The organism is Streptomyces sp. NPDC048197 (genome assembly GCF_043202395.1).
In the GTDB taxonomy this organism is placed as follows: Bacteria; Actinomycetota; Actinomycetes; order Streptomycetales; family Streptomycetaceae; genus Streptomyces; species Streptomyces siderophoricus.
On record NZ_JBIDAJ010000035.1, the window covers coordinates 1 to 56,537 of the forward strand.

47 protein-coding genes are annotated in these 56,537 nt (G+C 71.1%); 25 read left to right on the top strand and 22 right to left on the bottom strand.

All coding sequences use genetic code 11. From position 1 onward, the window contains the following. Window positions 1–224: 224 nt before the first annotated feature. Both ACGF4C_RS31955 and ACGF4C_RS31960 read right to left on the bottom strand, forming a co-directional pair. Window positions 225–1,526, bottom strand: coding sequence for an aspartate aminotransferase family protein (locus tag ACGF4C_RS31955; protein ID WP_393570988.1), 1,302 nt, complete (start codon window positions 1,524–1,526; stop codon window positions 225–227). Continuing rightward, window positions 1,523–2,365: a nitrilase-related carbon-nitrogen hydrolase gene (locus ACGF4C_RS31960; protein WP_393570989.1), complete on the bottom strand. Its 843-nt coding sequence runs from the start codon at window positions 2,363–2,365 to the stop codon at window positions 1,523–1,525. Before ACGF4C_RS31960 ends, ACGF4C_RS31955 begins: the two co-directional genes overlap by 4 nt. A gap of 180 nt (window positions 2,366–2,545) precedes the next feature. Between ACGF4C_RS31960 and ACGF4C_RS31965 the strand changes: the two genes are divergently transcribed. The 3 genes from ACGF4C_RS31965 (at window position 2,546) to ACGF4C_RS31975 (ending at window position 5,109) form a co-directional block, all read left to right on the top strand. Beyond that, window positions 2,546–2,977 (top strand): MarR family winged helix-turn-helix transcriptional regulator, encoded by a 432-nt coding sequence (locus ACGF4C_RS31965; RefSeq protein WP_030417026.1) that lies wholly within the window; start codon window positions 2,546–2,548, stop codon window positions 2,975–2,977. Continuing rightward, window positions 2,974–4,473 carry an MFS transporter gene (locus ACGF4C_RS31970; protein WP_393570992.1) on the top strand — a complete coding sequence of 500 codons (1,500 nt, stop codon included), beginning with the start codon at window positions 2,974–2,976 and terminating at the stop codon, window positions 4,471–4,473. The genes ACGF4C_RS31965 and ACGF4C_RS31970 overlap by 4 nt, the downstream gene beginning before the upstream one ends. 81 nt (window positions 4,474–4,554) lie before the next feature. After that, the gene (locus tag ACGF4C_RS31975) at window positions 4,555–5,109 is read left to right on the top strand and encodes an isochorismatase family protein (protein ID WP_393570994.1); all 555 of its coding nucleotides are present in this window, start codon (window positions 4,555–4,557) and stop codon (window positions 5,107–5,109) included. On the opposite strand, the gene ACGF4C_RS31980 is transcribed toward ACGF4C_RS31975, so the two are convergent. Further along, a complete protein-coding gene (locus tag ACGF4C_RS31980; RefSeq protein ID WP_393570996.1) occupies window positions 5,093–6,589 on the bottom strand; it encodes an amidase in 1,497 nt (498 codons plus the stop codon). The two genes, ACGF4C_RS31975 and ACGF4C_RS31980, sit on opposite strands and share 17 nt — an antisense overlap. A gap of 271 nt (window positions 6,590–6,860) precedes the next feature. On the opposite strand from ACGF4C_RS31980, the gene ACGF4C_RS31985 reads away from it, so the two are divergent. From ACGF4C_RS31985 to ACGF4C_RS31995, 3 genes are all read left to right on the top strand, one after another. Then, the gene (locus ACGF4C_RS31985) at window positions 6,861–7,604 is read left to right on the top strand and encodes a hypothetical protein (protein ID WP_393570998.1); all 744 of its coding nucleotides are present in this window, start codon (window positions 6,861–6,863) and stop codon (window positions 7,602–7,604) included. A gap of 74 nt (window positions 7,605–7,678) precedes the next feature. Then, complete coding sequence (locus tag ACGF4C_RS31990; protein ID WP_393571000.1) at window positions 7,679–8,779, top strand: calcium:proton antiporter; 1,101 nt, start codon at window positions 7,679–7,681, stop codon at window positions 8,777–8,779. 207 nt (window positions 8,780–8,986) lie between these two features. After that, window positions 8,987–9,796 carry a polysaccharide deacetylase family protein gene (locus ACGF4C_RS31995; protein ID WP_393571002.1) on the top strand — a complete coding sequence of 270 codons (810 nt, stop codon included), beginning with the start codon at window positions 8,987–8,989 and terminating at the stop codon, window positions 9,794–9,796. A 241-nt stretch (window positions 9,797–10,037) separates the two neighbouring features. Here ACGF4C_RS31995 and ACGF4C_RS32000 read toward each other — a convergent pair whose 3' ends face one another. Further along, window positions 10,038–10,775 (bottom strand): SDR family NAD(P)-dependent oxidoreductase, encoded by a 738-nt coding sequence (locus tag ACGF4C_RS32000; protein ID WP_393571004.1) that lies wholly within the window; start codon window positions 10,773–10,775, stop codon window positions 10,038–10,040. A gap of 152 nt (window positions 10,776–10,927) precedes the next feature. Here ACGF4C_RS32000 and ACGF4C_RS32005 point away from each other — a divergent pair, with 152 nt between their 5' ends. Continuing rightward, window positions 10,928–11,554 (top strand): class I SAM-dependent methyltransferase, encoded by a 627-nt coding sequence (locus tag ACGF4C_RS32005; RefSeq protein ID WP_393571006.1) that lies wholly within the window; start codon window positions 10,928–10,930, stop codon window positions 11,552–11,554. Window positions 11,555–11,634: 80 nt separating this feature from the next. Beyond that, window positions 11,635–12,606, top strand: a complete 972-nt coding sequence (gene ligD, locus ACGF4C_RS32010) for a non-homologous end-joining DNA ligase (protein WP_393571008.1) — start codon at window positions 11,635–11,637, stop codon at window positions 12,604–12,606. 206 nt (window positions 12,607–12,812) lie between these two features. Here ligD and ACGF4C_RS32015 read toward each other — a convergent pair whose 3' ends face one another. After that, complete coding sequence (locus ACGF4C_RS32015; protein ID WP_393571010.1) at window positions 12,813–13,712, bottom strand: hypothetical protein; 900 nt, start codon at window positions 13,710–13,712, stop codon at window positions 12,813–12,815. Window positions 13,713–13,947: 235 nt separating this feature from the next. Here ACGF4C_RS32015 and ACGF4C_RS32020 point away from each other — a divergent pair, with 235 nt between their 5' ends. Then, on the top strand, window positions 13,948–15,027 hold the full coding sequence (locus ACGF4C_RS32020) for a glutathione S-transferase family protein (protein ID WP_393571012.1): 1,080 nt from the start codon (window positions 13,948–13,950) through the stop codon (window positions 15,025–15,027). A 164-nt stretch (window positions 15,028–15,191) separates the two neighbouring features. Further along, window positions 15,192–15,491 carry a hypothetical protein gene (locus tag ACGF4C_RS32025; protein WP_393571014.1) on the top strand — a complete coding sequence of 100 codons (300 nt, stop codon included), beginning with the start codon at window positions 15,192–15,194 and terminating at the stop codon, window positions 15,489–15,491. Window positions 15,492–15,821: 330 nt separating this feature from the next. On the opposite strand, the gene ACGF4C_RS32030 is transcribed toward ACGF4C_RS32025, so the two are convergent. Further along, window positions 15,822–17,153 carry a PLP-dependent aminotransferase family protein gene (locus tag ACGF4C_RS32030; RefSeq protein WP_393571016.1) on the bottom strand — a complete coding sequence of 444 codons (1,332 nt, stop codon included), beginning with the start codon at window positions 17,151–17,153 and terminating at the stop codon, window positions 15,822–15,824. A 292-nt stretch (window positions 17,154–17,445) separates the two neighbouring features. On the opposite strand from ACGF4C_RS32030, the gene ACGF4C_RS32035 reads away from it, so the two are divergent. Continuing rightward, a complete protein-coding gene (locus tag ACGF4C_RS32035; RefSeq protein WP_393571103.1) occupies window positions 17,446–18,309 on the top strand; it encodes an alpha/beta fold hydrolase in 864 nt (287 codons plus the stop codon). Between the two features lie 635 nt (window positions 18,310–18,944). Here the strand turns inward: ACGF4C_RS32035 and ACGF4C_RS32040 are convergent. Next, window positions 18,945–19,826, bottom strand: a complete 882-nt coding sequence (locus ACGF4C_RS32040; protein WP_393571018.1) for a class I SAM-dependent methyltransferase — start codon at window positions 19,824–19,826, stop codon at window positions 18,945–18,947. A 912-nt stretch (window positions 19,827–20,738) separates the two neighbouring features. Here ACGF4C_RS32040 and ACGF4C_RS32045 point away from each other — a divergent pair. From ACGF4C_RS32045 to ACGF4C_RS32055, 3 genes are all read left to right on the top strand, one after another. Further along, window positions 20,739–22,343, top strand: coding sequence for an alpha/beta fold hydrolase (locus ACGF4C_RS32045; protein ID WP_393571020.1), 1,605 nt, complete (start codon window positions 20,739–20,741; stop codon window positions 22,341–22,343). Between the two features lie 483 nt (window positions 22,344–22,826). After that, the gene (locus ACGF4C_RS32050) at window positions 22,827–23,282 is read left to right on the top strand and encodes a pyridoxamine 5'-phosphate oxidase family protein (RefSeq protein WP_201805076.1); all 456 of its coding nucleotides are present in this window, start codon (window positions 22,827–22,829) and stop codon (window positions 23,280–23,282) included. A 54-nt stretch (window positions 23,283–23,336) separates the two neighbouring features. After that, window positions 23,337–23,813: a hypothetical protein gene (locus tag ACGF4C_RS32055; RefSeq protein WP_393571023.1), complete on the top strand. Its 477-nt coding sequence runs from the start codon at window positions 23,337–23,339 to the stop codon at window positions 23,811–23,813. Window positions 23,814–23,906: 93 nt separating this feature from the next. On the opposite strand, the gene ACGF4C_RS32060 is transcribed toward ACGF4C_RS32055, so the two are convergent. The 5 genes from ACGF4C_RS32060 to ACGF4C_RS32080 form a co-directional block, all read right to left on the bottom strand. Further along, complete coding sequence (locus ACGF4C_RS32060; RefSeq protein ID WP_393571025.1) at window positions 23,907–24,776, bottom strand: amino acid ABC transporter permease; 870 nt, start codon at window positions 24,774–24,776, stop codon at window positions 23,907–23,909. Further along, a complete protein-coding gene (locus tag ACGF4C_RS32065) occupies window positions 24,773–25,417 on the bottom strand; it encodes an amino acid ABC transporter permease (protein WP_351532973.1) in 645 nt (214 codons plus the stop codon). The genes ACGF4C_RS32060 and ACGF4C_RS32065 overlap by 4 nt, the downstream gene beginning before the upstream one ends. Before the next feature lie 19 nt (window positions 25,418–25,436). Next, window positions 25,437–26,405: a glutamate ABC transporter substrate-binding protein gene (locus ACGF4C_RS32070; protein ID WP_393571027.1), complete on the bottom strand. Its 969-nt coding sequence runs from the start codon at window positions 26,403–26,405 to the stop codon at window positions 25,437–25,439. 14 nt (window positions 26,406–26,419) lie between these two features. Further along, window positions 26,420–27,163, bottom strand: a complete 744-nt coding sequence (locus tag ACGF4C_RS32075) for an amino acid ABC transporter ATP-binding protein (protein ID WP_030810096.1) — start codon at window positions 27,161–27,163, stop codon at window positions 26,420–26,422. A gap of 315 nt (window positions 27,164–27,478) precedes the next feature. Continuing rightward, complete coding sequence (locus tag ACGF4C_RS32080; protein WP_393571029.1) at window positions 27,479–27,919, bottom strand: DUF6278 family protein; 441 nt, start codon at window positions 27,917–27,919, stop codon at window positions 27,479–27,481. Between the two features lie 145 nt (window positions 27,920–28,064). Here ACGF4C_RS32080 and ACGF4C_RS32085 point away from each other — a divergent pair, with 145 nt between their 5' ends. Then, a complete protein-coding gene (locus ACGF4C_RS32085) occupies window positions 28,065–29,864 on the top strand; it encodes a GDSL-type esterase/lipase family protein (protein ID WP_393571031.1) in 1,800 nt (599 codons plus the stop codon). Between the two features lie 55 nt (window positions 29,865–29,919). On the opposite strand, the gene ACGF4C_RS32090 is transcribed toward ACGF4C_RS32085, so the two are convergent. The 7 genes from ACGF4C_RS32090 to ACGF4C_RS32120 all read right to left on the bottom strand — a co-directional run bounded on the left by ACGF4C_RS32090 (window position 29,920) and on the right by ACGF4C_RS32120 (window position 36,219). Beyond that, on the bottom strand, window positions 29,920–30,714 hold the full coding sequence (locus tag ACGF4C_RS32090) for an exodeoxyribonuclease III (RefSeq protein ID WP_393571033.1): 795 nt from the start codon (window positions 30,712–30,714) through the stop codon (window positions 29,920–29,922). A gap of 173 nt (window positions 30,715–30,887) precedes the next feature. Next, window positions 30,888–31,529: an MBL fold metallo-hydrolase gene (locus ACGF4C_RS32095; protein WP_030810108.1), complete on the bottom strand. Its 642-nt coding sequence runs from the start codon at window positions 31,527–31,529 to the stop codon at window positions 30,888–30,890. 459 nt (window positions 31,530–31,988) lie between these two features. Next, window positions 31,989–33,272, bottom strand: a complete 1,284-nt coding sequence (gene pcaC / locus ACGF4C_RS32100) for a 4-carboxymuconolactone decarboxylase (RefSeq protein WP_030415111.1) — start codon at window positions 33,270–33,272, stop codon at window positions 31,989–31,991. A gap of 43 nt (window positions 33,273–33,315) precedes the next feature. Next, complete coding sequence (locus ACGF4C_RS32105) at window positions 33,316–33,633, bottom strand: SCO5918 family protein (protein ID WP_393571036.1); 318 nt, start codon at window positions 33,631–33,633, stop codon at window positions 33,316–33,318. Window positions 33,634–33,698: 65 nt separating this feature from the next. Next, a complete protein-coding gene (locus ACGF4C_RS32110; RefSeq protein ID WP_393571038.1) occupies window positions 33,699–34,094 on the bottom strand; it encodes a CBS domain-containing protein in 396 nt (131 codons plus the stop codon). 57 nt (window positions 34,095–34,151) lie between these two features. After that, window positions 34,152–35,651: a DEAD/DEAH box helicase gene (locus ACGF4C_RS32115; protein ID WP_393571040.1), complete on the bottom strand. Its 1,500-nt coding sequence runs from the start codon at window positions 35,649–35,651 to the stop codon at window positions 34,152–34,154. Window positions 35,652–36,015: 364 nt separating this feature from the next. Continuing rightward, window positions 36,016–36,219, bottom strand: coding sequence for a cold-shock protein (locus tag ACGF4C_RS32120; RefSeq protein WP_362145186.1), 204 nt, complete (start codon window positions 36,217–36,219; stop codon window positions 36,016–36,018). A 1,058-nt stretch (window positions 36,220–37,277) separates the two neighbouring features. On the opposite strand from ACGF4C_RS32120, the gene ACGF4C_RS32125 reads away from it, so the two are divergent. The 6 genes from ACGF4C_RS32125 (at window position 37,278) to ACGF4C_RS32150 (ending at window position 49,757) form a co-directional block, all read left to right on the top strand. Continuing rightward, entirely contained in the window at window positions 37,278–37,625 is a 348-nt protein-coding gene (locus ACGF4C_RS32125; protein ID WP_393571043.1) for a MerR family transcriptional regulator, read from the top strand. Window positions 37,626–38,400: 775 nt separating this feature from the next. After that, entirely contained in the window at window positions 38,401–40,986 is a 2,586-nt protein-coding gene (locus ACGF4C_RS32130; protein ID WP_393571045.1) for a DUF6603 domain-containing protein, read from the top strand. Window positions 40,987–41,109: 123 nt separating this feature from the next. Beyond that, window positions 41,110–43,338 carry a hypothetical protein gene (locus ACGF4C_RS32135; RefSeq protein WP_393571047.1) on the top strand — a complete coding sequence of 743 codons (2,229 nt, stop codon included), beginning with the start codon at window positions 41,110–41,112 and terminating at the stop codon, window positions 43,336–43,338. A gap of 63 nt (window positions 43,339–43,401) precedes the next feature. Next, a complete protein-coding gene (locus tag ACGF4C_RS32140) occupies window positions 43,402–46,884 on the top strand; it encodes a hypothetical protein (RefSeq protein WP_393571049.1) in 3,483 nt (1,160 codons plus the stop codon). A gap of 77 nt (window positions 46,885–46,961) precedes the next feature. Beyond that, on the top strand, window positions 46,962–48,581 hold the full coding sequence (locus ACGF4C_RS32145; RefSeq protein WP_393571051.1) for a hypothetical protein: 1,620 nt from the start codon (window positions 46,962–46,964) through the stop codon (window positions 48,579–48,581). A gap of 342 nt (window positions 48,582–48,923) precedes the next feature. Then, window positions 48,924–49,757 carry a PIG-L family deacetylase gene (locus tag ACGF4C_RS32150; RefSeq protein ID WP_393571053.1) on the top strand — a complete coding sequence of 278 codons (834 nt, stop codon included), beginning with the start codon at window positions 48,924–48,926 and terminating at the stop codon, window positions 49,755–49,757. A gap of 165 nt (window positions 49,758–49,922) precedes the next feature. Here the strand turns inward: ACGF4C_RS32150 and ACGF4C_RS32155 are convergent, their stop codons facing one another. Beyond that, window positions 49,923–50,537: a TetR/AcrR family transcriptional regulator gene (locus tag ACGF4C_RS32155; protein ID WP_393571055.1), complete on the bottom strand. Its 615-nt coding sequence runs from the start codon at window positions 50,535–50,537 to the stop codon at window positions 49,923–49,925. A gap of 161 nt (window positions 50,538–50,698) precedes the next feature. Here ACGF4C_RS32155 and ACGF4C_RS32160 point away from each other — a divergent pair, with 161 nt between their 5' ends. Next, a complete protein-coding gene (locus tag ACGF4C_RS32160) occupies window positions 50,699–52,165 on the top strand; it encodes an amidase (protein WP_393571057.1) in 1,467 nt (488 codons plus the stop codon). 154 nt (window positions 52,166–52,319) lie between these two features. After that, a complete protein-coding gene (locus ACGF4C_RS32165) occupies window positions 52,320–52,550 on the top strand; it encodes a hypothetical protein (RefSeq protein WP_393571059.1) in 231 nt (76 codons plus the stop codon). A gap of 88 nt (window positions 52,551–52,638) precedes the next feature. On the opposite strand, the gene ACGF4C_RS32170 is transcribed toward ACGF4C_RS32165, so the two are convergent. After that, window positions 52,639–53,181: a hypothetical protein gene (locus ACGF4C_RS32170; protein WP_393571061.1), complete on the bottom strand. Its 543-nt coding sequence runs from the start codon at window positions 53,179–53,181 to the stop codon at window positions 52,639–52,641. Between the two features lie 254 nt (window positions 53,182–53,435). Between ACGF4C_RS32170 and ACGF4C_RS32175 the strand changes: the two genes are divergently transcribed. Next, entirely contained in the window at window positions 53,436–54,041 is a 606-nt protein-coding gene (locus tag ACGF4C_RS32175) for an SMI1/KNR4 family protein (protein ID WP_393571063.1), read from the top strand. Window positions 54,042–54,153: 112 nt separating this feature from the next. Here the strand turns inward: ACGF4C_RS32175 and ACGF4C_RS32180 are convergent, their stop codons facing one another. Beyond that, window positions 54,154–55,110, bottom strand: a complete 957-nt coding sequence (locus ACGF4C_RS32180; protein WP_393571065.1) for an NAD-dependent epimerase/dehydratase family protein — start codon at window positions 55,108–55,110, stop codon at window positions 54,154–54,156. Between the two features lie 217 nt (window positions 55,111–55,327). Here ACGF4C_RS32180 and ACGF4C_RS32185 point away from each other — a divergent pair, with 217 nt between their 5' ends. Continuing rightward, window positions 55,328–56,038: a TetR/AcrR family transcriptional regulator gene (locus tag ACGF4C_RS32185; protein WP_393571067.1), complete on the top strand. Its 711-nt coding sequence runs from the start codon at window positions 55,328–55,330 to the stop codon at window positions 56,036–56,038. The last annotated feature ends 499 nt before the right edge of the window (window positions 56,039–56,537 follow it).

Here is a 56,537-nt window from a genome sequence, read left to right on the forward strand (position 1 = left end):
CCCCAACGGGAGGGGACGGGCCGGAGGGGCCGGTGTTTGGGACGTAAAGCGACAGCAGTCCCAAACACCGGCCCCGGAGGCCCGTCACCGCACCCGACACCCACCCAGCCCGCCGCAGGCGCAACGGCGAACAAGCCCGCGGCGGGAAAGACAGGTGCGTACGGGGGCGCCGCAAAGCGCAACGGCGAGCAACCCCGACGGCGGGACGGCCAGGTACGTGGGAATCAAACAGCCCGTAGCGCCGCCGCGAGGGCTTCCGCTCCTTCCTCCGCCTCGGCCACCGTCAGCGTCATCGGTGGAGCGATCCGTAGCGCCGCGCCGCCCTGGCCGCCCTTGCCGATGAGGAGGCCGCGTTCGCGGGCGGCCTCCAGGACCTGGGTGGCGGCTTCCGGGGAGGGGACGTCCGTGCCGGGGCGGACCAGTTCGATGCCGATCATGAGGCCCCGGCCGCGTACCTCGCGTACCACGTCGAGGCCGGCCGCGACCGCCCGTAGGCGCTCGATGAGTAGGCCGCCGACCCGTCGGGCGTTGCCCTGAAGGTCGTGTTCGAGGAGGTAGGTGAGGTTGGCCAGGCCGGCGGCCATCGTGACGGGGCTGCCGCCGAAGGTGGAGATGGAGTTGGCGGGCAGCGCGTTCATGACCTCGGCGCGGGCCACCACTCCGCCGATGGACATGCCGTTGCCGATGCCCTTGGCGAACGTGAGCAGGTCCGGCGGGCCGTTGTCCGCGTGGGCCTGCCAGCCCCAGAAGTGGTCGCCGGTGCGGCCCCAGCCGGTCTGCACCTCGTCGCTGATCCAGAGGATGCCGTGCCGGTCCAGGACCTCGCGGAAGGCGGCGTAGAGGCCGTCCGGCGGCAGGGTGAAGCCGCCGACGCCCTGGACCGGTTCGGCGATCAGCGCGGCGACGCCGCCGGCCGTCTGCTGGAGCATGTCCTCCAGGTCGGCGACGCAGGCCGCGATGTACGCCCGGTCGTCCAGGCCGGCGTACGGGCCGCGGCTGCGCACCCCGCCGTGGACGTAGAGCGTCTGGAGGGGCGAGAGGCTGGTCGGTGACCAGCTGGTGTTCCCGGTGACGCCGACGGTCGAGAAGGACCGGCCGTGGTAGCTGTTGCGCATCGCCAGGATCTGGTTGGAGCGGCGGTGGTTGGTGGCCAGCAGGAGGGCGGCGTCGTTGGCCTCGGTTCCCGAGGTGGTGAAGAAGACCCGGGCGTCGGGGATGCCGGAGAGCGCCGCGATCCGCTCCGCCAGCTCGATCATCGGCCGGGAGAGGTAGAGCGTCGAGGTGTGGATGATGCGGCCGGCCTGTTCGCTGACGGCCTTGGTGACCTCGGGCAGCGCATGGGCCGTCATGGTGGTGAGGATGCCGCCGAAGAAGTCGAGGTAGCGGTTGCCCTCGGCGTCCCAGACGTACCGGCCCTCGCCGTGGGTGAGCTCGAGGGGCCGCTCGTAGTAGAGGCTGAGCCAGGAGGGCAGCACGGCCCGGTGGCGGGCGTGCAGCTCCGCCGCGTCATGGGGGTGGTGGGTCACGGCTGCACCAGCCCCTCGTACGCGTCGGGGCGGCGGTCGCGGTAGAACGCCCACTGCTGGCGGACCTCGTCGATCAGGGCGAAGTCCAGGTCGCGGACGACCAGTTCCTCCTTGGAGTCGCTGGCGACCTCGCCGACGAACCGGCCGCGGGGGTCGACGAAGTAGCTGGTGCCGTAGAAGTCGTTGTCGCCGTACTCCTCGACGCCGACCCGGTTGATCGCCGCGACGAAGTACTCGTTGGCGACGGCCGCGGCGGGCTGCTCCAGCTTCCACAGGTAGGCGGACAGGCCGCGGGAGGTGGCGGAGGGGTTGTAGACCAGCTGGGCGCCGTTCAGGCCCAACTGCCGCCAGCCCTCCGGGAAGTGGCGGTCGTAGCAGATGTAGACGCCGACCTTGCCCACGGCGGTGTCGAAGACCGGCCAGCCGGCGTTGCCCGGTTTGAAGTAGTACTTCTCCCAGAAGCCCTTGACCTGCGGGATGTGGTGCTTGCGGTAGCTGCCCAGGAACGTGCCGTCGGCGTCGATGACGGCCGCGGTGTTGTAGTAGAAGCCGGACTGTTCGACCTCGAAGACCGGGACGACGATGACCATGCCGGTTTCGCGGGCGAGGTCCCGCATGCGCCGTACGGTCGGGCCGTCGGGCACCGGCTCGGCCCAGCGGTAGTGCTCCGGTTCCTGGACCTGGCAGAAGTACGGAGCGTTGAAGACCTCCTGGAAGCCGATCACCTTCGCGCCCTGCGCGGCCGCCGCCCTGGCGTGTTCCTCGTGCTTCGCGATCATCGATTCGGTGTCGCCGGTCCAGGTCGCCTGGACCAGTGCGGCACGGACAACATCGGCCATGAGCTGCTCCCTTGTCCTAAGTCAGCCTGCAGCCCACGCGGGATCTACGCGTGTGGAGGTGACCGTAGGCCCCGCCATGGGCGCTGGCAAGACCATCTCCAGCGTGGCGCGTCCGCGGCGGATCGTCGATTTTGACAGGCAATCTTGCAAGTTTACCTGTCGACCTCTTACGGTGGAGGCATGCCGGACAAGGAACAGGAACGGCTCGCGACGGACCTGCGGGCGACTCTCTCCCAGCTGATGCGACATCTGCGGATCGCGTCGTCGGACGGCGAGTTCACCCCGTCCCAGCGGGCGGTGCTCTCCCGGATCGAGACCGACGGTCCGGCCACGATCGCGGCGCTGGCCCGCGCCGAGCTGGTCCGGCCGCAGTCGATGCGGCTGACCGTCGGCGCGCTGGAGGAGCGGGGGATCCTCGCCCGCAGCCCGCATCCGACGGACGGCCGCCAGGTGGTCTTCTCGCTCACCGAGGAGGGCCGCCGGCTGATCGACGCGGTGCGCCGGGCCAAGCACAACTGGCTCGCCGTGGCCATCGCCGACCGGCTGACCCCCGAGGAGCAGCAGACCCTGACCGAGGCGACCGGGCTGATACGCCGGCTGACGCAGCCATGAGCGACTCCGCCGCCGGGGAAGGGGCCGGCGCCCGCTCGGCGGCCGCGCCGGGCCGCTCCGACGGGCCCGCGCGTCCCGACGAGCGGGCCTTCGGCGCCCGACTGATGACGCCGCTGCTGCTCGGCTCGCTGCTCAACCCCGTCAATTCGACGATGATCGCCACGTCGTTGGTGGCCATCGGCCAGGATTTCCACGTCGGTGCCGCGGAGACCGCCTGGCTCGTCTCCGCGCTCTACCTCTCCAGTGCGGTCGGCCAGCCCTGCCTGGGGCGGCTGGCCGACCGGATCGGCCCGCGCCGGGTGTTCCTCGGCGGGATGCTGGCCGTCTGCGCGGCGGGGCTCATCGGGGCGCTGGCGACCGGCTTCACCCTGCTGGTCGTTTCGCGGGCCGTGCTCGGCATCGGTACCGCGGCGGCCTATCCCGCCGCGATGGCCCTGCTGCGCGCCGAGTCCCGCCGGCTGGGCCGGCCCACGCCCCGGTACGTCCTGGGCCGGCTGTCGCTGGCCGCGCTGGGCAGTGCGGCGGTCGGGCCCACGCTCGGCGGGCTGCTGGTCGCCACGGCGGGCTGGCGCGCGGTGTTCGCGGTCAACGTCCCGCTGGCGCTGCTGGCCGGGGCGGGGGCGCTGGCCTGGCTGCCGGCGGACGGCCGGCGGGGTGGTGCACGGGGCGAGGAACGGGGCGGCAGCGGCGAACGGAGCACCGCTGCCGGGAGTGCCGGGTCCGGCGCCGGTTCGCTCGATCCGCTGGGCATCGGGCTGTTCGCCACCGCGCTGACCTGCGCGATGTTCTTCCTGCTGCGGCTGCGGGACCCTCAGTGGCTGCTGCTGGCGCCGACCGCCGCGCTGGGCGCCGCCCTGGTGTGGTGGCAGCTGCGCCACCCGGAGCCGTTCATCGATCTGCGGATGCTGGCTCGCAACCGCGCGCTGGTGCTGACGTATCTGCGGCAGGGCCTGACGTACCTGGTCGTCTACTGCGTGCTCTACGGCTTCAGCCAGTGGCTGGAGGAGGCGCACGGCTACTCGTCCTTCCACGCCGGGCTGGTCCTGCTGCCGATGTCCGGCGCGGCCGCGGTCTGCGCGGTCGTGGGGGCCCGGACGAAGGGCATCCGCGCGCCGCTGACCGTCGCCGCGGGCTGTCTCACCGCCGGCAGCGCGGTCTTCCTGCTGCTGCACGGGACCAGCCCGCTGCCGGTGCTGCTGTGCGCGGGGGCGCTGTTCGGGATCCCGCAGGGCCTGGTCTCGACCGGCAATCAGGCGGCGGTCTACGCCCAGGCCCCGGCCGACGGCGTGGGCGCGGCGGCCGGGCTGCAGCGCACCGCCCAGTACCTCGGCGCGATCACCGCCGCCGGTCTGATCGGGCTGCTCTACGGACAGCGGGCCGCGGATCCCGGGCTGCACCGGATGGCGCTGATCGGCGTGGTCCTGGGTCTGTTGCTGATCGTTCTGACCGTCGCGGACCGGTCGCTGCGCCGCGGTGCCTCCCCGGCCGACGGCTGAATCCGGCCACCGGTCACGCGCCTCACCGGCGCCACATCAACCTCATCGATGTCCTCGATCCCTCCCCGCACAAGGAGCGTCATGCCCGTCACCACTCTCGACCCGAAGACCGCCCTGGTCCTGATCGACCTGCAGAAGGGGATCACCGGGCTGCCCACCGTGCCGGTGCCCGCCGCCGATGTCGTCGGGCGGGCCGCCCGGCTGGCCGCCGCGTTCCGCGCCCGGGACCTGCCGGTCGTCCTGGTGAACGTCACCGGTGGCGCGCCCGGCCGTACGGAGTTCCCCTCAGGTGGCGGCACGCCGCCGGCCGACTGGGCGGAGCTGGTGCCCGAACTGGACCGGCAGCCCGGCGACCTCACCGTCAGCAAGCAGCGGTGGGGCGCCTTCCACGGCACCGGGCTGGACCGGGAGCTGCGTGAGCGCGAGGTGACCCAGATCGTGCTGGCCGGCATCGCCACCAGCATCGGCGTGGAGTCCACCGCCCGCGCCGCGCACGAGCACGGCTACCACGTCACCCTCGTCACGGACGCCATGGCGGACCTGGACGAGGCGGCGCACCGCAACAGCCTGGAGAAGGTCTTCCCGCGGCTGGGCGAGACCGGCACCACGGAGGCGGTGCTCACGCTCCTCGGCTGACCACCGTGCCGTCGATCCGGCCCGGACGGTCCGGCGGCCGGTGCTCGTACCAGCGCAGTTCGGCTTCGAGCTGGGCGGCCAGCGAGATCAGGCGCGGCTCGCCGTGGGCCGGGCCGAGGAGCTGGGCGCCCAGCGGCAGGCCGTCCGCGCTGAACCCGGCCGGGACGCTCATGCCCGGCCAGCCGAGGACGTTCCACGGCCAGGCGTACGGGCAGGCCGCGATCATGGCCTGATCCGTGCGCCAGCCGCTCATCTTGGCGAGGGTGCCGATGCGTGGCGGCGGGGTGGCCGTGGTGGGTGTCAGCAGCACGTCGTAGGGGCCGAACAGGGCGCCGATGCGCTGCTGTTGGCGTCGCTCGGCGGCCCGGGCGCGGCGCAGTACGGGCCCGCTCAGCAGCCGGCCCAGCCGCGCCGACCCGCGCGTGCGGCGGTCCAGCAGGGAGCGGTCGGGGACCCGGGCGGCCCACTCCCCCACGCCGACCGTGGCCCGCGGGACGAAGGCCAGGCCCACCAGCCCGTAGTCCGGTTCGGCCTCCTCGACGAAGTGGCCGAGCCGGGCCAGGGCGCGGGCCACGTCGGTGACCGCCGCCCGGACGTCGGGGTGCAGCGGCTTGCGGGTGAAGGTGGTGGCCGCCTTCCAGGACAGCGCGATCCGCAGCCGGCCCGGGTCGCGGCGGACAGCTTCGTGGGCCGCGATGGCGGGCGGGCGGTGCAGGTCGCCGGCGTGGTTGCCGGCGGCCACGTCCAGCAGCAGCGCCGCGTCCTCGACCGTACGGGCGAGCGGGCCGATGCCGGTGATCCCCTGGAACGCCTCGGGGTCCGGCCAGGTGGAGATGCGGCCGCGCTGGGGTTTGATGCCGACGAGGTGGGACCAGGCGGCGGGGATCCGTACCGAGCCGGCGCCGTCGGTGCCGAGTGCGGCCGCCACCAGGCCGGCGGCGACCGCGGCGGCCGAGCCTCCGGAGGATCCGCCCGGGGTGTGCGCGAGGTTCCAGGGGTTGCAGGTGTTGCCGAAGGCCGGTCCCTCGGTGAACGGCCACTGCCCCAGTTCGCAGGCGTTGGTCTTGCCGACGATGATCGCGCCGGCCGCGCGCAGCCGCCGGACCACCTCCGAGTCGCGTTCCTTGGGCGGGAATTCACCGGCGCAGCCGAAGGCGGTGGGCTCGCCCGCCACGTCGGTGTCGTCCTTGACGGCGACCGGCACGCCGAGCAGCGGCAGCCGCTCCCCGGCGGCGAGTCTGCGGTCGGCCTCGGCGGCCTCCGTGAGCGCGGCCTCGGCGCGTACCCGCCGGAAGGCGTTGACGGTGCCCTGGGTGGCCTCGATGCGCTCCAGGGAGCGCCGGACCAGCGCGGTGGAGGTCACGCTGCCGTCGGCCAGCGCCCGGGACTGCTCGGCGAGTCCCTCCAGTTCCCCGGCCGCGGTCCCGGTGTGCCGGTCCGGGGCTCCGGTCGCACTGTCCTGGCTCTCGTCAACGCTCACGCTGCGTGCCCTCCCTGGGACCGCTCATTCGAACGAACGGTCCCAGGAGGCTAATCGGCGCCGCCGCGCCCATCAACGACGCCGCGCGGGACGGTACATCGACGACACACGGACGGCACACAGCGGCCGCGGGAGGGCGGTGACGTGACGTTCCGGACATCCGGCGGACATCGCGGGCGGCGGCGCACGACGGGCCGACGGCGCCGTTTCCGCGGCCGTCCGGCGCCCCGCCCTCGAACGCACAGCCGGGCAGCCGCTACGCTCCCCGGCCATGGATGACACCCTGCTGCTCCTGACCGTGGCGGCCGCGGCCCTCGTCGTGGGGCTGGTGGCGGGCTGGGCGGGCCAAACGGCCGTGGCCCGCCGGAAGCTGGCCCGCGAACAGAGCTTCTTCGGGCTGCCGGGCGGTTCGGAGTGCGTACTGGTCACGCACCGCGACAGCTCCTCGCCGCACTGGTCCATCCCGCGCCATGACGCGCTGGCGCTGCTGGGGCTGGCCGCAGTGATCGAGAACTGCGGTGCGCACCCGGAGGTGGCCCCGCACGACACCGGGCTCCAGGGGTTCGGGGCGCGCACCGAGTTCTGTGTCGGCGATCCCACCGCGCACCGCCGGCTGGCGGCCCATGTGGCCAGTCTGCTGCCGGGGGTCGCGGTGCATCCGGGCGACGAGTCCGGGGCCGGCCGGGGCACCTTCACCATCGGCGGTACGGCGTACCGGGTGGAGCCGGGGGTGGTGGAGTATGTGCTGCTGGCCCGGCTGACGGCGGGTGAGGGCGGCCGTCCGGTGTTCCTGGCGGCCGGGCAGCGTCCGGTCACCCACCGGGCCGCGGTGCGCCATCTCGTCCGCAACCGGGCCCGGCTGGCCCGCCGGCACGGTGCCGACGGTCAGTTCTGCCTGCTGCTGAAGGTGGTCAACTCGCAGGCGTACGGGCCGGACGTGGTCGAGCTGGTCGCGGACGTCACCAAGGCCGCGACCGCGCCGGCGGAGCCGAAGGGGCATCGGGCGGCGGTCTGAGCACGGTACGGCGGGCGGCCGGAGCGCGGTGCTTTTGCCGGGATATGTCCGGTCGGTCTGCGAAGCTCGTCGGCATGATCGCACTTCTCCGTTCGCCCTTCCTGCACTGGACGACGGTGGTGCCGGTGCTGGCGGTGGTGCTGCTCGGCCTGACGTGGGGGCGGTCGCTGCCGCCCCCGCTGGTGGGTCTGGTGTCGTACTTCCTGGCCGCGGCGGTGCTGTCCGCGGTGCACCATGCGGAGGTGATCGCGCACCGGGTGGGCGAGCCGTTCGGGTCGCTGGTGCTGGCGGTCGCGGTGACCGTCATCGAGGTGGCGCTGATCGTCACGTTGATGGTGGACGGTGGGGAGAAGAGCGCCGCGCTGGCCCGGGACACGGTCTTCGCGGCGGTGATGATCACCTGCAACGGCATCGTCGGGCTGAGCCTGCTGGTCGGTTCGCTCCGGCGCAGGGTGGCCGTCTTCAACGCCGAGGGGACCGGGGCCGCGCTGGCGACGGTCGCGACGGTGGCCGGGCTGAGCCTGGTGCTGCCGACGTTCACCACGACCGCGCCCGGCCCGCGGTTCTCCACCCCGCAGCTGGTCTTCGCGGCGCTGGCCGCGCTGGTCCTCTACGGGTTGTTCGTGGCCACCCAGACGGTCCGGCACCGGGACTACTTCCTGCCGGTGACCCCGTCCGGCGAGGTGATCGACACCGCGGACCACGCCGACCCGCCGACCGCGCGGGCCGCGCTGGCCAGTCTGGGCCTGCTGGCGCTGGCACTGATCGCGGTGGTCGGGATGGCCAAGGGCGTCTCGCCGGCCATCGAGTCCGGGGTGGCCGCGGCCGGGCTGCCGTCGTCGGTCGTGGGCATCGTGATCGCGCTGCTGGTGCTGCTGCCGGAGACCATCGCGGCGGTCCGCGCGGCCCACCGCGACCGGGTGCAGACGAGTCTGAACCTCGGTCTCGGCTCGGCGATGGCCAGCATCGGCCTGACCATCCCCGTGGTCGCACTGGCCACGGTCTGGCTGCCGGTGCCGCTGGTCCTGGGCCTGGGCGCCAGCCACATGGTGCTGCTCGCGCTGACCGTGATCGTGGGCACCCTGACGGTCATCCCGGGTCGCGCCACCCCGCTGCAGGGCGGCGTCCACCTCACCCTGCTGGCCGCGTACATCGTGCTGGCGGTCAGCCCGTAGAATGGCCGGGCGCCCTGCTTCGGGGGTCCCGCGGCGCCCCTGGGCAAGCGGCTCCGTGCCCGTGCGTCCGCGGGACGAATAGCCCGCCCCGGCCAGCCGATCGGGTACCGAACCCGCCGCCCCCGGTGTCGCTCCCGCCCGCGCGGAAACCCGCGTGAGAGCACCTGGAGGATGCCATCGGACGATCACCCCCACACGAGGCGGAGGTTGCTGCAGGCCGCGCTCGCGGTGGGCGCACTCTCCGCCGGCCGCTTCTTCTTCCCGTCCGCGGACGGCACGCCGGGGGCAGCCGGCGGCCGGCCGGACCGGCACCGGCCGCCGCCCCACGACGCCGCCCGCCGCCCCGCGAGCACCTCGGAGGCGTACCGGCTCCGCCCCATGGCCGGCGAGACCTCGCTCTCCGGGCCGGGGGCGTCCCCGCCGCACCCGGACGTCGCCTTCACGCTCGGCACCGACCGCCGGGAGGTCTTCCTGACCTTCGACGACGGGCCGCACCCCCACTACACCCCGGAGATCCTGCGGATCCTGCGCCGCAACGAGGCCCGGGCGACCTTCTTCGTCATCGGGGAGAACGCCGGCGCCTTCCCGGAGCTGCTGCAGGACATCGCCGACGACGGCCACGCCGTCGGCAACCACACCTGGACCCATCCGCAGCTCACCCGGCTGCCGCCGGGCGCGGTACGCAGCGAACTCGGCCGCACCAGCAGCCTGATCGACGACGTCCTGGGCACCGCCCCGAGCCTGGCCCGGGCCCCGTACGGCGCCTGGGACGATCCGTCGCTGAGCATCTGCAACGAGCTGGGCATGTCGCCGGTCGGCTGGGCGATCGACTCGCAGGACTGGACGGCCCCGGGGGTGGGCAGCATCGTCGACGCGGTCATGGCGGAGATGCGCCCGGGCGCGATCGTGCTCTCGCACGACGGCGGCGGCGAGCGCGGCCAGACCGTCGACGCGCTGGACCGGTATCTGCCGCGCCTGATGGACGACGGCTACCGGCCGGCCCGCATCGAACCGTGAGCCGCGCGGACACAGGCGCGCACCGCAGCCGGTGAGGGGCGGCGATCAGCGGCCGGCATCGGCCTTGTCACCGAACAATCACAAACGGGTACCAATGGGTGAGAACGGTCACTCCCCAGCGCATTGCTCACCCCTATGGTTTATCGTTCAATTGGAAGCGGCGCCGAGCGCCCTCTCCCAAGCTGCCCCGGCCGAATTCCCCCGTTCGGCCGGGGCTTCCCCTTTCCTGGGCGTCCCGGGCTCACCTCAGGTGCGAGGCACCGTTCACGTCCAGCACCGCCCCCGAGGACCAGACCGCCTCCGGTGAGGCGAGGTAGTGGACGGCCGACGCCACGTCCAGCGGCGCGGCCACCCGCCCGAACGGGCTCTGCTGCCGCACCTCCTCCGTCAGCCGGTCCGCGACCCGCTCGGTGGTCACGAACCCCGGCGCCACCGACGCCACCGCGATCCCGTACGGCGCGAGGTGCACCGCCAGCGACTGGCCCATCGCATGCAGCGCCGCCTTCGTCGCGCCGTACGCCGGATGGTCCGGCTCGCCGCGGTACGCGCCGCGCGAGCCGACGTTGACGATCCGGCCCTCCACCTCGCGCTCGATCATGTTCCGCGCCGCGCAGTAGCTCACATGCGCCGCGCCGAGCAGATTGACGTCCACGATCCGCCGCCAGGCCCGCTGCCAGTCCTCGAACGAGGTGCGGTCCAGCGGATGCGCCTCGTTCGCCGCGGCGTTGTTGACCAGGACGTCGACGCCGCCCAGCCCCTGCACGGCGGCCACGACCACCGCCTCGGCCCCCTCCGGCGTGCTCACGTCCCCGTGCACCAGCACATGCCCGCTCCCCGCGAGCCCGGCGAAGGCCTCCTCCGCCGCCTCCCGCCGGGACGCGTAATGCAGCGCGACCCGGTCCCCGCCCGCGGCGAACCGTTCGGCAACCGCCCGCCCGATCCCCCGCGAGGCCCCTGTGACCAGCACTCCCCGGCTCATCGACACCCCTCCGTCGCTTCCGTCGCCCGCTCGGCCCGCGCCTCTCGGCATACCGCAAACGATCTTAGGGAACGACGCGGGGGCCGGCAGGGGCCGGGGCGTCCACGCCGCGGGGCAGCACCTGCGCCCCAGGACACCCCTACAGTCACCCCATGCCGTTCGATCACAACGACCACTACCACCGCCTGCTGCTCCGGCAGCTGCCCCCGCGCTGCCGTACGGCCCTCGACGTGGGGTGCGGCACCGGGCGGTTCGCGCGGCGGCTGGCCGCGCGGGGCATCGACGTCCATGCGGTCGACCCGTCGGCCGAAACACTCACCCGGGCCCGCGCCGCGACCGCGGGAACGCCCGGTGGACCGCCGGTGCGCTACCAGCAGGCGGACGCCGCCCGGCTCCAACTCCCGCCCGGCCACTACGACTTCATCTCCTGCCTGGCGAGCCTGCACCACATGCCCTTCGAGACGGTGAGCACCCTGCGGGCGGCGCTCGCGCCCGGTGGCGTGCTGGCCGTCCTCGGCTGCTATCCGGAGCGGTCCCCGGCCGACTACGCCTGGAGTCTGGCCGCCGCTCCGGTCAACGCCGCCGCCCGGCTCGCCGTGGGCGCGGCGGAGGCGCTCCGGCCGTCCGGTGCCGCGGATCCGGTACGGGCGCCGACCGCCCCACCGACCGTGCCGCTCCCCCGCATCCGTCAGCAGGCCGCGGAGCTGCTCCCCGGGGCCCGCATCCGACGGCTGCTCCTCTGGCGCTACCTACTGGTCTTCCGCCGGCCCGACAGCTGATCCGGCCGGCGGCCGCAGGGCCCCGCCGGCCCGCCCGGCGTCGATCTGCGAACCCCCGCCCGGCGGCCGATGATCGAACCATGGCCCCCACCACCGGGCGCGGCCCGGCCCCGTACCCCGTGATCGAGCCCATGCTGGCCACGATCGGGCCGCTGCCCGCCCCGCACGAGGAGGCGGCCTGGGCGTTCGAGGCCAAATGGGACGGCGCGCGGTGCATCATCAACACCCCGGGCGACGGCACGATCCGACTGGTCACCCGGGCGGGCAACGACGCCACCACGACGTACCCGGAGCTGGCGCCGCTCGGGGAGCAGCTGCGGGGCCGGATCGCGGTGCTCGACGGTGAGGTCGTGGTCCTCGATGCGCGCGGCCGGCCGGACTTCGGGCTGCTGCAGCGCCGGATGGGCGTGGTCAATCCGCGCCGCACCGCCCGGCTGGCCATGGAGCACCCGGTCCACCTGGTCCTCTTCGACCTCATGTATCTGGAGGGATCGCTGCTGGGCGCGCCGTACTTCGAGCGCCGCACCGCACTGGCCGGGCTGGGACTGCGCGGCCCCAACTGGTCGGTGCCCGGCTTCGTGGAGGGCCACGGTCAGCAGGCCTGGGAGGCCTCGCTGCAGGGCGGCCTCGAAGGCGTGGTGGCCAAGCGGCTCACCTCGGCGTACCTGCCCGGGGTCCGGTCACCCGAGTGGCGCAAGACCAAGCACCTGGAGACCCTCGACGTGGTCATCGGCGGCTGGCTGGAGGGCCACGGCACGCTGGCCGGACTGCCCGGGTCCGTACTCGCGGGGGTGGCGGAACCGTCCGGGCTGCGGTACGTCGGTTCGGTCGGCTCGGGGCTGTCCGACCGGGAGCGCCACGAACTGGCGCAGTACCTGGGGGTGATCCCGCTCGACCGCTCCCCGTTCGTCAACCCGGTGGACGCGTCGGGCGCCCACTGGGCCGAGCCCCGGCTCGTCGCCGAGATCGCCTTCAGCGGCTGGACCTCGGCCGGCCGGCTACGCCACCCGATCTGGCACCGACTGCGGCCGGACTTGACGCACTTGGGGTGAGGTGGGGGGAGGGCGTGGGGGATGGGGATGGGGATGAGGGTGTAGGGGGACGGGGGTGCCGGGGCCGGGGGGAGTAGTGGGGTACCGGGGCCGGGGGGAGTAGGGGCAGGGACGGCTGCCCCATGGTGCCCGCCGTTACGGGCGGCGGAACCTCAGCCCGTCACGGACGACAGAAGGAGCCCGTCACGCGTGGCGGAAGGAGCTCGTCACGGGTGGCAGAAGGCCGCCTCGGTGATCGAGCCGCCGGCGTTCTCGTCGTCCGAGCCGAGGACGCCCTGGTGGGACTTCGGCAGACAGGCCAGCGCCTCAATCTTGTGCCCGGAGAAGGTGGCGAGCCGCTTCGGCGTGTCGGACACCTTCAGCCGGACGGCGCCGTGCTTGCCGACGGAGAGGTGCCCGGCGGCGTAGAGCGCGGAGTCGAACGGCCCGTCGTCGCCCGGATCCGAGGTGGACGACACGGTGAGCGCACCCTCGGCGGAGAGCTTCACGTCGGAGATCTGCCGGACGTCCTTCTTCGGATACGGTGCCCGGAATTTCGCCGAATCCCGGGCACCGAATGCATTGGTGTCCGGGTTCCATTCCGCCGCGGTGAGCTTCCCGGGGTGATCACTGCTTCCCCGGTCCGCCCAGACCGCGGCTATTTTCCCGTGCCCGACGGCGGCCAGCGCAAATCCTTCGTAGTTCCCGTCCGGCGAAACACCGGGCAGCCGGAAGGTGCGCAGTACCCGGACGGTGGTGTTCTCGCGACGGATGCGGTACGCCGTTCCGTCGCTCGCCAGGGCCACGTACTCATGGGCCCGACCCGGTACGGCGTCGATCGCCTCCAGGTCGACGGGCAGGGTGCCGCGCCAGGTCACGGGGGTCACCCGGGGTGCGGCGCCGGGGCGGTAGGCGACCGCAACCAGGCGGTTCTCACCGGGCTTCTTGTTGTCGCGGACGGCGAGGGTGTCCACCGTGTCGCCGTGCCGGCCGTCGACCACGATGCCGCTGAGACCGGCCGTGATGCCGTCCCCGACGCGCTGCCAGCCCTGCGCCGCGCCGGCGGTCGCGGACGGTGCCAGGAATGCGGCGCCCACCAGGGCGACGCTGAATGCTTTCTTGATCATCGGGCGATGGTAGGCAGTGCTCCGGGGTGCTGAACAGGTCCCTTGGGACACCTCTCTCACATTCCATCCCGCATTCCGGAGGAATTCCACCGCAAGACACCCGACCTGCCATAAGCCGCACGGTTTGCGGTCGCCCCCGCCATGAGGTCCGGGCCCGGAGGGCACACGATGGAGAACACGAGGGGCACGCAATTGGCCTGGGGGTCCGCGCCACCGCAGACGGAAGGAGCCGACCATGCCCGGCAACGACAAGGGAAGTGACAACGCGAGCGGCAACGGCAACGGCAACGGCAAGAGTGACGGCAATGCCGCGTACGGCAGCAAGCCCTTCAAGCGGTCCAAGAGCCACTTCGCCGACCGCGTCACGGCGGACGGCCGCGACGGGTGGCCGGTCGAGGCCGGCCGCTACCGCCTGGTGGTCAGCCGCGCCTGCCCGTGGGCGAGCCGCGCCGTGGTCTCCCGCCGGCTGCTCGGGCTGGAGGACGCGCTCTCGCTCGCCATCGCCGACCCCATCCAGGACGACCGCAGCTGGCGCTTCACCCTGGACCCGGACGGCCGCGATCCCGTGCTGGGCATCCGGTACCTCAGCGAGGCGTACGACGCCCGCGAGAAGGACTACCCCGGCGGGGTCAGCGTGCCCGCCGTCGTGGACATCCCGAGCGGCCGGCTGGTCACCAACGACTTCCAGCAGATCACCCTGGACTTCGCCACGGAATGGACGGCACTGCACCGGCCCGGCGCGCCCGACCTGTATCCGGAGCCGTTGCGCGAGGAGATCGACGTGGTCATGGCGGGCGTCTACCGCGACGTCAACAACGGGGTGTACCGGGCCGGATTCGCCACCGGGCAGAGCGAGTACGAGTCCGCCTTCCACGATCTCTTCCGGCGTCTGGGCCTGCTGTCCGAGCGGCTTTCGGACCGCCGCTACCTCGTGGGCGACACGATCACCGAGGCCGACATCCGGCTGTTCACCACGCTGGTCCGCTTCGATGCCGTCTACCACGGCCACTTCAAGTGCAACGGGTTCAAGCTGGCCGAGGACCCGGTGCTGTGGGCGTACGCCAAGGACCTCTTCCAGACCCCGGGCTTCGGCGACACCGTCGACTTCCACCACATCAAGCAGCACTACTACCGGGTCCACACGGGCATCAATCCGGCCGGCCTGGTCCCGGTCGGGCCGGACCTGTCCGGCTGGCTGACCCCGCACCACCGCGAGGAGTTGGGCGGCCGGCCGTTCGGCGACGGCACGCCGCCGGGCCCGGTGCCACCGGCCGAGGAAGTGCCGCCCACCGGCCGCCCCGAGCCACTGCACTGACCACGGGGCCTGCCGCCCGGCCCGACCGCCGCGCCCGCGACCCGGCCGCCGCGCCGTGCCACGCAGTGCCGTGAGACGCTGAAACAGAGATGCCCCAGGCAGAGATGCCCAGGCAGAGACACAGGGACAGACGGGACTCCACAGTCAGCCGAGGAGTGAGTCCGATGAGGATGGTCCTGAAGGCCCGGATACCGACCGACGCGGGCAACGCGGTACTCAGGAACGGCACCCTGTTGAAGATCATGGATGCGGCGTACGCCGCCCTGCAGCCGGAGGCGGCGTACTTCGCCCTCGAAGACGGCGAGCGCACCTGCTTCTTCTATTTCGACATGCAGCAGTCCTCCCAGATGCCGCCGGTGCTCGAATCGTTCTTCATGGACCTGAACGCGAAGGTCTCGCTCCAGCCCGTGATGAACGCCGACGATCTGCGCACCGGTCTCGGGGACATGATGAGCGGTACGTGAGCCGAGAGATGAGCGGTACGTGAGCCGAGGGCGATGAACGGCACCTGAGCGGAAGGTCGGGCGACACCGGAGCCAACGGGGCGGGCGGCACCTGAGCTGACGGGGCGGGGCGGGGCGGAGCGACACTTACGCCGAGGGTCGTGACACCTCGCCGAGGTGTCGGGGCTGCACCCGGCGACCGTTCCGATCGCCCCCCCGGCTGCCCCACCCGTCCCCGGCCCCCATCCATCCTGGCCGTTGTGATCATCCCGGCCGCCCCGGCCGTCCCACCGCGGGACCGCCCCACCCGTCCCACCTATCCTGACCATCCCGGCCGCCCCGACCGCCCGCTCACTCCGCCGGACCGCTGTCCTCCGGTACGCCCCGGGCCAGCCCGGCCAAGACGTCGAGCGCCTCGGCCAGGGCGTCGAGCGACGGCGAGGCGAGCGCCAGGCGTACGGCGTTGGGGGCGTGCCCCGTGCCGACGGCGAACGCTCCGGCCGGGGTGACGGCGATCCCGCGACGCGCGGCAGCCGCGACGAAGGTGTCGGCCCGCCACGGCTCCGGCAGGTCCCACCAGCAGTGGTACGCCTGCGGATCGGCCCGGATACGGAAGCCGTCCAGCCGCTCGGCGACGATGCCCTGACGCTCGGCCGCATCGGCGCGCTTTGCCTCCTCCAAGGCCGCCGCCGTGCCGTCGGCCATCCAGCCGGTGGCTGCCTCCAGCGCAAAGCGGGACGCGGCCCAGGCCCCCGAGCGGAGGGCCGCCGCCAGTTCGCGGGTGAGGCCCTCGGGCGCCGTGAGGAAGCCGAGGGACAGGCCGGGCGCCAGCCGCTTGGACAGGCTGTCGATCACCACGGTGCGCTCGGGCGCCAGAGCCGCCAGCGGCGGAAGGTCGGGGCGCAGAAACCCGTAGATCGCATCCTCAACGATCCGCAGATCCAACTGCCGGGCGACATCGACCAGTTCGCGTCGCCGTGGGTCGGGCATCGTGATGCCGAGCGGGTTGTGCAGCGCCGGCTGGAGGTAGACGGCGCGCAGCGGGGCGGCGGCCCGGACCGCTTCGGGCGTCAGACCGTGCTCGTCCATGGCGAGCGGGACGAGGGTGACGCCCAGCCGGGCCGCGATGCCCTTGACCACGGGATACGTCAGCGCTTCGACGCCCAGCCCTTCGCCGGCCGGCACCAGCGCGGCCATCGCGGCGGCCACCGCCTGCCGCCCGTTGCCCGCGAAGAGCAACTGGCCGGGATCCGGGGCCCAGTCGGTCCGCACGAGATGAGCGGCGGCGGCCTGCCGCGCCGCGGCCGTACCGGCCGGGCCCACCGGGCGGAGCGCGGCGGCCAGGGCGTCGGGACGCACCAGGCGTTCGAGGCTCTTGGCGAGCAGCGCGGGATGCTCGGGCAGCACCGGGAAGTTGAGTTCCAGGTCGATCCGGGCCTCCGCCGGCTCGGCCAGTGCGGCTTCGGCGCGCGGTGCGGCGCTACGGACATAGGTGCCGCGGCCGACCTCCCCGACGGTCAGGCCGCGTCGGCCCAGTTCGCGGTACACCCGGGCCGCGGTGGAACTGGCGATCCGCCGATCCCGGGCGAACCGCCGCAACGGCGGCAACCGTTCCCCCGGCCGCAGCCGCCCCGCCGCAATGTCCGCCGCCAACCCATCGGCCAGCACTCGATAGTCGTCCATCCTCACCTTCCCCGCTCCTGGTCTTCCCGTCTTCCGTTCCCCCTGGTCCCAGGCTTCGGCCCCACTCCCAGGCCCCCGGCACACCCGCCCACCCTCGCCGCGCCGCCCCCCGCCCTGCCACGACAACATCGCGCCACCGACACAGCACAGACCACACAGCACGGCCCACACAGCACGGCCCACACAGCACGCAACAGCCTACATTGCACCGAGCACATTATTTCTATTGCGCCGAGCAATTGCACCTCATAGCATCGAGCGCGTCACATTGAACGTGGAGGGGATGTCCAGCATGGGATCGGTCGTCATAGGCGAAATCACCGTCGGCTACGAGGATGCGGGCGGCTACGAGGATGCGCGCCCCCAGGAGGAGGGCCACCCGAACGAGAGCGGCGGCAGCGAGCCGCTGGTGCTCATCCACGGGCACCCCTTCGACCGCTCCATGTGGCGTCCGCAGATCGCCCACTTCAGCCGGGCCGGCCGCCGGGTGATCGCCCCTGACCTGCGGGGCTACGGCGAGAGTTCGGTCGTTCCGGGCATTACCCCGCTGGAGACCTTCGCCCGCGACATCGCCGGGCTGCTCGACCACCTGGGCATCGAGCGCTGCGTACTGGGCGGGCTTTCCATGGGCGGCCAGATCGTCATGGAGTGCTACCGCCTCTTCCCCGAGCGGATCCGCGGTGTGGTGCTCGCCGACACCTTCGCGGCGCCCGAGACCGACGAGGGCAAGGCAGGCCGCCGGGCGATGGCCGAGCGCCTGCTGCGCGAGGGGATGGCCGGCTACGCACAGGAGGTGCTCGACAAGATGATTGCACCGAGCACGATCGAATCCCGGCCGGAGGTCGCCGCACACGTCCTGGGCATGATGACCGGCACCCCACCCGAGGGCGCGGCGGCCGCCCTGCGCGGCCGCGCCGAGCGCCCCGACTACCGGGAGCTGCTCACGCGGATGTCCGTACCGGCACTGGTGGTCGTCGGCACCGAGGACGTCTACACCCCCGTGAGCGACGCCCGCGACCTGCACCAGCGCATCCCCGACAGCACCCTGGCAATCATCCCCGAGGCAGCCCACATGCCGAACCTGGAACGGGAAGACGACTTCAACGCCGCCCTCTCCACCTTCCTGACCACCCTCCCCACCCCCACCAGCAACTAGGACATCCACCCCTCCACCCCTTCCACATCTCCCGCGCACCCCACTCTTGCGGCTTGCGGCTTGCGGCTTGCGGCTTGCGGCTTGCGGCGCAGTGGGCGTCGTAGATTGCGCGACAGGAGGGAGGAGCGGTCTCGTGCCCCTTGGGAGCGTCCCAGTCGTCGAATCGCCCCGGCGCCAGCCGGTCCGGGTCCACGACCGCAGGGGCGCCGCTACCAAGCAGCTACTGGAACACCTGCTCCGTCACCTGCCAGCCGACGCCGTCGGCGTTCGTGACCAAGCTGGCGTCGACGCCCCACAGACCGGCCACCACCCGAAAGGGGCCGACCAGTGGTATCTCGTAGCGGGTGAGGGCGAACCCGCCGCTGAGCCGCCGCCTCGCTCCAGCCTCCCGGAAGGCCGGGACGAGACGGCGAGCCTCAGCACAGGCCGACCCGAAGCCGCCTTTCCAGAACGGACATTCAACCCCGTAGGCACGGTCACCCGGTCGCACCCAAGCCGCGTCAGCTGGTACGCCCCACCGACGCCGGCCCTTATCCGCTCGCCTTGCCTACGTGCCGTTGCCGGCTCGCCTCTGATCGCCACGCCGCACTCAGGGCACCGTTACGAGCCGGCCACCGTGCCCCCACATGGGAACCTCACGACGCCTGGCGCACCCGCCCATACGCCAGCAACGCCCGATGCGGCAGCACCAGGCCACCGTCCCCGTCCGTGAACTCCTCCGCCAACAGGGCGAAGTGCCGCCGAACCCGCTCGACCCCCTCCACCCCCTGACTGGTAACGACCCGCCCAATCGTGGCCACCCCCGCCGCCGGTCCCTGCCACCACTCCTCCACCGTCGTGTGGTGATCCCAGGCCAGCGAACGGCACCCCGCCTCGGTCAGCCCTGCCTCGTTCAACAGCGCCGTAAGCCCCTCCTCCGTACGCGGAAAGTCGTCCTCCGGCGCGAGCGCGGGCACATCGGCCGGCCGGGGCACTCCGGCCGCCGCCGCGGCCCGTCCGAGCAGTGCCTGCCCGGACGCCGCGGGCACGGCCCAGACCGTGAGCGCGATTCGGCCGCCCGGCCGGGTCACCCGACGCAGCTCCGCAAGCGCCACCCGCGGCCGCCCCACATGATTGAGCACGAAGTTGCCTATCACCGCATCGAACTGATTGCGCATGAAGGGCAGTTGAGGCAACGCTGCAATGTATACGGCAGCATCCGGAACGCCTTGAGCGGCACGCTTAGCCATCCCGGGTTCGGCATCCACCGCCACCACCTGCACACCCCGCGCACCCGCCGCCGCAGCGACCAACCCCGGGCCCGTCCCCACGTCGAGCACCCGCATGCCCTGCCCCACCCCAGCAGCATCAAGCAACGCGGGCACCGGATACGCGCACAGCCTGCCGAACCCTGCCTCGTAGGCAGCCACGCTCCCCGCCCAGGCCCGCCGCTCACTCACATCGAACGGCGTCTGCACCCGCGCCGCCCCACCCACCTCAGCCGCCTTCACGACCTGCTCCCCCAATTCGCCGCCCATCGACTGTCGCCCCTTCCTTGCCCCCGCCCCCACCCCTCCCATCCCCCTGACACTCCCCCACCCACCCGGCCACTCCTCCGCCCACATCCCCGACCCCCCAACTCGGCCCGCCGCAGCCAGACGCGCCCAGACGTGCCCTGGCCGCCGCCCACCCCGCCCAATTCAGCTTGACCCACACCCAGCTCGCACCCACTCGCACTGGCCAACTAGTCCCGCAGAGCTCAGCTTGGCTCAACGAGGCCCGACGACACCCGACCCACACCAGCTCGCCGCCATGCGGCTGAACTCTGCTCGATGCCGCCTACCCAAGCCGAACACGACCGAACGTGGCCCGATGCCAACCGAATTCGACCCGACCCGCCTTCCCTCCACTCGAATCCAGCGCCGCCCGACGCACCCCGAGGCAGCCGGGAGTCGGAGCCGGAGTCGGAGTCAGCCCGACGCACCTCGACGTGACCGATCCCGGCCCGCCAGGGCCACAGCCACCCCGGCTCCGATCTCACCGGACAGGCCCAACCCGGACAGACTCAGCCCGACAGACTCAGCCCGGGCCACACAGGCTCGACCCGGGCGGGACCAAGGCACGGCAGGACAGGACACCAGGACAGGCAGGTCAGGCCAGGCCAGGCCAGGCCAGAATCGGCCCCGGCCGCCCGCATGTTCACCCCAACTCACCTTCCCGCCACCGGAGTCAGCCGCACCCCACCCGGACCCACCCCAACTCGGCCCCAATTCAGCCCCGACCTCCCCCCGACTCACGCCCGACCCAAGGCTGTTACCCACCCGTAACCTACCGATGGGTTACCTTCGGTAAGGGTCGGACTTTACTCTCCAGTCACCTCGGGCCGGGCGTATGCCCCTCCTGTCCCCAGACAGCGTGCGGCCGGCTCGCATCGAGATCTGGAGCAGAAGATGACCCCCTCCCGTACGACCCTGCGCGCCGCTATCGGCACCGTTTCGGCGGCAGTGCTGGCCACGACCGTGCTCACCGGCGCACCGGCCACCGCTCAGGCGGCGACGCCGGACGCCGCCCCCGCGGCCACGGCATCCGCCGGTTCCGCCTCCGTGCGGTTCGTCGACATCAAGGGCGAAGGCGGGATCACCCTCAAGGCCAACGTCTTCACCCCGGCCGGTGCGGACGGGACGCGCCGGTACCCGGTCATCGTGCTGCCCACCAGCTGGGCGATGCCGCAGGTCGAGTACATGGCACAGGCCAAGAAGCTGGCCGATGCGGGATATGTGGTCGTCGGATACAACTCGCGCGGCTTCTGGCAGTCCGGCGGCCAGATCGAGACCGCCGGGCCGGAGGACATCGCCGACGCCTCGAAGGTCATCGACTGGGCGCTGGCGAACACCCCCGCCGATCCGCAGAAGGTCGGTATGGGTGGGGTCTCCTACGGGGCCGGGATCAGCCTGCTGGCCGCTGCGTTCGACAAGCGGATCAAGGTGGTGGCGGCGCTCAGCGGCTGGGCCAACCTGATCGACTCGATCTACAGCGGACGGACCCAGCATTTGCAGGCGGCGGCGATGCTCGGCGGCGCTGGTGAGCTGACCGGGCGGCCGAGCGCCGAACTCCGCACCGTCCTCAAGGACTTCCTGGCCTCCAATCTCTCCAAGGAGAAGGATCTGATCGCCTGGGGGAAGAAGCGCTCCCCCGCCACCTATCTCGACCGGATCAATGCCAACGGCGCGGCGATCATGCTGGGCAACGCCTGGGGCGATTCGCTCTTCCCGCCCAACCAGTACGCCGACTTCTTCGACAAGCTCAAGGGGCCGAAGCGGCTGGAGTTCCGGCCCGGCGACCATGCGACCGCCGAGGCCCTCGGGTTGTTCGGGCTGCCCAACGACACCTGGACCGACACCAAGCGGTGGTTCGACCACTACCTCAAGGGCACCGACAACGGGATCGACAAGGAATCTCCGGTACTGCTCAAGTCCCGCTCCACCGGTGCCTACGAGGGCTACAAGAGCTGGAAGGACGTACCGTCCGCGCACCGGAGGATCGCCCTGGACGGCACCCCGCAGATCAACACCAACTGGGACTCCGGCGCCGACGGCGGGCTGATCTTCCTCTCCAGCATGCTGGACCAGTTCTTCCGGTTGCCGCCGATGGCTTCCATCCCGCTGCTGCCGCGCTCGCTGGCCGCCGTCTGGCAGTCCGAGCGCTACGAGACCGGACAGCGGGTCCGCGGCACCACCCGGCTGCACACCACCATCACCAGCACCGCCGAGAGCGGTACCGCGATTGCGTACCTCTACGACGTCGGCCCGCTCGGCATCGGCAAGTTGGTCACCCACGCGCCGTACACCTTCCACGGCAAGACGCCCGGTCAGCCCTTCGGCGTGGACCTGGAGCTGTTCTCCACCGCCTACGACGTCCCGGCCGGGCACAAGCTGGCGGTGGTCGTGGACACCGTCGATCCGCTGTACATCGAGCACAATCCGTCCGGCGCCCGGCTGACGTTCTCCTCTCCCGCGGACGATCCGTCGTACGTCTCCGTCCCGGTGCGCGACTAGGCATCGCGGCGGCGCCGGCCCCGTTTCGTCGGCACGTTGGTGAGAGCCGGGGAGGGTAGGGCGGCGGATGCCGAGGGAGCAGGGATCGAGGTTGCAGGGATCGACGTAGAAGGAGTCGAGGTAGCGGGGGTCTGGATAGTGGGGAGCGAGGGAGTGGGGATTGGGGGAATGGGCTGGGCCGGGGTGGGTGAGGGCGGTGAGCGTGGACATGGTGTGCCTCCCGAAGGGACGTCGTGTGACGGGCTGTTCGTGACATCAACGGTTCCATGCCTGCCGGCCCAGGTCATCGCACCACGGGTTGACCCACCTCAACCCCTGGTTCTCAACCCCTGGTTCTCCATCCTCGGTTCTCAACCCCCGGTGCTCGCCCATGGTTTCGTCCATGGTTCTCCCCCCGTCGCGGCCCCGCGGACCGGTCGTAGGACCCGGGGCGTACAGCGCGGGCCCGAGGCGGCGGGGGGTGGTGGTCGCTAGCCTCACCGTATGGCCACCACCCCACCGGCCCGCGACGCCGGGCAGCGGAAGCGCGATGCGCTCGCACGACTGAGGACGGACGAGGACGCCTGGATCTCCTCGGCGTCCGCCGACGGCACGCCCTACCTCGTGCCGTTGTCGTTCGTCTGGCACGACGAGCGGCTGGTGATGGCCACGAAGAAGAACAACCCGACGGCCCGCAACCTCCGGGCCAACGGTGCCTGCTGGGTGGCGCTGGGTCCCACCCGGGACGTGGTCCTCATGGAGAGCACGGCCGAGACCGTCGCCTCCGACGCGCTGCCCGACGACATGGGCAAGGCGTTCGCCGAGAAGCTGGGCTGGGATCCGCGCGGCCGGGAGGCCTGGGTGTTCCTCGTCTTCCGCCCGCGCCGGGTCCTGGTCTGGCGCGAGGTGAACGAGCTCGCGGGGCGGGAGCTGATGCGGGACGGGGTGTGGCGGGTGTAGCCCCGCGCGGCCGTGTGTCCGGGCCCGGGAGCGGCCGGTGGCATGATCGCCGGCATGGGAAATTCCGCCTCGGGCCCGCAGCAGCGGCCGCATCTGCCCACGACCGAGTCAGCCGTCACGGCCGTACGGGAGGTCGCTGAGGAGTACCGGCTCGAAGCGACCGTCACGGACGACATCGGTGCGGATGTGATCTCCCGGCGCACCTCCGCCGGGGCGTTCACCGTGCTGGACCCGGACGGCTCGCTGCCGCACGAGGCGTTCGTGGAGCTGGGCGGGGACCCGGCGGTCACCGTCCAGTTGTTCCCCGAGGGCGATGCGAAGATCACGGTGGACGGGGTGGAGTTCGCGGATGTGCCGCGGGATGCGGTGCCGGCGTTCCTGCGGTCCGTGTTCGGCGGTCCGGCCCACGTCAAGACGCGGTACTTCCCGCCGGGACAGTGGCTGATCGTCCCGCTGCCCGGCGATGAGACATACAAGGAGCTGATCCTGGGCGGGGCGCTCAGCCCCTGGCTCGCGCGCCGCGTCCGTTGACGGTGGGCCGGTGAGCGCGTGGATGCGCCTGAGCCGGGGAGGAACGGGCCCGCCCGCCGCCTGCCTCACCGCGCGTGTCTCAGGTGACCCGCCTCAAGTCGCCGGCCGCTGGTGGTCGCCCGGCATGAGGTTGCCCGGTTCCGCGGCGGCCACCTCGGCGGACTCGACCTTGGGGTTGCGCATTTGGCGCCGGGAGACCCAGTTGGCGAACCAGGAGAGCAGCATGCACATCCCGATGTAGATCGGCGCGATGATCATGACGACGGGGATGAACGGCAGGTCGTAGTCGAGGTTGGAGGCGATGAGCTTGCCGGCGTGCAGGAACTCCTCGTAGGTGATGAGGAATCCCAGCGAGGTGTCCTTGAGCGCGACGACCAACTGGCTGATGATCGCCGGCAGCATCGCCCGGACCGCCTGCGGCACCAGCACGTACCTCATGACCTGCGTCTTGTGCATGCCGAGGGCGTAGGCGGACTCGCCCTGGCCGCGCTCGACGGCGTTGATGCCGCTGCGGAAGACCTCGGCGAGGACCGAGCCGTTGTAGAGCGTCAGGCCGGCGACCAGGGCGGGCAGCGGCGCCACCTGGAGCGCCACGTAGATGAAGAAGATCATGACGAGCAGGGGCATGGCGCGGAAGAACTCCACGACCAGCGTGCACAGCCAGCGGATCGGCCGGTGGACGGAGAGCCGCCCGGTGGCGAGCACCGCGCCGAAGGCCAACGACAGCACCGCGGCGAAGCCGAAGGCCCGCAGGGTGTTGGCCAGTCCGGTCAGCAGGAGTTCCTGGATGCCTACGTAGGTGAAGGGGCTCCATTTCGCCCTGGTGAACTGGCCGGTGACGAAGAGCAGGTAGAGGATCCAGCCGATCAGGGCGAGGATCACGACCGTCCCGGCGAGTCCGTAGGTCCGGTGGCGGGTCCTGGCCCGGGGGCCGGGGACGTCGTAGAGGGCGTTGGCGGTCATCGGGCGACTCCGTAGTGCTTCTCCAGCACGTTGAAGATCGCGCTGATGGAAAGGGTCACGATCAGGTAGCCGACGGCGATCCAGACGAAGGTCCAGATGATGCTGTAGCCCAGCTCGTTGAGCGGTTTGTAGACGCCGAGGAGTTCGACGACGCTGAAGGCGCCGGCGATCGCGGAGTTCTTGGCGAGCGCGATCAGCGTGGACCCGATGGGCGGGATGACGGAGCGGAACGCCTGCGGCAGGACGACGATGCCGAGGGTCTGCGGGAAGGTCATGCCGAGGCTGCGGGCCGCCTCGCCCTGCCCGGTCGGCACCGTATTGATGCCGGAGCGGACCGCCTCGCAGATGAAGGCGGAGGTGTAGCAGCCGAGCGCCAGGATGGCGAAGAGTTTGAAGGGCAGGACGAGGCCGAAGCGTGGCAGGCCGAGCACCACGGCGAAGAACAGCAGGGTGAGAGGGGTGTTGCGGAGCACCGTCACCCAGGCGGTGCCGAAGGCTCGCAGCGAGCGGACCGGGGCGACCCGGAAGGCCGCCATGAGGAAGCCGAGGGCGAGCGCCAACAGGGAGGCGTAGACGGTGAGTTCGACGGTGCCGAGCAGCCCCTCCGCGTAGAGGGAGAGGTTGTCGAGGAGAACGTTCATCGGTCGGTTCCTTGGCGGCTCAGGTCGCCGGGTAGCGGTCGATCGGGGGCGGCTGGGGGGCGGGCACCCCGGACAGGCCGAGGGTCGCGGCGTAGGCCTTCTTCCAGTTGCCGTTCTTCTCGTTCGCGGCGAGCGCGTCGTCCAGGGCGAAGCGCAGCGCGTTGTCGGCGCGCGGGACGCCGATGCCGTACGGCTCCTCGGAGAAGGGTTTGCCGACCACCTTGAGCTCGCGGGGGACCTTGGCGGCGTAGCCGAGCAGGATCGCGTCGTCGGTGGTGACCGCGTCGACCTGGTAGGTGAGCAGGTTGTCCACGCACACCGAGTAGGTGTCGTAGGCGACGAGGACGGCCTTGGGGTACTCGGACTGGATGCGCTGGTACGGGGTCGAGCCGGCCGCCGAGCAGACGCGTTTGCCGGCCAGGTCCTGTGGTCCGTGGATGTCGTGTTCGTCGGTGCGCACCAGCAGGGACTGGCCGGCCATGTAGTACGGGCCGGCGAAGCCGACCAGCTTCTTGCGCTTGTCGTTGATCGTGTAGGTGCCGACGTAGAAGTCGATCTGGCCGTTCTGCAGGGCGGTCTCGCGGTTGGCGGAGGCGATGGTCCGGAACTGGATGGTGCGGGGCGGGAAGCCGAGGGCGGCGGACATCATTTTGGCGATCTCGATGTCGAAGCCCGTGTAGACGCCGGTGGCGGGGTCCTTCTCGCCGAGGTACGGCTGGTCCTCCTTGACGCCGATGATGAGGTGGCCGCGGCGCTTGGCCGCCGCCCAGGTCGGGGAGGACGGCAGCCGGAAGTTCTTGGCGACCGGGTACCGGGGCAGTTCGCTGCCCTTGGGCCCCTTGACCGGTGGGCTGCCGGCCCGGCCGCAGCCCGTGAGGAGCAGTGCGAGGACGCCCACTACGGCGAGCACGAGGGCTGTGCGGGTGCGGGGCAGGCGCGCGGAGTGTCGGTGTGGAGACCGGCGGTGTGCAGACTGGCGGTATGGCATGGCGGCACCCCCGTTCAGTGCTTGAGGATCTTGGAGAGGAAGTCCTTCGCCCGCTCGCTGCGCGGGGCGGTGAAGAATTCCTCGGGGGTGCGGTCCTCGACGATCCGGCCGTCGGCCATGAACACCACGCGGTTGGCGGCGGACCGGGCGAAGCCCATCTCGTGGGTGACCACGACCATGGTCATGCCCTCCCGGGCGAGCTGCCGCATGACCTCCAGCACCTCGTTGATCATCTCCGGGTCGAGTGCGGAGGTCGGCTCGTCGAAGAGCAGCGCCTTGGGGTCCATGGCGAGCGCGCGGGCGATGGCGACGCGCTGTTGTTGGCCGCCGGAGAGCTGCGCGGGATATTTGTCGGCCTGGGAGACGAGCCCGACCCGGTCCAGGAGTTCACGGGCGCGCCGCGCGGCCTCGTCCTTGCGCTTCTTCCGGACCTTGACGGGGGCCAGCATGATGTTGTCGAGCACGGTCCTGTGGGCGAAGAGGTTGAACGACTGGAAGACCATGCCGACCTCGGCGCGCAGCTGGGCGAGCGCCCGGCCCTCTTCGGGCAGCGGTCGGCCGTCGAGTTCGATCGTGCCCGATTCGATGGTTTCCAGGCGGTTGATGGCCCGGCACAGGGTGGATTTCCCGGACCCGGAGGGCCCGATGACCACGACCACCTCCCCACGGTCGACAGTGAGGTCGATGTCCTGGAGGACGTGCAGTTTTCCGTAGTGCTTGTTGACCCCGCGCAGTTCAATCAGCGCCTCACCGGCCATGTCCGACCTGCCCACTCTCATCCGTACAGCGGAGAGCCCGCAAACTACCGGGGAGATTGAGGCGGTACGCCCTGACACGCACGTCCAGGCGGGTTCAGGGGGATAAATCGGGTAAGTCGGCCTGATGGCGTTCGGGGCCGATGCTGCGCTCTCCGGGGGTGCGCACTCCGGGGGCGCTCTCCAGTGGCGCCCTCAACGGCGGGGACGGGGACGGTACGCACAGGGTCGGTACGCCCGGGGTCGGTACGCATGGGGCCGGTACGCAGGGAACCGATACGCACGGGGCCGGTGCGGCGGGTCCCGGGCTTGCGGGGGTCAGCTCTCCGCGGCCTCGGCGTACACCTGGGAGAGTTCCGGCGCGCCGTCGTCGGCCCACTGGTGGCCGGCCGCCACGACGTCGATCTCGCGCCCGGACGCCAGCCGGACCACCGGCTGCCCGTCCGGCCAGACGTGCCAGACCGCGCCGCGGACGGTACGCACCAGTACGGTGCCCAGGTACAGGCCCGCGTCGTTGCCGAGCCAGGGCGCGACCTCGGGGTCGTCCCGCCAGACCGGCTGGAGCTGGTCCAGCCGCTCCAACGACCGTACCGAGTCGTCGAGTTCGACGCCCGCGGTGGTGGCGTGGGACCGCAGCAGCTCGCACTCGGACAGCAGCTCGATGACGCTCTCCGGGTCGGCGCGCACCGACTCCGCGAGCGGCACGGACCGGCGGGTCAGCGGTCGCTTGCGCCACTTGTCCAGGAAAGACATGTTCATGGTGTGCAGGGTCCCACCCCACCTGTGGTCGGGGCCACAGGCGCGCGGCGTGACCCGGCGCCGTACGCCACCTTGACGCGCCCCCGTCGGCTCCCTACCTTCAGTGCGCCCGGAGCGGATCTGCGGCCGGAGGGGACACGGACCGATGCGCCTACGCCGATGGGGCACCGCCCTGACACTGCTGCTCCTGATGACCGCGCTGCAGGGCACCGCGCTCGCGCCGGCGGCCGCGGCAACCACGGCGCCACCGGCGCCCCGCCCGCTGCCCCGGCTCTTCGACAACACGGCGGTGAGCGACAACTCCCGCCCCGGTGCGGCCGATTTCGACGGCGCGGGTCACTCGCTGTCCGCACAGGACCTGGCGGCGGCCGGCTGGTCACCGGGGAGCGTGCTCTCCCTCGACGGCGCACGACTCCGCCTGCCACGCAGCGCGGCCGGGACGCCGGACAACGTACGGGCCGACGGCCAGGCGGTCGCGGTGCGCGGCCGGGGTGATGCGCTGACCTTCCTGGTGGCCGGTACGGGTGGCCAGGTGGCCGGCCGCGGAACCGTCCGCTACCGGGACGGCTCGCACAGCGCCTACGAACTGACCGCTCCCGATTGGCGCTCCGGACCGCTGAGCACCAAGGCGGTGGCGCTGCCACACCTCAACGGACCGGACGGGCAGTCGGCCGGTCCGGCGCGGCTGTACGCGGTGACCGTACCGCTGCGGCCGGGGCGGGAGGTGGCGTCGGTGGTGCTGCCGTCCGCGCCGCCGGCCGCGGCCGCCCTGCACGTCTTCGCGCTGGCGGTACGGGACACCGGGCGCGGCCGCACCGGGAGTTGGGCGGCGAGCACGGCCGGCTACCGCGCCGTCGGTCCCTGGCGGGACCGTACGGTGCGGCTGGTCGTCCACAGCGGCGCGGGCGGGCCACGGGCGCGGATCCGGATCGCCAACACCTTCGCGGCGGCACCGGTCACCATCGGGGCGGCGAGCATCGCGGTGCGCGGTACGGGAGCGGCGGCCCACGGCCGGCCCGTGGCGCTGACCTTCGGAGGGCGGGCCGGGGCCCGGATACCGGCCGGCGCGGAACTGTTCAGCGATCCCGCGGCCTTCACCGTCCCCGCGGACACCGATCTGCTGGTGAGCCTGCACCTGCCCGGGACGGTGACCGCGGCGCCGGTGCACCAGGAGGCGGCCCAGCTCTCGTACGTGAGCGCCGACGGCAGCGGCGACCGCACCCGGGACGCGGACGGCGGCGGCTACCCGCAGACCATGACCTTCTGGCCGTTCCTGACCGGTCTGGACGTCGACAGCGGCCCCGGCTCGATCGTCGCGCTGGGCGATTCGATCACCGACGGGGTGAAGTCGACGAGCGGCGCCAACCGCCGCTGGCCGGACGTCCTCGCCCGCCGCTTCCGGGCCCAGCACGCGCTGCCCCGCTACGGCGTGCTCAACCACGGCATCTCGGCGAACCGCATCGTCACCGACCGCTATCAGGGCGACGGGGTGAGCCCGGACACCGGCGGGGTCAGCGCCCAACACCGGCTGGAACGCGACGCGTTGGCCCAGGCGGGCGCGCGGACCGTGGTGGTCTTCGAGGGCATCAACGACGTGCGCTGGGGCACCCCGGCCGAGGACGTCATCGCCGGTCTGCGGGCGCTGGCCCGGCGGGCGCACGAGCGGGGGCTGCGGGCGGTCGCGGCAACCCTCACGCCGTGCGGGGGCTACCCCGACTGCACCCCGGCCGCGGAAGCCCGCCGTCAGGCCGTCAACGCCTTCCTGCGCGACGGCGCCGGGCAGGGCGCCTTCGACGCGACCCTGGACTTCGACGCCGTAGTGCGCGACCCGGCCGCTCCGGCCCGGATGCTCCCCGCCTACGACAGCGGCGACCACCTCCACCCGGGCGACGCGGGGCTGCGCGCGCTGGGCGAGTCGATCGAGCTGAGGACGCTCGTGCCCTGAGGACGCTTGTGCCCCTGAGGGCGCTTGGCCCTCAGGAGCCTCGAACGATGGTCCGTCACGCCCCCGCGGACTGGACGTCCAGGTCCACCACGACCGGGGCGTGGTCCGAGGCGCCCTTGCCCTTGCGCTCCTCGCGGTCGACGTAGGCGTCGGAGACCGCTTTGGCGAAGGGGGCGTTGCCGTAGACCAGGTCGATGCGCATACCGCGGTTCTTGGGGAACGCGAGCTGGCGGTAGTCCCAGTAGGTGTACGGGCGGTCGTACTTGAGGGGGCGCGGGACGACGTCCGACAGGCCCGCCTCGCGGAGGGCCTGGAGGGCGGCGCGCTCGGCGGGGGTGACATGGGTGGAGCCGACGAAGACGGCGGGATCCCAGACGTCCTCGTCCGTGGGGGCGACGTTGTAGTCCCCGAGGACCGCGAAGGGGCGGTCGCCCGCCGCGTCCTCGGCGACCGCGGTCTTCAGGGCCTCGAACCAGCCGAGCTTGTAGGTGTAGTGCGCATGCTCGACCTCACGGCCGTTGGGGACGTAGACCGACCAGACCCGGGCCGCGCCACAGGTCGCCGAGATCGCCCGGGGCTCCTCCACGCCGTCGTACTGCGGCCCGCCGGGCAGGCCGATGACGACGTCCTCCAGCCCGACCTTGGACAGCACGGCCACGCCGTTCCATCTGCCGTTGGCGTTGACCGCGGCCTCATAGCCGAGCTCGCGGAGCTGCTCGTAGGGGAACTGCTCGGCGGTGCACTTGGTCTCCTGGAGGCACAGCACGTCCGTGCCGGAGCTCTCCAGCCAGGCCAGCAACCGCGGCAGGCGGGCGGTGATCGAATTGACGTTCCAGGTCGCGATGCGCATGTCTGCAAACCTACCGCCCGCCACTGACAGCCCGGCCCCGGTCCCGGGAGGGCCGGGCCGGCGAGGGCCAAGCCTGGGGGCATCGGCCGCCACGGGTCTCAGCCCACCGCGGTTCAGCCCACCAGGGATCAACCCAACGCGGCTCCACCCACCAAGGGTCAGCCCACTGCGGTTCAGCCCACTGCGGTGTGGCTGCCGGGGGTGAGCCGGCCGTGGTCCGTACCGCCGAGCTTGTCGATCATGGAGTCGTAGATCGGGCGGGCGTGGTCCTGCAGCAGGCTGTCGTGGATGTCGATGGCCCGCCGTGGCGCGACCTCGCGGACGTAGTCGATCACTTCGGCGACCTTGTTCCAGGGCGCGTGCACGGGCAGTAGCAGGGTGTCGACCGTACGCCCCTCGGGGACCGTGAGCGCGTCACCGGGGTGGAACACCGCGCCGCCGTCGAGGAGATAGCCGACGTTGGTGACCCGCGGGATGTCGGGGTGGATCACGGCGTGCAGCTGGCCGTGCACCTCGACCTCGAAGCCGGCCGCGGTGAAGGTGTCGCCCTCGCCGACGGTGTGGACGCGGCCCGGGAAGGCGGCCGAGAGCTGCTCGGCGACGCTGGCGAGGGTCCAGATCTCGGCACCCGGGTTGGCTTCCATACCCGCCCGCAGCCGGTCCTCGTGGAAGTGGTCCATGTGCTCGTGGGTGACCAGGATCGCGTCCGCGCCGACGGCCGCGTCCTCCTCGCTGAAGACACCCGGGTCGATGACGAGCGTCTGCCCGTCCTTCTCCAGCCGGACGCAGGCATGGGTCTTCTTGGTGAGTTCCATACCTGCCATCTTGCCGCGCCGGAGAGCGGGCGGGGGCCCGGTGGGCTCCCCCCCCGAGCCCACGTCTCCCCGGCTCACGTCTCTGAGACTTGCGCGTTCGCGTCACCTGACCCGCCCACCCCCCGAAGGGGGGTGGGCGGCGGGGAAAAACTTAAGGAGCGGGTGGGCAGCGGGGAAACCTAAGGAGCTGGTGGGGCGGCGGGGAAACCTAACGGGCTGGAGGCCGGCAGGGAAGAGAGCGCTCAGGCACTGCACCCGGCGCGAGGGCGCTCAGGCGGTGCACTCCGCAAGGGAGTGCGGAGGCGGCGCGCCCCGCAAGAGGGTGCGGAGGTGGCGCGCCCCGCAACAAGAGGGCCTCAGGCAGCCGCCCCCTCCCCCGTACAAGGAGACGACGAGGGGCCCGCAACCCCCGACTCCCTCACCCCTCACTCTCACCCCTCGCCCCGCACCCCGCTTCCCTCACCCCTCCGGTGTCGTTTCCTCGCGGATTACTTGCTGGGCGACCGCGAAGGCGGAGTTGGCGGCCGGGACGCCGCAGTAGATGGCGGTGTGGAGGAGGACTTCCTTGATCTCCGACGGGGTGAGGCCGTTGCGGAGGGCTGCCCGGGTGTGCAGGGCCAGCTCTTCCTTGTGGCCGCGGGCGGTCAGCGCGGTGAGCGTGATGATGCTGCGGGTGCGGCGGTCCAGGCCCGGGCGGGTCCAGGTCTCGCCCCAGGCGTAGCGGGTGATGAAGTCCTGGAAGTCGCCGGTGAAGTCGTCGGCGGCGGCCTGGGCGCGGTCGACGTGGGCGTCGCCGAGGACCTCCCGGCGGACCTTGAGTCCCGCCTCGTACGTGCCGCCGCGGTCCTGCTCGGGCTGGGCGAGGCCGGACTCTATGGCGGCCGGGGGCGCCTGCGGGGGCGGCGGGGGTGCGATCTGCGGCTTGGGGGCGGCGGCGCCGATGGCCGCCTGGCCGCCTGGGCCCGGCTTGTCGTGCCAGGCGTTGGTGAAGTGCCGGATGAGCAGCTCGGTGACTGCCGCGGGCTGCTCGACGGGCGCCAGGTGGGAGGTACCGGGCACCAGGGCCAGGCTCGCGTCGGGTATGCCGGCGACCAGGGTGCGGGCGTCGGTGGTGGGGGTGACCTGGTCCTCGGAGCCGACGACGACGAGCGTGGGCACGCCGACCCGGCCGAGTGAGGAGCGCACGTCGTAGGAGGCCAGCGCCTCGCAGGCGGCGATGTAGCAGCCGGGGTCGGTGGTCCGCACCATCTGGACGGCCCATTCGACGATGGCGGGCTGGGCGCCGGCGAAGCCCGGGGTGAACCAGTGCTCGGGGGCGGTGCGGGCGATCGGGTCGAGTCCGTTGGTACGGATGACGACGCCGCGCTGCCGCCAGGCGTCGGCGGTCCCGTAGCGCGGTGAGGAGGACACCAGTGCCAGGGAGGTGACGCGGTGCGGGCGGGTGAGCGCCAGCTGGGTTCCGATGGCGCCGCCGATGTTGCAGCCGGCGTAGCCGAAGCGGTCCACGCCGAGGCCGTCGAGCGTGGCTATCAGCCGGTCGGCCAGCTCGGCGACGGAGGGCGCCGCGTGGGCGGGGGAACCGCCGTGTCCGGGCAGGTCGAAACGGATGACCCGCCACTGGCGGGTCAGCTCGGGGATCTGCCGGTCCCACATGTGCCATGTGGTACCCAGCGCGGCACCGAGGACGAGTACGGGTGCGTCGTCTGGACCGTCGATCCGGTGCTGCAGGGTCTTCTCACTCACCCGACCACGCTACCCACTCCGTGACGCGATCCTGACACCCGGGTCAGGAAGAGCCGTCGAAACGTGGCCGCCGAGCGCGCCTGGAGGCGGGATCTGCGCAGGTCAGAGCCTCACCGTGGAGACTTCGTGGACGACCGGGTGACCCGACTCGTCGTAGCTCACCATGATCCGCTCGTACGGATCCCACGCCACCTGGCTCATTGCGGTCCTGTCCGCTGATGATCTCCCCGACCTGCTTGACGGGGTATTGGCGGCGACCGATGAGCACGGACTCACCGGTGTCGGGTTCGGGTTTGGTGCATTTCCTCGCGTCCGCGGTCTTGAGCAGGTCGAAGGGGAAGCGGGCGATGACGCAGCGCATCGTGCCTCTACAGGGCCGAAGAGGAGCCGGAGACGGAGACGGATCGCCGCCCCGGGTGGAAAGGATCAACGGCTCAGGGCGACGATGCCCAGGGCGTACCCGTCCTCATTGATCACGGGTGAGGCCCGCAGCGCGCGTCGGCGCATGGCACGTTCCGCCTCGCGTACAGACATCGCGGGCGAAGTGAAGGGACCGCGGTCGTAGCTGAGGTCCCGCAACCGAGTCTCCTCGGTGTACCAGGAGCCGTGGTGGTGGGCTGCCATCTGGGAACGAGTGATCAGGCCCGTACACCGCCCGTCCTCATCACGGACGAGGAGATGGTCGGCACGGGCGCCGATGAGGACGGACAGGGCCAGGTCGACGATCATGTCGTCGCCGACCTGCGGTCCCGGCGGCGTCATGACGTCGCCGGCCGCCCTGTCGGAGCAGTGCGCCTGGGGGCAGGTCTGAAGCAGAGTCAACGGAAGCCTCCGTGCGGTGGTGGTCCAGCGAGCCGAGCGTGGCCGTCCGGGCGGGACCTACGCGGCCGTGTCCCGGGAAGTCTGCCGCTGAGACCTGGGTGTCGCGGTCCGGGACGATCCTGCGAAGCGTCGGGCCTGGGCGGAGCGGCTGCGGCGGCCGCTCGTGGAGGAGCCGCTGCGCTTGGCGCGTTCGACGACCGGGGCGGTGAGGGTGACGGGAACTCCGGAGGGGGCCTGGGCGCCGGTGATGCGGCTCAGTGCGGCTTCCCCGGAGCGGACGTGGGTGGACTGGGGAGTGATGCCCGCGTCGGACATCAGGCGGTCCATCTCACGGCGCTGGTTGGGCAGGACGAGGGTGACGACGCTGCCGGACTCGCCTGCCCGGGCAGTGCGGCCACCGCGGTGCAGGTAGTCCTTGTGGTCGCTGGGCGGGTCGACGTTGACGACGAGGTCCAGGTTGTCGACGTGGATGCCGCGGGCGGCGACGTTGGTGGCCACCAGGACGGTGACATGGCCGCTCTTGAACTGGGCCAGGGTGCGGGTGCGCTGGGGCTGGGACTTGCCGCCGTGCAGGGCGGCGGCGCGGACACCGCTGTGCAGCAGGTGCTCGGTGAGCTTGTCGACGGCGTGCTTGGTGTCCAGGAACATGATCGACCGGCCCTCGCGGGCGGCGATCTCAGTGGTCGTGGCGTGCTTGTCTGCGCCGTGGACGTGCAGCAGGTGGTGTTCCATCGTGGTGACCGCGCCAGCTGAGGGGTCGACGGAGTGGACCACCGGGTCGGCGAGGTAGCGCCGGACCAGGAGGTCGACGTTGCGGTCCAAGGTGGCCGAGAAGAGCATGCGCTGCCCCTCGGGCCGGACCTGGTCGAGCAGTGCGGTGACCTGGGGCATGAAACCCATGTCGGCCATCTGGTCGGCCTCGTCCAGCACCGTGATGCCGACCTGGTCCAAGCGGCAGTCACCGCGCTCGATGAGGTCCTTGAGCCGCCCCGGCGTGGCGACCACGACTTCGGCGCCGCCGCGCAGCGCGCCGGCCTGCCGGCCGATCGACATCCCGCCGACGACGGTTGCCAGCCGCAGCTTCAGTGACCGGGAATAGGGCGTGAGCGCGTCGGTGACCTGCTGAGCCAGCTCCCGGGTGGGAACCAGAATCAGGGCCAGGGGCCGCCCCGGCTCGGCGCGCCGGCCGGCGGTGCGGGCCAGCAGGGCCAGGCCGAAGGCGAGCGTCTTGCCCGAGCCGGTGCGCCCGCGGCCCAGAACGTCGCGCCCGGCCAGCGAATTCGGCAGCGTGGCGGCCTGGATCGGGAACGGGACCGACACCCCTTCCGCGGTCAGCGACGCCAGCAGCGCGGGCGGCATGTCCAGTTCCGCGAAGGTCTCGGCCGGGGGCAGGGCGGGAGTGCGCGTGACGGGCAGGGCGAACTCGCCCTGCCGTGCGACGGGACGACGCCGATTGCCGGCGGAGCGGTTCGACGGTTGCGAGCGGTATCCGCCGCGGCCGGAGCCGGAGGAGCGGGTACGAGCGTTGCGGTCATTGGTACGAGCTGTGCGGTTCATGGAGAACCTTCCTCGATGCGGTACGTCGAGGAATTCCCGGCGACTCAATATGCCGCACACAAAGAATCACAAGGACGAACCGATGAAAAGAGATGAAACGAAGCGGGGCGGAAATATGCCGGCCCAGCGCATCGGAGGGAGAAATTCGGCAAATGCCACAAAGGGCAGCGACAATTTGCCGGATCATGAATTTACTGGGCGGATCATCGTCCGCCCGCGCCATAGAGGGCAAGGATTTTACGACCGCCCCACGCCGCTTGTGCGGCCGTTGCGGCTCACAGGGAAACACGCAAAAGCAACGAGCTGGGGCCCGCACCCAAGGTGCGGGCCCCAGCTTCGTGTGTACGCGTCAGCGTCGACAGCGTCAGGCGGGAACGATGTTCTCGGCCTGCGGGCCCTTCTGGCCCTGCGTGACGTCGAAGTTCACCTTCTGGCCCTCCTGCAGCTCACGGAAGCCCTGGGCGGCGATGTTCGAGTAGTGGGCGAAGACGTCAGCGCCGCCACCGTCCTGCTCGATGAAGCCGAAACCCTTTTCCGAGTTGAACCACTTCACGGTGCCAGTAGCCATGTCATATCTCCTTCGGGGCAGTGCCCGGAGCCCACACCGTGCGGGCCCCGTGTCGCCGCGATGATTACCCCGCCGGGAAATACGCCGGAAAGCATAAAAGCACTCTCGCCGAGTATTACGGCGAGCGCACTTGAAGTCATCGGGAACCACAACTGCAACTGACGTCAACGCTAGCACGGTACTGGTGACCATGCACAGCACACACGCTCCCGACGCTTTCGAGGACATAAAAACCCCTCCTGCGCCGGTAGCCATTTCTGCAGTTGCGACACGAGATATTCGGCGTCGGCGCTCAGCCTCTATCCGGCCGGAAAAGCATCGGTCCCGTCCTCCAGCGCTCAGACTTCGCGGGCAGCGGACCGGGCACCAGGCGTCTCACCGTGCGGGCGATCCTGGCGGCGCGCAGGCACCTTCCACACCGCCCCGAACTGCTTGTTGCTCACAGCGCCGCCCTACAGCCAAGCCCTGCCCGGGCCGACGGCCGCCCTGAGCCCTGCCGCACCCGGGGCCTACGGCCCACCGCGCCGGGCGGCGGGAGCAGCCTGATTCTGTTCCTGCAGCCGAGTGAAATCTATGGTGGCCGCAGTAGACATTCCCGCTTCATGTGGCTAAGGTTTCTCTCGTAGCCAACGACGTCAGCGAGGCGCGGCAGACACGAACTGCCGCGAGCAGGACACGGCATGGCAGTGGAGTCGCGGGGCCGGGACTGTGCAGGAGGGCCCCACCGCTGACTGCCGTGCCGGGCGGCTTTCAGGGCCGCCGAGCATGACCGCACGACAGCAACACCGAAGAGAAGTACGAAGAGAAGTTAAGAGAAAGAGAGGAGCAGGCACCATCAGGATCGCCCGAGCGAGGACCCAGCCCGCTCGGGTACCGCAGGCCCCGGATTGGAAGGTGGTCCCCGGTCACGCAGCTGCGATCCCCGCATCCCCGCCCCCTCGGGCGCGCATGCGGAAACAGAAGGCCGGTGCCTGGCACCGGTAGATGGTGTTGAAACCCTCGGGGCCCTGGTGCCGTATGGCACCAGGGCCCCTCGACGCGTCCTATGAAGAGGTTCAATGACCCGAGAGACCCCCTCGCGCGCCACCGACAAATTCGATGACGACGACTACCCCGCCTACACCATGGGCCGCGCCGCGGAGATGATCGGCACCACGCCGGCCTTCCTGCGGGCCGTCGGCGAAGCCCGTCTCATCGTCCCCTTGCGTTCCGAAGGCGGCCACCGCCGCTATTCCCGCTACCAGCTGCGCATCGCGGCCCGCGCCCGGGAGCTCGTCGACCAGGGCACCCCGATCGATGCCGCCTGCCGCATCGTCATCCTCGAAGACCAGCTCGAAGAGGCCCAGCGACTCAACGAGGAACTGCGCCGGACCGCTGCCGAACCGAGCCGGCCCACCGGCCCCTGACACTCACCGACGGCTGACCGCCTCGCCCACCCTCGGCCCTCGCCAACCGGGGGTGGACAGCACACCGCACCCCCGCGCCTCGGTCGGTCACGAACAGGTGGCGATCACCCTCATCTGTTGGCTTTTTACCAACCGTGGCTATGAGAAGCCCCGGCCCCCAAGCGGTGCGAAACTCCCCCCTCTTTCTCCTCCGCGCCGATGCGTTCCCGCGCACGTCCTCCCGCTGGCTGGCATACGCCTGTGGCTTCAAGGCCAGCCGGTCCCTGCGCCGTACGGCTACATCAGGACAACGAGGGGGCTGGGGTTGTCGTGGAGGGTGGTGACGAACTCGACGTCTGGCGCGGACAGCGGTGCTCGGACATCGGAACGCTTGTGAACACCGTGGGTCTTCCCTCGGCGCGTCCCGGACCGGTGCGCACGGTGATGGCGACACCAGCTGTTCGTGTCTCCGGCCCGGCCGGCGGCCGTCGGTGTCTTCTCGGTGGCTGCGGCCGACGCGCCATCGGCCGTCGCGACCGGTGTGCGCGGTGTCCGCGACGGGCGCATGCGCCCGGGCGTCCGCCTTCTGCTGCGGTGGAAGTGGTGGGTGGTGACCGCGAGCCCGTTGGCGGAAATCGCCTGCTCGCCCGCCGTTCCGACCAGGCATTGTTGTACGGTCCGTGATTGATCAGGTGCGTTCTGTCACGAGCCTGTGCTGGGTATCGATGGTTGCTTCAAGTAGGGCGAGTAGCTGGTCCGTTCTTTCCTTCTGCTGCGGTTCGGAGGCTGGGGCTCTGTGTCAGCACGTGTGGGTGAGATCCGGGAAATCCTTGAGCAGGCCGCGCCGGGAGGAGCGGTCGAGATCCCCGTATCCGTACTGGATGGCCATGTGCCCGATGTGGGCCTGGTGTTCCGTGGCGGCCGGATGCGGGTCGAGGGCGCGGTGTGTGATCTGACGGAGTTGCGGATCACCGGGCAGGCCACGACGACCGCTTCTGCGTCTCCGGTGCCGGTGCGCATTGCCTTCACGGGCGAGGGTGAACGGGTGACCGGTACGGTGGCCGCCGCCGATCTCGGTGCGGGGCGCCGGCTGCTGCTGGTCGATGGTGCTGCGGCAGGTGCGGAACTGCCGCCCGGGGCCTGGGCAGTGGTGGACGGTCGGGCCATGCGGCTGACCGTACGGGGCCGTGCGGCGCAGACCGATCCGGACCGGCTGGACGGGCTGGGCCGTCCGCTGCCCCCGGCTCGCGTCCGCACTGCCGCCGAACGTGCACAGGAGCGCGGGCCGCAGGCACTGGTCACCGAGCGCGGCATCTTCGTACCCCGGCCGACGGCGTACCGGCAGCAGGGGGTGCGGGTGCTCGAGTCGCCGATGACGCGTGGTTGGCAGCCGGTCGAAACCCCCATTGGTGGCGGCGGCATCAGCGTGGAGTACGAGAAGGCGCCGGTGCGGGTCGCGGGGGCGTTCACTGCGATGCCGATCCTGGCGGAGGACGGGCCTTTCAAGGATTACGAGGCAGCGTTCGGCGGGGCGCTGCTCCTTGACACCGGGAAATTCAACGGGTCTCTGATGGGCGCGTACCTCGATCCCCGCACCAGCAGTGTTCGGCCGTCGTTGTTCGCCTACGGTTCGCTGGGCAGCAGTGTCACTCCGCCCCCCTTTGCCGTGCGGGGCGTCGCCGCCGGCGGCGGCTGGAACAGCCGGGTGCGGGTGCCGAGGGCGGACGACCTGGGCGCATTCCCGTTCCTGATGGCCCTGGACAACCCCGGTGCGATCGGAGCGGACGGCCCCTCGGTCGATCCCCTGAAGGTGCTGACCCGTCTGATCGGCCCGCCCAAACCGTGGGTGACCCCGCAGGAGGGCGACCTGTGGTTCGCCGCCGGTCTGGCCTTCGACTGCTTCAAGACATTGCGCGGGCGCGCGATGGCTCTGGTGCAGACGGGATCGGAACTGACGATCAGTCTGCTCGGGGCCGGTGGCGCACAGCTGCCGACGCAGAGCGAGAAGAAGATCGCCCGGCTGGAGATCGGCTTCGAGGTGACGGTCAAGCCCGTTGCCGGGGAACTGAGCATCAGCGCCGGTTTCACCGAGAAGACCTTCCTCATCGACGAGAACTGCAAACTGCGCGGCGGCGTCGGGATGAAGTTCTGGTTCGGCAAGCACCCCCAGGCGGGGGACTTCGCGCTGATCCTCGGGGCCATCCCGCGGGCCCGCGAACTGCCCGGCCACTACCCGAAGTCGGAACCCGCCGGTCTGGACTGGGGGATCGGCAACACGATCAAGATCAGCGGCACTGCCTATGCCGCTGTGACACCCAAGTCGCTGATGGCCGGCGGGAGTCTGGAAATCGTCTTCCAGGCCGGGATGGTGCGAGCCTGGCTCACTGCCAAGCTGGATGTCCTGGTGGAGTGGAACCCCTTCTACTTCGACGTGGGCATCGGGGTGCGGATCGGGGTTTCCGCCACCATCAAGGTGTGGTTCTTCCGGCTCACGATCTCCGTCGAGATCGGGGCCAGTGTGCGGGTCTGGGGCCCGGCGGTGGGCGGCGAGGCCACCGTCCACCTGTGGTTCATCTCCTTCACCATCGGATTCGGCGCCAAGCGCCGCAGCGAGAAGCCTGCCTTGGGCTGGGGCGGCTTCCAGGGCATGCTGCCGGAGCCCAAGCACCTCATCCGTACCGTCCCTGGTTCCGGGTACGCCGGCGAGAGCACCCCTGATGCTGCCGCCGGCAGTGACACCAGGCCGTGGTTGGTGGACAGCGGCGGCTTCACCTTCACCACCGACACCCAGGCCCCCGTCAGCAGGCTGTACCTGGATCGCGACAGCACCACACCGGTCAACACCGGCACGGCAGTGGACATCCTGCCCATGCACCTGCAGGGCAAGGAGAGCGAACTGCGCGTGTGGCTCGACCGCGAGGGCCGGGACGAAACCCTGAGGCACTGGAAGCACACCCCGATCCGCGGGAACGTCGTCAACGCCCTGTGGGGCACGAGCCCGGACGGCGGTGGCCGTGACGGACTGCTCCGTGAACGGATCATCGGAGTCCAGCTCGTGTCGCCCCCGGTGAACTACGGGACCTCCACCGGGTTCATCGACGAGAAGGGGATCTCTTTCGATCCGATCGCCCCGGACGGCCGCCAGCCGCTGTCCGCGGACGAAGACTCCTTCGGCGCCGAACCGCGGCGGCCCGGCGGGGTGATCGAGAAGATCCACGACGGTATCGACGCGGGCGGCACCCGCAGCAACCGTTCCGCTCTCGTCGGCGCACTGGGACGTCTCGGCGTGGAACTCGGGCCGGTCGACACCGACTTGAGCGGTTATGCGCGCGCTGCGGGCACCGCCTTCACTGCGAGCCCGATGCTCGTTCCCGCCGGCTGATTCCCCCTGGCCCGTGAACGACCGCGGGCCGAGCCTGCTCCTCCCCTGCCGGCGTTCGTAGCTCCCTTGTCGAAAGGCACGCTCGTGACCACCACACCCGCCTCGGGGCCCCGGCCTTTCACCGTGCCCACGGCCACACACCGCACCCGGTTCTTCGACTACCGCATTCCCTCGCTGTACGCCGGCCGCTACGCAATCCACGACCGGCAGATCCTCAAGGACGTCGACGGCGGCGACCGGGTCATCGACGCCACACCGCAGCCGTTCGACGTCATCGAGCCGCGGTTCAGCATCGACCCGGCCGGGATCAACGCCCGCTTCCCGGCGCCCGATGCCGTCGGCACCTACAGCCAGATCCTTCCGCACATCAACCTCGACGCCCCCGGCCTGCCCTGGAACCGGCCGCTGGGCCCGGAATATCCGAAACCTGTACCGTCGGAACCCGGGGGTCCACACCCCGAACCTCCCGAAGCGGTGCCGTGGATGGCCCTGCTGCTGTTCCGGGAGGACGAGCTGCCCGAGGACCCCGACGCGGTCGGTTCGGTCACCGCCGGCACGGTCCGCGAGCTCCTCTGCTCGCAGCTGGGCCCCGGCCATCCACCCGCCCTGCCCTCGGAGAGCCTGCGGGAGGAGGAGTACGAGGAGCGTTGTGCGACGGTCCTGGTCCCCGCCGACCTGTTCGACAAGATCAAGCCCCTGCCCGTGGAGATGGGCTACCTCGCCCACGTCCGCGAGGGCGGTCGGCCTGATGCCACGGTGGCCGGGTCCGACCCGGCGCCGGACGAGAAGCAGCTCAACGGCGTTGTCATCGCCAACCGCTTCCCCGCCGCCGAGGGCGGCCGGCACGTGGTCCACCTCGTCTCCCTGGAAGGCTTCGGCCAGAACCTGACCGCCCCCGCCCCCGCCGAGGGCGTGCGCCTGGTCTCGCTCACGTCCTGGACGTTCACCACCGAGCCTGACTCCGGTATCGGCTTCGGTGACCTGGCCCAGCACCTGGCCACCACCGACGGTGTCACCCCGCGCGACACCGAAGAACTGCGGCTGCGCCTGCCGGTCACCGCCCCGGCGGACCCGTCCGCCCCTCAGCGCGAGGCCCTCGACCGTATGGCGGGCGGCGCCGTCGCCCTGCCGCAGCGTCTGGAGACGGGCGAGCGCACCGTCGCGTTCCACCGCGGACCGCTCACCGCCCGGCCCGCCCGCGAGCTGCCCCCGCCCGGTTCCGGTGCCGTCCGGCTGGAATCGTCCGGCGAGGCGTTGATCTACCTGGAGAAGTACGGCGTCTTCGACACCGCCTACGCGGGCGCGTTCGCTGCCGGGCGCCTGCTGGCCCTGTCCGACGCCGAGTTCCGCGCCGGTCTGCTTGAGTTCCGGTCCGCCGCCCGTTCCGCGGTGCGCCGTCTGGCCTCCCATCCCCAGCTGGCCGGCACCGTGGTCACGGCCCGGCAGCTCACCGCGCCGCTGGCCTTCGAAGCCTTCGACCACATGCTCCTCGACGAGGACGCCACCCGCTTCGCCCGTGCCGTGGACCAGGCCGGCCCACAGCTGCGTGCCGGCCTGCGCCGTACTGTCACCGCCAGCGCCCGGCCGCCACGCACCGCGGCCGACCTGCGGGCCCTCGTAGGCCAGCCGGGCATCGCCAACCTCCTCACCCGGGCCGCCGGTGACCGGTTGAGTACCGTGGCCGGCTGGCTGGACCGGCTGCGACGCCTGGAAATGCTGGGCTTCGAGCATCTGGTACCGGACAGCCGGATGCTCCCGGAGGAGTCCATCCGCTTCGCCTACGTAGACCCCGACTGGGTCCGCGCCGCCGTGGACGGTGCCCTCAGTGTCGGCGTCGGCCACGCCCTGGACGCCGACCTCAACAACCTGGCCACCAGCGGCGGCCCGGTACCGGCCTGCGCCGTACTGATCCGGTCCGCCCTGGTACCCCAGTGGCCCCAGGCCGTCATCACCGCCTATCGGGGCACCGGCGTCGTCGAACCGCTGCGCAGCACCGTCTACGGCACCGACATCCGGCTGCTGCTCTACCCGCAGGTGATCGACCGGTTCGAACTGTGTGAGCCGCCGCGCGGCATCTGCTTCGGCATCGGCGATGTCGGCACGATCGAACTGCGCGAGATCAGCGGTGACCGCATCGGCTACCCCAAGGGCGAGTTCCCGCGGCCGGCCGGCTTCAGCCGCTTTCTGCGCCCCGGCGATGCGGACGTCCTCAACGCGCACGGCGACGGGGACGCACTGGTCCCCGCGCTGGCCGACGCTCACGGCATCGAGGCCGAGGAGTTCTCCCCCGCGTACTTCGCCCTGCAGATGATCAACGCTCCGCAGGCACAGAACTTCTCCTACCGGCTCTGACCGGCACCCGCCACACCCTCACCCGCAGCCACGCCGCGCCGTTCATGAAAGGACCGACGGCCCATGTCCGTGGACAACACCCTGGTCGTGCCGGTCGAGGTGGCCGCCCTCGCCGTCAACCGGCAGACCCGCGACACCGGAAGCCATCACGTCATCCAGCGCTGGAACACCAACTTCAAAGGCATCGGGCAGGGCGAGGAGCCGGAGCCGAGGCCCTTCGACGGACTCGAGACGTGGACCGGCCGCGAAGACCGCCTCGGCGTCTATCTCCAGTGGGAACTGCCCGCCGCGCTCACCCGCGGCCGGCACGACGACGAGGAAGGCGTCGGTGGCTTTCCCCTCGTCCCCAACCGCTGGCTGGTCGTCCGTCACGCGCACAGCACCGGCACACTCAAAGCCTGGATCGTCGAAAGCGACTACCTGGACGAGAAAAACGGCACCGTGTCCTTCCAGGATCCGCACGGCGACGAGCCGAAAGCGACCCTCATCGGCAAGTGCCACGAGCTGTCCGGACCCTGGCGGCATCCCGACAACCCGCGGACCCCGTTCCTGACCGCGATCGGGCCCGGCCTGCTCACCTTCTCCGTCTTCCAGCCCTACAACACCAACGTCTTCTCCCTGCACGACACCCTGGACGACCTCGCCGCCGAGCAGGAACAGCTGAGCTACTTCGTCGCCGGCTGGTACTCCGACCCGGCAAGCGACATCCTCGCCGGCCCCGAGGGACTCCCCGAGCACCTCGCCCCACTCCTGCGGCGTCTGGAATGGACCCAGCCGGCCGGCTCCGGCAGCCAGATCCGTTCCTCCGTCTACACCGGCACCGTCCTCGGCCTGGACTGGAACCTGGCCGGCCCGGTCCCCGGCCCTCCCTGCCCCCGCCGCGAGGACATCACCGTGATGGTCGCCAACACCATGTCCGAGGCGGCCGCGGAACTCGGAACCCAGGCGGACGGCGAAGGGGGCTTCTCCGCAGCCGAAGCCGACCTCTTCCGCGCCTTCCTGCTCGGCGGCATCGAGGGACTGGAAGAACGTGACCGTCCCGAAGCGGACATCCTCACCGACCGCCGCGCCCACGACACCGCCTTCGGCCCGGTCCCCGGAGGCTACCGCTGGTTCATCGGCGAACGCGGCGACGACCCCGGCCACATCCCCGCACCCGACGTCGTCGCCGCCCGCCGCTCCGCCCGCGTCGCCGAGGCCGACACCGTTGCCGAACTCAACCGGATGCAGGCCGAACACGACGCCACCGAAGCCGAATTCGACGCCGCCCGCGAACGCCTCTACCACCTGTGGTGGCTCAGCCGCCGCGAAGACCAGTCCGAGGAGTTCCGCGAACGCGTCCCCGGAACGGACGAAGGCGAACTCGACCTCGCCGATCCCGACGGTGCGGCCGGCCAGGTCATCGCCCTCGCCCAGCGCCTGGCCGAGCAGCGCCGCGCCCTGCCCTGGGGCAAGACCGAAGCGGACCTGGCCGCCAGTATCGATGCCCTCTACTCCCCATACGGCTCACGCGCCGACCGGCGGCTGATCCGCGTGCCCGCCCAGGACTACGAGTACTCCGCAGACCCCGTGCTCGCCCTGCAAGGCGCTCAACTGCACGCCCCGCTCACCCGCGACACCCCGCTGCCCTGTCGGACCCCCGACCGGCTGGTCACCCGCGCATCCGGCCTCACCACCAGCGACGTCGCCGACCTCGTCGCCCAGGTGAACCTCAGCCACCTGCCCCCCTGTTTCCACGCGCTGCTGACCGAATTCCTCATCCTCGACCGCGCCCTGGCCACCACCGGCCAGATCCGCGACGTCACCGGCACGCTGCCCGAGTACGGCACCGACGCTTGGGAGATGCCCTGGCAGCCGCTGTATCTGATGTGGAAGGCCGAGTACTTTCCCCTGCCGTTCCGCGACGGCGCCACCGCGCACTGGGAGTTCATCGAACGCTCCCGCTACCAGTGGCAGGGCACCGGCACCCCCGGCACACCGCTGACGATCTCCGGACGGCAGATCCTCACCCCCGCCGCCGGACACGCCCTCGACGGCGCCCTCACCGCCTATGCCCGCGTCCGCGACCAGCTCCCGGCCGACAGCATCCAGCACCTGCACGCCAAGGTGCGCAGCACCGACCTGCTCTCACAGACCCTCGACGGCTTCGGCGCCGCCATCGCCCAACGCCGGCCCGGCTCCGGCCTGCAACCCACCGGACCCATCGCCGACCTCGTCGGCAACGGCAACCACCCCCCGCCGGACCCCGGCGGCCTCCCGTCCAGCGACTGGGATCCATGGCCCGAATCGACCTTCCAGGAACTGCGCGCCGGACAACTCGCCTTCCACGAACTATCCGTCGTCGACCGCTTCGGCCGCGCCGTCAACCTCATCGGCCAGGCCGGCCACTTCCGGCCCGAAATGCCCCGCACCATGCGGCCCGCCCACCCCGTCAGCGGCCACGACAGCGAACGCCTCGTCGAACTCTCCCCCCGCCTCCTCCAGCCGGCCCGGCTCAGCTTCTCCTTCCTCTCCGCCACCGACGACGACATCGACCTCATCCCCGGCGCCAACCCCGTCTGCGCCTGGCTGCTGCACAACCGCCTCGACCGCTCCCTCGTCGTCCACGCCCCCGACGGCACCTCGCTCGGCGAACTACGCGTCACCCTCACCACCGACGACCGGCGCGCGGTCTCCTGGAGCGCACTGCCCGGCTCTCCGCTCGCTGACTTCGACCAGCTGGAGGACTTCTCCCCGCACACCTACCGGCTGCTCAGCGCCATCAAGTCCGGTGGCCCGCAAACCTTCGACGCGTTCCGCGCCACCGTCGACCAGGCCCTGCACACCATCGACCCCGACGGACCGGCCGACCCCGGACTCGGCTTCCTCCTCGGCCGGCCCCTCGCCCTGGTCCGCACCCGCCTCACCCTGCAACTGCACGGCCCCCTGCGCACCGACGTCAGCTGGCAGAACCTCTTCGACCCACCCGAGCCGGAACTCCCCCGATATCCCTGGACGATCCGCCTCGGCGAAGCCCGGCAGACCGACGACGGCCTCGTCGGCTACGTCCTCGCCGGCGACTACGACCACTTCGAAACCGTCATCGATCCCGTCGCGGGCAGCGGCGGCTACCTGCGGCCGATCGGCGACAAACCCAGCCTGGAACTGGACTTCGGTGACCACAACACCACCGTCGCCACCGTGCTGTGCGACCCACGCGCCGCAGTCCACGCCACCACCGACATCCTCGCCACCAAACGCGTCTTCGTCCCCCAGGAATTCACCGACCAAGCCATCGCCCGCATGACCGTGAACTTCCGCACCGGCCCCCTCCTGGCCGGCACCACCGAACTACTGGGCTCCGAGGGCCAGGTGCGGGAGACCGTGCTCATGCCCGCACCGACCGGCATCACCGGCACCTGGACCTGGACCGAGAAGCGCGGCACCACCTGGGAGAACCTGCCGATCCTCACCCAGGATCCGCACGATCTGCCCCTCGCCGGACCCGAAGTCCGCTCCGGCCACCTCACCCTCGGCGACGCCGTCGCCCACACCGCCGAGAGCTGACCCCACCGCCGGACCCGGTGCCGCGCCGGCAGCCGGCCCCGGCGCGGCACACACCCCTCGACCCGAGGAGCATCCTCATGGCTCTGGTCTCCCCCACCCGCACCACGGACGCCCCCGACCGTGAACCCCTGCTGTCCTACGCGCTCACCACCGACCCCGACCCGCTCAAGGCGTCCGAGGAGAACCCCTCGACGCCGGAGGAGAAGGGCGAGCTGATCATCGTCGGCTCGCGGCGCCACCGCGACCCGGCCGATGTGGAACGGATCAAGGTGAAGGTGCCGGCCGGGACGCTGTCACCGGACCTGGCCACCAACCTGTCCAGCGCCACCGCACGGATCAGCCTCGACCGCTGGACCGGCACGCTGAACGAGTCCTCGGACGAGTTCGTCTTCACCCCGGCAGGGAGCTACGAAACGATCGGGCCCGACACCGGATTCACCATCCAGCTGTCCCAGATCCCGATCAGCCGCAAGGTCGGCACCGCACCGATCACCGTAACCGAATACTCCCGCACCAGCGGGAACGCCTTCCCGGCCCGCTCCACCACATTCGACGTCGGCAAATTCCCGGCCGATTTCTACCTGCGCGAATTCATCGCCGAGCCACTTGTCATCGACAACGGCGGCGAGGTCACCCTGACCTGGAAACGCTCCACCAATGCCACATATGAACTGCTCTACGGGGACACCAGCCTCAACGTCACCAACGAAACCACCCGCACGATCACCAACGTCACCTCCGACACCACCTTCTACCTGCGCGGCACCACCAGCAGCGACCCCACCAACCCCGTCACCCGCATCCTCACCACCCAGGTCACCGTCCGGAGACCCGACCTCGACGTCGGCAACCTCACCGTCAATGGGCAGACCCTCTTCCACAACAGTGTCCGCGCGATCTCCGACGTGACGGTCACCGGCGGCATGAACGTCGAAGGCGCACTCACCGCCGACGGCACGCTCACCGCGAACGGTGACGTCAACGCCGTCACGGTCGGCAAGACCGTCCGGGTCGCCGACCTCCGCGGCCCCGCCGGCACACCCCTCAAGATCAACAGTCATGTCAACGTCCTGACCGGCAACAACGTCACCATAGGCGGCGCACTCACCGCCAACGGCACACTCACCGCCAACGGCGACGTCAACGCCGTCGCAGCCGGCAAGACCGTCCGGGTCGCCGACCTCCGCGGCCCCGCCGGCACACCCCTCAAGATCAACAGTCACGTCGACGTCCTGACCGGCAACAACGTCACCATCGGCGGCAGCGCGACGGTCGTGGGCACTCTGGTCGCCGGAGGAGCCGTGCAGTTCGCGACCGCCCTGTTCAGCGCGCGGCCCACGAGGCAGAACTACCCGAGGGGAACAAACAAGCCCGGCGAAGGCAACAAATGGACCATGACCGCCGCCAAGGATGGCTTCCTTGTGGTCGAGGCCGCGAGTCACCAGTGGTTCAGTGACGACGAAATGCACGGGCGCAAGCACCGGATCTTTGTCAGCACTCCGGGGATCACGTACTACTTCGACCTAGTCGCACGCGGGAAGAAGACCCAGCAGGATTCTCAGGGAATCTGGGGAAACACGTCGGTCCCGCTGGCGAAAGGCTCCCACGTCTCCGTATGGATCACCGACGTCGACAATGCGGGAAGCACGAAGGAGTGGGTGGCGATGAACATCTGCTGGTACACACTCGGCGCGTGACACGGCAGGGTCAGGTCACGAACGCGATGAGGGCGCCGGGCAGGAGGGCGGCCACGGCAGTTCGCGGCAGTCGGCGGGCTGCCTACTCACACAAGACGCCTCCACGGAACGGCAGTTCACGCCCTTACCTCGGTCGCGTGACAACCCGAAGCCTGGAAGGCCATCGCCGCGCCGGGAACAGCCAGGCCGGTCGGCACGGTTGCATCGACCGAGGGACCGGCGCCGCCGGGCGGGGAACACGGAGACCACCAGGTCGTCCGCCCCACCAGGATCCGGTCCCAGGATCGCGGTACACCCGCCGCGCACCCGGAACACGACGTATTTCCGCAGGAGGACTGTTTCATGACTGACCGGCCCTTGACGCTCATGGCAGTGCACGCCCACCCCGACGACGAGGCCACCGGAACCGGAGGGGTCCTGGCGCGGTACGCGGCGGAGGGCATCCGCACGGTTCTCGTGACGTGTACCGACGGCGGTTGCGGTGACGGGCCAGGGGGTGCCAAGCCGGGCGACCCCGGGCACGATCCGGCGGCCGTCGCCTTGATGCGCCGTCAAGAACTCGAGGCGAGCTGTGAAGCCCTGAAGATCAGCGATCTGGAAATGCTGGACTATGCCGACTCCGGGATGATCGGCTGGCCGAGCAACGACGCCCCCGGATCCTTCTGGCAGACCCCCGTGGAGGAAGGCGCCGCCCGACTCGCGGAACTCATGCGGCACTACCGGCCCGATGTGGTCGTCACCTATGACGAGAACGGCTTCTACGGCCACCCCGACCACATCCAGGCCCACCGCATCACGATGGCCGCGCTGGAGATGACCGCGCTGACACCGAAGGTGTACTGGACGACGATGCCCCGCTCGATGATGCAGCGGTTCTCGCAGACCATGCGCGAGTTCCAGGAGGACATGCCGGAGCCGGATCCTGCCGAGGCCGCCGCGATGGCCGAGATCGGCCTCCCCGACGATGAGATCACCACGTGGGTGGACACCACCGCATTCAGCGGCCAGAAGTTCGATGCCCTGGCCGCGCACGCCAGTCAGGGCGAGAACATCTTCTTCCTCAAGATGGGCAAGGAACGGTTCGGCGAGTTGATGGGCATGGAGACCTTCGTACGTGTCCAGGACGCCACCGGCACGGCCATACCCGAGAACGATCTCTTCGCCGGACTGCGCTGATCCGACCGTCCGACCGAGGCCGGAAGGGGCTCCTGGTCCCGGTCCCTCGCTCGCGCGGAGACGGGCGCCCCGGTATAGCCCATAGGGTTCGCTGCGCGTAGAAGCCCCGCCGGAGCATTCCGGCGGGGCTTCTCGTCTCACGGGCGGCACGTGAGACGGACGCCGCTACCCACAACCCTTTGCGCCGTGCCAGGCCAGCAGCGACTCGACGAAGGTGGTGAGCCGTTCGGCGATCTGGTCCACGCTGCCGTTCTGTGCGCTCACCTGCGCTCCCTCCAGGGCGAAGGTGAGCTCCGCTGCGGCCCCTTCGGGATCGGTGAGTTCGGCGGCGGTGCACATGGCGGTGAGACGGCGGAGTTGCCGCGCCTTGTGCGCTTCGATCACCTGGCGCGCGGGATGGTTGCGATCGGGCAGTTCAGCAAGGGAGTTGACGAAGGGGCAGCCGCGGTGCGAAAGCGTCGACAGGGTGTCGGCGACGAATGCGGCCACGCCCTTGATCTGTGCCCGGGGGTCGTCCGGCCACCGTTCCTCGATCGTGTCGAACGCCGAGACGTAATCGGCCGCGACGATCCGCAGCCACTGCGCCACCAGTTCGTCCTTGGTGCCGAAGTGCCGATACAGCGCGGCTTTGGTGGTCCCTGCCCTCTCCGCGACGGCCTGGACGCCGACCCCCCTGATGCCCTCGGAGTGGAAAAGCTCCTCAGCCGCATCGAGGATGCGCTCGCGGGGCGGCAAGGTGGCCACCCGCTCCGCACGGCCCGGCCGCACCGTCTCCGTCATGCCCGATCCTCCCGACTCCCCGACCCGCTCTCCACGTCTTGCCCTGAGCGCCTTTTCGGCTGCGTCCCTCTCACGCTACGGTACCGGACAGTCCCGCACGATACCGATCGGTATCGCATGGGACTGCTCGGTATCGCATGTCGCAAGGCAGAGGAGTTCTCGTGAAACTGTCGGAGTACGTGACCTATGACGCCGTCGGGCTGGCCGAGTTGGTCGCCCGCGGTGAGGTGACCGGCGCCGAACTAGAGGCGGCCGCGCTGGAGGCGGTCGCCGCCGTCAATCCGCTGATCAACGCGGTCGTGGAGACCTGGCCGGCGGAGCGTGCGGAGGAGTTGGAGGAGGAGAAGGAGGGGGCCGGCGAGGGGGCGCCGTTGGCCGGGGTGCCCTTTCTGGTCAAGGATCTGGGTGTGTCGATGGCGGGCAAGCGGATGGAGCTGGGCAGTCGGCTGGCCAAGGGCAACGTCGCGTCGGCGGACTCGTATCTGATGCGGCGCTTCCGGGAGAGCGGACTGGCGACCATCGGCCGCACCACGACCCCCGAGTTCGCCTACGGCATCACCACCGAGGCCGTGCTGTACGAGCCGACCCGCAACCCCTGGGACCTCGACCGCTCGCCGGGCGGCTCCAGCGGCGGGTCAGCGGCCGCGGTCGCGGCCGGTATCGTGCCGATCGCGCACGGCACGGACGCGGCGGGCTCGATCCGCATCCCGGCCGCCAGCACCGGCCTGTTCGGGCTGAAGCCCACCCGGGGCCGGGTGTCCATGGGGCCCGATGTCGACGAGATCTTCAACGGCCTGGCCGTACAGGGCGGCATCAGCCGCACGGTGCGCGACAGCGCGGCGCTGCTCGACCGGATCCAGGGCCCGGAGAGCGGCGACCCGTACTTCGCCGCACCGCCCGACCGCCCCTACTCCGAGGAGATCACCCGCGCCCCGGGCCGTCTGCGCGTCGGCGTCATCGCCCAGGGCGGCGGCCGTCGCCGCACCGAGGGCCCGGTGCTCGACGCGCTGTCCCGCACCGCGGAACTCCTCGCCTCGCTCGGCCACCACGTACAGGAGGCCACCCTTGATCCAGGGGTCGGCTGGGAGCAATTCGTAGGGGCCAACGCCCGGCTCTGGACGGCCAATCTGGTCCCCTGGCTCGATGCCCTGGCCGCCGCCTCCGGCCGGCCCATCGATCCGTCCACCGTCCAGACCGAGATGCTCGCCAGCTACGCCTGGGGCCGCCAGGTCACCGGCGCCGACTTCGTCAGCGCACTCGGCGTACGCAACACCGTCGCCCGCAGCATCGGCCGCCATTTCGACCACTACGACGTACTGCTCACCCCCACCCTTCCCGAACTGCCGCCGCGCCTGGGCGTCTACGCCGAGGCCGTCGAGGAGCTCGATGGCCTCGGCTGGATCGACCGGCTCTTCGACCGATCCCCCTTCACCGCCTGCTTCAACGTCGCCGGAACTCCGGCGATGTCCGTACCGCTGACGGCCGACCCCGCCACCGGACTGCCCATAGGCATGCAATTCGCCGCCGCCTACGGACGGGAGGACACCCTCTTCCGCCTCGCCGCCCAGCTCGAAGAGGCTGCCCCGTGGTCCCACCGCACGCCCGCTGTCTGGGCCGGCTCCCACTGATCATGCGCTGGCCTCGCCGCAGATGTCTCCGCGTGCTCACCGCCGGCCAGTCCTGGTCCGGACATCAGGTGAAATACCCCCTTGTCCCGAATTGGGGGGTTGCGTGTATCGTCCCCAGAGGCAGTTCCCGCACGCGATGGGACTGGGAGACATGATGAAGAAGATCATTGCCATAGCGTTCATCACCGCACTGCTCAGCGCCGGAGGCGCCGGCATCGCCTCCGCGGCCACGGCGTCGCCCGGGTCCACGCCGAATCAGGGCACCCTCACCACGACGTTCCACTGTCCAGCCCCGCGTGGCACCTTCACGATCACGGCCGACCCATGGGTGATGGGCCAGTACGAGTGGTACTACGGCGGGCAAGGCTGCACGTACGCGTCGTAGTCGATCGGCTCTCCCTCATGGCGCCGGCCGGTGTCGCGCGGAGCGGGTTCCGGCGCTGACAGCCTCATCACCCTCAGCCTTCATCCCCTCAGTCCTCGCCGGTGACGACGATGACCACGGCATGGCCGTTGCCGATGCCGACGACGGCCGCATCGAAGGTGGCCTCGGTGACCGGCGCCCACGAGACGTTGCCGTTGGCGCCCTCCCGGTAGGCGGCGTAGCCGTTGGCGCGCCAGTCGGCGTCCGGGCCGAGCAGGGCGATCAGCCCGTTGGCGAGGGCGTCGGCCACGGGGCGCATCGGGCCGTCGTGGCTCGGGTGGACGAGCTCGCGGATGAGTGTGGCCGCTATCCAGGACGACAGTTGGTCCGGGGGGATCCGGATGCCCAGGGCGGACTCCATCTGCTGCGGGTTCCGTGGGCCGCCGTGCCCGTGCTTGCAGTGGCCGCAGTGCGGCGCGAGCAACCCGGTGGGCGCCAGGACGTCCCAGCACAGCTGTCCATGATTGCGGCCGTCGTCCGGCCCGTGGTGGACGATCCGGTCCGCGTACTCGGCCCACTCGGCCAGCCACATGCCGAGGTCCGCGTCCGGCCCCAGGTCGTACGGCTGAGGCGGCTCGAATGACAGATTCACGACTTTCCTCCCCCTGTTCCGCAACCTTATTCGAGCTGTTGGGAACGGGAGCACGGTGGTGGGGTGTCTTGAACCGCAGCGTTGCAGCCGTGCCGAGCCGGCCGAGGAACCCCGGGCGGCCAGGCGGTCAGGCGGGCAGGCGGGCAGGCGGGCAGGCGGGCAGGCGGGCAGGCAGTGGATGTCAGACCTATGTGCTGTCGTTGGCGCAGTACGCAGTGATGTTCGGCCATGTATGCGACACGAAAGGGCAGTGCATGGACCACGAAGAGTGGCGACCGTTCCTCAAACTCTGGAGCGAGGAGTGGATCGTCGGGCACGACCCCGAGCGGGACGCGCCCTTGCATGACGAGGTCGTACGGGGCGGCTGGCTCGGGTTCGCCCCGGCGAGTGGGGATGACGTTGTGGCAGCCGAGGCGCGCCTGGGCCGGAGGTTGCCGCCCTCGCTCCGCGAGTTCCTGCTGACCACCAACGGGTGGCGGGACGCGGGGAATTTCATTTACCGGCTCGCGGGCACCTCCGAGCTCGCCTGGCTGGCCGATACCGACGAGGGCTCCAGCTGGATCGATGCTTATAGCGAGACGGAGTTCGCCGACGAGGAGGAAGGCGAAGAGCCTGAGGGCGACATCCTCGCCCGTTCCCTGTGCCTCTCGCTCGAAGGCGACGCCGCGGTCATGCTCCTCGACCCGGAGGACGTCGACGAGCGCGGTGAATGGGCCGGATACTGGCTCGCCTCGTGGTCAGGGCGGGGACCGGAACGCTTCGATTCCTTCTACGACCTGATGCACCACCAGTACACCTCGTTCCTCGGACTCCGCCGGCCGGAGGTCGAGAGCGGAAGCGGGAGCGGGAGCGGGTCATGAGCGAAGCCGAAGCCGACGCCGAATCGCAGCCGCAGCCCCAGCCCCAGTGAGGGAGTGAGCCGCCGGCCGGGGGCCGGCCACTCCAGGGACGCCACCGGCCGGCCGCGGACCGTCAGTTCCGTGCGCCGGCCAGCAGCGTGCGGTACCAGCCGAGCGTGTCGTCGAGTGTCGCTTCCAGTGGTGCCGGACGGTGGCCGAAGGACCGCTCGAACGCCGAGGAGTCCACGATCTGCGGCTCGGTGTGCTGGTAGAACATCTCCGCGTACTCGTCCATGAAGGTCGCGTCGAACGGGCCGAAGGGGCGGGGCTCGGTGAGCACCACCCGCCGCAGCGGTCGGCCCACCCGTTCCTCGATCATCGAGTGGATCTCGCGGGTCGTACGGGCGGGCGCGGTCGGCAGGTGCCACACCCGGCCGTCGCCTTCCGGGTCTTCGCCGAGGACGGCCAGCCCCTTCGCCACATCCTGGATGGCCGTGTAGCTGTGCGGGAGGTCGATGTCGCCCAGCCCGAGGACCTCACCGCCGGTCAGCGCGGGCGGGAAAACCGCGCCGCCCAGCGTCGAGTTGAGCACGCCGGGGCCGACGAAGTCGGCCGACCGGCCGAGGACGACACGGGCCTGCCCCGCACGGTGCGCGGCAAGGTATGCCTCGTCCAGCCGTGCCCGCATCACTCCCTTGCGGCTCGTCGCGCGCCAGGGGGTGTCCTCCGTCATCACCTCGCCCTGCGTCGGGCCGTACGGATACAGCGTGTCCAGGACGACCAGCCGAGCCCCCGTGGTCCCGACGGCAGCCAGCACCGCCTGCTGGACCCGGGGCATGACCTCGGTCTGCTGGTGATAGGCGACGTTCACGCAGTGGTACACGACAGCGGCGCCCTCGACGGCGGCCAACGCCCCGTCGTGCGTACTCACATCGGCGGCACGGCACTGCACGCCGTCGGGCGCACCTTGCGGCGCGGAGCGGCTGACCAGCCGTACGGGGTGCCCCCGGCGGGCGAGCTCGGCGGCGAGCGTGATGCCGGCCGGACCGGCACCCAGAACGGCATGGAGGCGACGTGCTGCAGCAGACATGGCGGTTCCTTCACTGCGGGACGGCGGGTGGAGGGGGTCGATCGGATCGATCGGATCGGAGGCGGGTGAAGACGGTGGGGCAGGTTGTCGCTTCACCGCATCGCTTCTGTTAGAGACCATAACTCTTGCGAGTCATCATCGCAATCGAAGTGGTGGATACGATGAGCGAGGACCGCTCACCCATGCCGTCCGCCACGCCGCAACACAGGAGGAGCACATGGCCGCCGAGGTGCGAAGCCCCCGAGCGCGCTACCGCGAGCAGAACCGTGCGGAGATCAAGGCGGCCGCGCTGCAGCAGCTCGCCGAGGGCGGCATCCAGGCCGTGGCACTCACCCGGATCGCCAAGGACATGGGGCTGTCCGGACCGGCCCTCTACCGCTACTTCGCGGGCCGGGACGACCTGCTGGGCGAGCTGATCCGGGACGCCTACGACGACGTGGCGCAAGCCATCGCGCGGGCCGACGACGCCTCCGCCGGGGACGCGCGGGCCACCCTGCACGCCCTTGCCGGCGCCTACCGGAGCTGGGCCGTCGAACAGCCGCACCGCTATCTCCTGATCCAGGGAACGCCGCTCCCCGGTTACGCGGCTCCGCCCGACACGCTCCAGCGTGCGCGGGCAGTCCTGGGACCGTTCCTGAAGGCGTTCGCCGCCGGCCGGCCCACCGAAGCGCTACGGCCGGTCGCCGCCGAGATGGACGCCTGGCTCCGCAAGGACGAGGGCGTCGCCGACTGGGTGGCGCAGCACACCGGGCTGCCGCCGCACGGCAAGGCTGCGGGCGCCGCCCTCGCCGGTACGGTGCTGGCCTGGTCGCAGCTGCACGGCACGGTCGGCCTGGAGGTGTCCGGCCAGTACGCCGGGATGGGGCACCACGCATCGACCTTGCTCACCGCGCAGATCGACACCCTGGCCGACTCCTTCCGGCTCTAGACGGACGACCGCCACCCGCAGATCTGGCCTTGTCCGCGTGGGCCGCCCGGCACCGTAGAGGACGCGCGGGCCTTGACCGCCGAGCCCTTGGCGCGTTGTGCATCCGGGCGATCCGCACCGGCCCGCCGCCGGGCTCGCGCCGATGGAGACCTTGCGCCACTCGGAGTGGCCGAGGAACTCAAGGTGCCGCAACGCCGCTGGAACAACCCGCCGGCGGCATCCTCGACTGCGCCGGAAGTCCTCCGCCGGAGGATCTGCGCCCCCACCTGCCGCGGGCTGACCGCAGGTCACCACGGCCCGGCGCCCTGAATCGCCAGCTTCCTCCGTCAGTTGGGGGATGTTACGTCGGCTGCCCGCGCCTACGTTGACGGTGCCACGGTGGCCTGGGCACACGGGGGTGAACCGGTGCCCGGCCAAGGCCTTCGGCGACGACGCCCGGCGCCCGGGGCCGCGAACGCCTCCGCGGTACCGGCGGTCCCGGTTACCGCGCCGGGAATCG

What these genes read in the sequence shown, in the direction of transcription:
- ACGF4C_RS31960 (WP_393570989.1), bottom strand. Translation starts at nt 2,365, where the DNA reads ATGGCCGATGTTGTCCGTGCCGCACTGGTCCAGGCGACCTGGACCGGC.
- ACGF4C_RS31965 (WP_030417026.1), top strand. Translation starts at nt 2,546, where the DNA reads ATGCCGGACAAGGAACAGGAACGGCTCGCGACGGACCTGCGGGCGACT.
- ACGF4C_RS31970 (WP_393570992.1), top strand. Translation starts at nt 2,974, where the DNA reads ATGAGCGACTCCGCCGCCGGGGAAGGGGCCGGCGCCCGCTCGGCGGCC.
- ACGF4C_RS31975 (WP_393570994.1), top strand. Translation starts at nt 4,555, where the DNA reads ATGCCCGTCACCACTCTCGACCCGAAGACCGCCCTGGTCCTGATCGAC.
- ACGF4C_RS31985 (WP_393570998.1), top strand. Translation starts at nt 6,861, where the DNA reads ATGGATGACACCCTGCTGCTCCTGACCGTGGCGGCCGCGGCCCTCGTC.
- ACGF4C_RS31990 (WP_393571000.1), top strand. Translation starts at nt 7,679, where the DNA reads ATGATCGCACTTCTCCGTTCGCCCTTCCTGCACTGGACGACGGTGGTG.
- ACGF4C_RS32000 (WP_393571004.1), bottom strand. Translation starts at nt 10,775, where the DNA reads ATGAGCCGGGGAGTGCTGGTCACAGGGGCCTCGCGGGGGATCGGGCGG.
- ACGF4C_RS32005 (WP_393571006.1), top strand. Translation starts at nt 10,928, where the DNA reads ATGCCGTTCGATCACAACGACCACTACCACCGCCTGCTGCTCCGGCAG.
- ligD (WP_393571008.1), top strand. Translation starts at nt 11,635, where the DNA reads ATGGCCCCCACCACCGGGCGCGGCCCGGCCCCGTACCCCGTGATCGAG.
- ACGF4C_RS32015 (WP_393571010.1), bottom strand. Translation starts at nt 13,712, where the DNA reads ATGATCAAGAAAGCATTCAGCGTCGCCCTGGTGGGCGCCGCATTCCTG.
- ACGF4C_RS32020 (WP_393571012.1), top strand. Translation starts at nt 13,948, where the DNA reads ATGCCCGGCAACGACAAGGGAAGTGACAACGCGAGCGGCAACGGCAAC.
- ACGF4C_RS32025 (WP_393571014.1), top strand. Translation starts at nt 15,192, where the DNA reads ATGAGGATGGTCCTGAAGGCCCGGATACCGACCGACGCGGGCAACGCG.
- ACGF4C_RS32030 (WP_393571016.1), bottom strand. Translation starts at nt 17,153, where the DNA reads ATGGACGACTATCGAGTGCTGGCCGATGGGTTGGCGGCGGACATTGCG.
- ACGF4C_RS32035 (WP_393571103.1), top strand. Translation starts at nt 17,446, where the DNA reads ATGGGATCGGTCGTCATAGGCGAAATCACCGTCGGCTACGAGGATGCG.
- ACGF4C_RS32040 (WP_393571018.1), bottom strand. Translation starts at nt 19,826, where the DNA reads ATGGGCGGCGAATTGGGGGAGCAGGTCGTGAAGGCGGCTGAGGTGGGT.
- ACGF4C_RS32045 (WP_393571020.1), top strand. Translation starts at nt 20,739, where the DNA reads ATGACCCCCTCCCGTACGACCCTGCGCGCCGCTATCGGCACCGTTTCG.
- ACGF4C_RS32050 (WP_201805076.1), top strand. Translation starts at nt 22,827, where the DNA reads ATGGCCACCACCCCACCGGCCCGCGACGCCGGGCAGCGGAAGCGCGAT.
- ACGF4C_RS32055 (WP_393571023.1), top strand. Translation starts at nt 23,337, where the DNA reads ATGGGAAATTCCGCCTCGGGCCCGCAGCAGCGGCCGCATCTGCCCACG.
- ACGF4C_RS32060 (WP_393571025.1), bottom strand. Translation starts at nt 24,776, where the DNA reads ATGACCGCCAACGCCCTCTACGACGTCCCCGGCCCCCGGGCCAGGACC.
- ACGF4C_RS32065 (WP_351532973.1), bottom strand. Translation starts at nt 25,417, where the DNA reads ATGAACGTTCTCCTCGACAACCTCTCCCTCTACGCGGAGGGGCTGCTC.
- ACGF4C_RS32070 (WP_393571027.1), bottom strand. Translation starts at nt 26,405, where the DNA reads ATGCCATACCGCCAGTCTGCACACCGCCGGTCTCCACACCGACACTCC.
- ACGF4C_RS32075 (WP_030810096.1), bottom strand. Translation starts at nt 27,163, where the DNA reads ATGGCCGGTGAGGCGCTGATTGAACTGCGCGGGGTCAACAAGCACTAC.
- ACGF4C_RS32080 (WP_393571029.1), bottom strand. Translation starts at nt 27,919, where the DNA reads ATGAACATGTCTTTCCTGGACAAGTGGCGCAAGCGACCGCTGACCCGC.
- ACGF4C_RS32085 (WP_393571031.1), top strand. Translation starts at nt 28,065, where the DNA reads ATGCGCCTACGCCGATGGGGCACCGCCCTGACACTGCTGCTCCTGATG.
- ACGF4C_RS32090 (WP_393571033.1), bottom strand. Translation starts at nt 30,714, where the DNA reads ATGCGCATCGCGACCTGGAACGTCAATTCGATCACCGCCCGCCTGCCG.
- ACGF4C_RS32095 (WP_030810108.1), bottom strand. Translation starts at nt 31,529, where the DNA reads ATGGAACTCACCAAGAAGACCCATGCCTGCGTCCGGCTGGAGAAGGAC.
- ACGF4C_RS32105 (WP_393571036.1), bottom strand. Translation starts at nt 33,633, where the DNA reads ATGCGCTGCGTCATCGCCCGCTTCCCCTTCGACCTGCTCAAGACCGCG.
- ACGF4C_RS32115 (WP_393571040.1), bottom strand. Translation starts at nt 35,651, where the DNA reads ATGAACCGCACAGCTCGTACCAATGACCGCAACGCTCGTACCCGCTCC.
- ACGF4C_RS32120 (WP_362145186.1), bottom strand. Translation starts at nt 36,219, where the DNA reads ATGGCTACTGGCACCGTGAAGTGGTTCAACTCGGAAAAGGGTTTCGGC.
- ACGF4C_RS32125 (WP_393571043.1), top strand. Translation starts at nt 37,278, where the DNA reads ATGACCCGAGAGACCCCCTCGCGCGCCACCGACAAATTCGATGACGAC.
- ACGF4C_RS32140 (WP_393571049.1), top strand. Translation starts at nt 43,402, where the DNA reads ATGTCCGTGGACAACACCCTGGTCGTGCCGGTCGAGGTGGCCGCCCTC.
- ACGF4C_RS32145 (WP_393571051.1), top strand. Translation starts at nt 46,962, where the DNA reads ATGGCTCTGGTCTCCCCCACCCGCACCACGGACGCCCCCGACCGTGAA.
- ACGF4C_RS32150 (WP_393571053.1), top strand. Translation starts at nt 48,924, where the DNA reads ATGACTGACCGGCCCTTGACGCTCATGGCAGTGCACGCCCACCCCGAC.
- ACGF4C_RS32155 (WP_393571055.1), bottom strand. Translation starts at nt 50,537, where the DNA reads ATGACGGAGACGGTGCGGCCGGGCCGTGCGGAGCGGGTGGCCACCTTG.
- ACGF4C_RS32165 (WP_393571059.1), top strand. Translation starts at nt 52,320, where the DNA reads ATGAAGAAGATCATTGCCATAGCGTTCATCACCGCACTGCTCAGCGCC.
- ACGF4C_RS32175 (WP_393571063.1), top strand. Translation starts at nt 53,436, where the DNA reads ATGGACCACGAAGAGTGGCGACCGTTCCTCAAACTCTGGAGCGAGGAG.
- ACGF4C_RS32180 (WP_393571065.1), bottom strand. Translation starts at nt 55,110, where the DNA reads ATGTCTGCTGCAGCACGTCGCCTCCATGCCGTTCTGGGTGCCGGTCCG.
- ACGF4C_RS32185 (WP_393571067.1), top strand. Translation starts at nt 55,328, where the DNA reads ATGGCCGCCGAGGTGCGAAGCCCCCGAGCGCGCTACCGCGAGCAGAAC.